The organism is Paenarthrobacter sp. PPS72 (assembly GCF_048537125.1).
Taxonomy (GTDB): domain Bacteria; phylum Actinomycetota; class Actinomycetes; order Actinomycetales; family Micrococcaceae; genus Arthrobacter; species Arthrobacter nitroguajacolicus_E.
The window spans coordinates 1-55,564 of sequence record NZ_JBLYIE010000056.1; the positions used below are offsets into that span (position 1 = coordinate 1).

59 protein-coding genes and 1 pseudogene are annotated in these 55,564 nt (G+C 62.4%); 38 read left to right on the forward strand and 22 right to left on the reverse strand.

Going from position 1 to position 55,564, the window contains the following annotated elements:
* Window positions 1-63: 63 nt before the first annotated feature.
* The 6 genes and pseudogenes from ACLRGI_RS19600 to ACLRGI_RS19625 form a co-directional block, all read right to left on the reverse strand.
* On the reverse strand, window positions 64-474 hold the full coding sequence (locus tag ACLRGI_RS19600) for a single-stranded DNA-binding protein (RefSeq protein ID WP_419203174.1): 411 nt from the start codon (window positions 472-474) through the stop codon (window positions 64-66).
* A 23-nt stretch (window positions 475-497) separates the two neighbouring features.
* A complete protein-coding gene (locus ACLRGI_RS19605) occupies window positions 498-785 on the reverse strand; it encodes a hypothetical protein (RefSeq protein WP_253031018.1) in 288 nt (95 codons plus the stop codon).
* Between the two features lie 3 nt (window positions 786-788).
* On the reverse strand, window positions 789-935 hold the full coding sequence (locus tag ACLRGI_RS19610; RefSeq protein WP_161958259.1) for a hypothetical protein: 147 nt from the start codon (window positions 933-935) through the stop codon (window positions 789-791).
* 63 nt (window positions 936-998) lie between these two features.
* Window positions 999-1,613, reverse strand: a complete 615-nt coding sequence (locus ACLRGI_RS19615; RefSeq protein WP_253031019.1) for a hypothetical protein — start codon at window positions 1,611-1,613, stop codon at window positions 999-1,001.
* Window positions 1,614-1,687: 74 nt separating this feature from the next.
* A pseudogene (gene nrdH, locus ACLRGI_RS19620) lies at window positions 1,688-1,922 on the reverse strand (glutaredoxin-like protein NrdH).
* 156 nt (window positions 1,923-2,078) lie between these two features.
* Window positions 2,079-2,687 carry a DUF6349 family protein gene (locus ACLRGI_RS19625; RefSeq protein WP_253031020.1) on the reverse strand — a complete coding sequence of 203 codons (609 nt, stop codon included), beginning with the start codon at window positions 2,685-2,687 and terminating at the stop codon, window positions 2,079-2,081.
* Window positions 2,688-3,096: 409 nt separating this feature from the next.
* Here ACLRGI_RS19625 and ACLRGI_RS19630 point away from each other — a divergent pair, with 409 nt between their 5' ends.
* The 3 genes from ACLRGI_RS19630 to ACLRGI_RS19640 all read left to right on the forward strand — a co-directional run bounded on the left by ACLRGI_RS19630 (window position 3,097) and on the right by ACLRGI_RS19640 (window position 4,041).
* Entirely contained in the window at window positions 3,097-3,429 is a 333-nt protein-coding gene (locus tag ACLRGI_RS19630) for a hypothetical protein (RefSeq protein ID WP_253031021.1), read from the forward strand.
* On the forward strand, window positions 3,410-3,724 hold the full coding sequence (locus ACLRGI_RS19635) for a hypothetical protein (protein ID WP_253031022.1): 315 nt from the start codon (window positions 3,410-3,412) through the stop codon (window positions 3,722-3,724). The genes ACLRGI_RS19630 and ACLRGI_RS19635 overlap by 20 nt, the downstream gene beginning before the upstream one ends.
* Window positions 3,725-3,795: 71 nt before the next feature.
* Complete coding sequence (locus tag ACLRGI_RS19640; protein ID WP_419203175.1) at window positions 3,796-4,041, forward strand: hypothetical protein; 246 nt, start codon at window positions 3,796-3,798, stop codon at window positions 4,039-4,041.
* Between the two features lie 78 nt (window positions 4,042-4,119).
* On the opposite strand, the gene ACLRGI_RS19645 is transcribed toward ACLRGI_RS19640, so the two are convergent.
* Window positions 4,120-4,245, reverse strand: coding sequence for a hypothetical protein (locus tag ACLRGI_RS19645; RefSeq protein WP_263659114.1), 126 nt, complete (start codon window positions 4,243-4,245; stop codon window positions 4,120-4,122).
* A gap of 5 nt (window positions 4,246-4,250) precedes the next feature.
* Window positions 4,251-5,045 carry a hypothetical protein gene (locus ACLRGI_RS19650; protein ID WP_253031024.1) on the reverse strand — a complete coding sequence of 265 codons (795 nt, stop codon included), beginning with the start codon at window positions 5,043-5,045 and terminating at the stop codon, window positions 4,251-4,253.
* A 283-nt stretch (window positions 5,046-5,328) separates the two neighbouring features.
* Here ACLRGI_RS19650 and ACLRGI_RS19655 point away from each other — a divergent pair, with 283 nt between their 5' ends.
* Window positions 5,329-5,472, forward strand: a complete 144-nt coding sequence (locus ACLRGI_RS19655; protein ID WP_419203176.1) for a hypothetical protein — start codon at window positions 5,329-5,331, stop codon at window positions 5,470-5,472.
* Between the two features lie 3 nt (window positions 5,473-5,475).
* Here the strand turns inward: ACLRGI_RS19655 and ACLRGI_RS19660 are convergent, their stop codons facing one another.
* The 5 genes from ACLRGI_RS19660 to ACLRGI_RS19680 all read right to left on the reverse strand — a co-directional run bounded on the left by ACLRGI_RS19660 (window position 5,476) and on the right by ACLRGI_RS19680 (window position 12,387).
* Entirely contained in the window at window positions 5,476-5,634 is a 159-nt protein-coding gene (locus ACLRGI_RS19660) for a hypothetical protein (protein ID WP_419203177.1), read from the reverse strand.
* Window positions 5,635-5,778: 144 nt separating this feature from the next.
* Window positions 5,779-10,734 carry a helicase-like domain-containing protein gene (locus ACLRGI_RS19665; protein WP_349469153.1) on the reverse strand — a complete coding sequence of 1,652 codons (4,956 nt, stop codon included), beginning with the start codon at window positions 10,732-10,734 and terminating at the stop codon, window positions 5,779-5,781.
* Between the two features lie 95 nt (window positions 10,735-10,829).
* On the reverse strand, window positions 10,830-11,180 hold the full coding sequence (locus tag ACLRGI_RS19670; RefSeq protein ID WP_349469154.1) for a TnpV protein: 351 nt from the start codon (window positions 11,178-11,180) through the stop codon (window positions 10,830-10,832).
* Window positions 11,181-11,452: 272 nt separating this feature from the next.
* The gene (locus ACLRGI_RS19675) at window positions 11,453-11,752 is read right to left on the reverse strand and encodes a hypothetical protein (protein WP_253030966.1); all 300 of its coding nucleotides are present in this window, start codon (window positions 11,750-11,752) and stop codon (window positions 11,453-11,455) included.
* Window positions 11,743-12,387: an AAA family ATPase gene (locus ACLRGI_RS19680; RefSeq protein ID WP_253030967.1), complete on the reverse strand. Its 645-nt coding sequence runs from the start codon at window positions 12,385-12,387 to the stop codon at window positions 11,743-11,745. Before ACLRGI_RS19680 ends, ACLRGI_RS19675 begins: the two co-directional genes overlap by 10 nt.
* A 259-nt stretch (window positions 12,388-12,646) precedes the next feature.
* On the opposite strand from ACLRGI_RS19680, the gene ACLRGI_RS19685 reads away from it, so the two are divergent.
* Entirely contained in the window at window positions 12,647-12,859 is a 213-nt protein-coding gene (locus ACLRGI_RS19685) for a hypothetical protein (RefSeq protein ID WP_253030968.1), read from the forward strand.
* A gap of 506 nt (window positions 12,860-13,365) precedes the next feature.
* Window positions 13,366-13,551 carry a DUF4177 domain-containing protein gene (locus ACLRGI_RS19690; protein WP_253030969.1) on the forward strand — a complete coding sequence of 62 codons (186 nt, stop codon included), beginning with the start codon at window positions 13,366-13,368 and terminating at the stop codon, window positions 13,549-13,551.
* Between the two features lie 41 nt (window positions 13,552-13,592).
* Here ACLRGI_RS19690 and ACLRGI_RS19695 read toward each other — a convergent pair whose 3' ends face one another.
* From ACLRGI_RS19695 to ACLRGI_RS19705, 3 genes are all read right to left on the reverse strand, one after another.
* The gene (locus ACLRGI_RS19695) at window positions 13,593-14,756 is read right to left on the reverse strand and encodes a hypothetical protein (RefSeq protein WP_419203178.1); all 1,164 of its coding nucleotides are present in this window, start codon (window positions 14,754-14,756) and stop codon (window positions 13,593-13,595) included.
* 323 nt (window positions 14,757-15,079) lie between these two features.
* Window positions 15,080-15,286 (reverse strand): hypothetical protein, encoded by a 207-nt coding sequence (locus ACLRGI_RS19700; protein WP_253030971.1) that lies wholly within the window; start codon window positions 15,284-15,286, stop codon window positions 15,080-15,082.
* Between the two features lie 105 nt (window positions 15,287-15,391).
* A complete protein-coding gene (locus tag ACLRGI_RS19705; protein WP_349469158.1) occupies window positions 15,392-15,664 on the reverse strand; it encodes a helix-turn-helix domain-containing protein in 273 nt (90 codons plus the stop codon).
* A 301-nt stretch (window positions 15,665-15,965) separates the two neighbouring features.
* On the opposite strand from ACLRGI_RS19705, the gene ACLRGI_RS19710 reads away from it, so the two are divergent.
* From ACLRGI_RS19710 to ACLRGI_RS19755, 10 genes are read left to right on the forward strand one after another with little or no spacing between them, the layout of a single operon-like run.
* Window positions 15,966-16,409, forward strand: a complete 444-nt coding sequence (locus tag ACLRGI_RS19710) for a hypothetical protein (RefSeq protein WP_253030972.1) — start codon at window positions 15,966-15,968, stop codon at window positions 16,407-16,409.
* On the forward strand, window positions 16,399-17,478 hold the full coding sequence (locus tag ACLRGI_RS19715; protein WP_253030973.1) for a CHAP domain-containing protein: 1,080 nt from the start codon (window positions 16,399-16,401) through the stop codon (window positions 17,476-17,478). The genes ACLRGI_RS19710 and ACLRGI_RS19715 overlap by 11 nt, the downstream gene beginning before the upstream one ends.
* Window positions 17,475-17,987, forward strand: a complete 513-nt coding sequence (locus tag ACLRGI_RS19720) for a hypothetical protein (protein WP_253030974.1) — start codon at window positions 17,475-17,477, stop codon at window positions 17,985-17,987. The genes ACLRGI_RS19715 and ACLRGI_RS19720 overlap by 4 nt, the downstream gene beginning before the upstream one ends.
* Before the next feature lie 41 nt (window positions 17,988-18,028).
* The gene (locus tag ACLRGI_RS19725; RefSeq protein ID WP_253030975.1) at window positions 18,029-19,513 is read left to right on the forward strand and encodes a chromosome partitioning protein ParA; all 1,485 of its coding nucleotides are present in this window, start codon (window positions 18,029-18,031) and stop codon (window positions 19,511-19,513) included.
* Window positions 19,514-19,547: 34 nt separating this feature from the next.
* Window positions 19,548-20,156 (forward strand): DUF6668 family protein, encoded by a 609-nt coding sequence (locus ACLRGI_RS19730; RefSeq protein WP_253030976.1) that lies wholly within the window; start codon window positions 19,548-19,550, stop codon window positions 20,154-20,156.
* A gap of 11 nt (window positions 20,157-20,167) precedes the next feature.
* On the forward strand, window positions 20,168-20,437 hold the full coding sequence (locus ACLRGI_RS19735; RefSeq protein WP_253030977.1) for a hypothetical protein: 270 nt from the start codon (window positions 20,168-20,170) through the stop codon (window positions 20,435-20,437).
* 27 nt (window positions 20,438-20,464) lie between these two features.
* Window positions 20,465-21,211, forward strand: a complete 747-nt coding sequence (locus ACLRGI_RS19740) for a DUF8175 domain-containg protein (RefSeq protein ID WP_253030978.1) — start codon at window positions 20,465-20,467, stop codon at window positions 21,209-21,211.
* Window position 21,212: 1 nt separating this feature from the next.
* The gene (locus tag ACLRGI_RS19745) at window positions 21,213-22,505 is read left to right on the forward strand and encodes a TrbL/VirB6 family protein (protein WP_253030979.1); all 1,293 of its coding nucleotides are present in this window, start codon (window positions 21,213-21,215) and stop codon (window positions 22,503-22,505) included.
* Window positions 22,492-24,000, forward strand: a complete 1,509-nt coding sequence (locus tag ACLRGI_RS19750) for an SCO6880 family protein (protein ID WP_349469159.1) — start codon at window positions 22,492-22,494, stop codon at window positions 23,998-24,000. The genes ACLRGI_RS19745 and ACLRGI_RS19750 overlap by 14 nt, the downstream gene beginning before the upstream one ends.
* A complete protein-coding gene (locus ACLRGI_RS19755; RefSeq protein WP_253030980.1) occupies window positions 24,000-25,538 on the forward strand; it encodes a helicase HerA domain-containing protein in 1,539 nt (512 codons plus the stop codon). The genes ACLRGI_RS19750 and ACLRGI_RS19755 overlap by 1 nt, the downstream gene beginning before the upstream one ends.
* 65 nt (window positions 25,539-25,603) lie before the next feature.
* Here ACLRGI_RS19755 and ACLRGI_RS19760 read toward each other — a convergent pair whose 3' ends face one another.
* The 3 genes from ACLRGI_RS19760 to ACLRGI_RS19770 form a co-directional block, all read right to left on the reverse strand.
* Entirely contained in the window at window positions 25,604-26,968 is a 1,365-nt protein-coding gene (locus ACLRGI_RS19760) for a site-specific integrase (RefSeq protein WP_253030981.1), read from the reverse strand.
* 407 nt (window positions 26,969-27,375) lie between these two features.
* Complete coding sequence (locus ACLRGI_RS19765) at window positions 27,376-27,759, reverse strand: helix-turn-helix domain-containing protein (RefSeq protein WP_253030982.1); 384 nt, start codon at window positions 27,757-27,759, stop codon at window positions 27,376-27,378.
* 4 nt (window positions 27,760-27,763) lie between these two features.
* Window positions 27,764-28,855 (reverse strand): tyrosine-type recombinase/integrase, encoded by a 1,092-nt coding sequence (locus ACLRGI_RS19770; protein WP_307311629.1) that lies wholly within the window; start codon window positions 28,853-28,855, stop codon window positions 27,764-27,766.
* A 227-nt stretch (window positions 28,856-29,082) separates the two neighbouring features.
* Here ACLRGI_RS19770 and ACLRGI_RS19775 point away from each other — a divergent pair, with 227 nt between their 5' ends.
* The 19 genes from ACLRGI_RS19775 to ACLRGI_RS19865 all read left to right on the forward strand — a co-directional run bounded on the left by ACLRGI_RS19775 (window position 29,083) and on the right by ACLRGI_RS19865 (window position 48,763).
* Window positions 29,083-30,852 (forward strand): type IV secretory system conjugative DNA transfer family protein, encoded by a 1,770-nt coding sequence (locus ACLRGI_RS19775; protein WP_349469160.1) that lies wholly within the window; start codon window positions 29,083-29,085, stop codon window positions 30,850-30,852.
* A gap of 11 nt (window positions 30,853-30,863) precedes the next feature.
* Window positions 30,864-31,304, forward strand: a complete 441-nt coding sequence (locus ACLRGI_RS19780; RefSeq protein ID WP_253030986.1) for a DUF4913 domain-containing protein — start codon at window positions 30,864-30,866, stop codon at window positions 31,302-31,304.
* Between the two features lie 726 nt (window positions 31,305-32,030).
* Window positions 32,031-33,065 carry a sugar ABC transporter substrate-binding protein gene (locus ACLRGI_RS19785; RefSeq protein WP_419203181.1) on the forward strand — a complete coding sequence of 345 codons (1,035 nt, stop codon included), beginning with the start codon at window positions 32,031-32,033 and terminating at the stop codon, window positions 33,063-33,065.
* Entirely contained in the window at window positions 33,062-34,588 is a 1,527-nt protein-coding gene (locus ACLRGI_RS19790; protein ID WP_253030988.1) for a sugar ABC transporter ATP-binding protein, read from the forward strand. The genes ACLRGI_RS19785 and ACLRGI_RS19790 overlap by 4 nt, the downstream gene beginning before the upstream one ends.
* Window positions 34,585-35,565: an ABC transporter permease gene (locus tag ACLRGI_RS19795; RefSeq protein WP_253030989.1), complete on the forward strand. Its 981-nt coding sequence runs from the start codon at window positions 34,585-34,587 to the stop codon at window positions 35,563-35,565. The genes ACLRGI_RS19790 and ACLRGI_RS19795 overlap by 4 nt, the downstream gene beginning before the upstream one ends.
* On the forward strand, window positions 35,562-36,596 hold the full coding sequence (locus ACLRGI_RS19800) for an ABC transporter permease (protein ID WP_419203183.1): 1,035 nt from the start codon (window positions 35,562-35,564) through the stop codon (window positions 36,594-36,596). Before ACLRGI_RS19795 ends, ACLRGI_RS19800 begins: the two co-directional genes overlap by 4 nt.
* 148 nt (window positions 36,597-36,744) lie before the next feature.
* Window positions 36,745-37,368 carry an isochorismatase family protein gene (locus tag ACLRGI_RS19805; protein WP_349469162.1) on the forward strand — a complete coding sequence of 208 codons (624 nt, stop codon included), beginning with the start codon at window positions 36,745-36,747 and terminating at the stop codon, window positions 37,366-37,368.
* 153 nt (window positions 37,369-37,521) lie between these two features.
* Entirely contained in the window at window positions 37,522-38,616 is a 1,095-nt protein-coding gene (leuB, locus tag ACLRGI_RS19810; protein ID WP_253030992.1) for a 3-isopropylmalate dehydrogenase, read from the forward strand.
* A gap of 428 nt (window positions 38,617-39,044) precedes the next feature.
* Entirely contained in the window at window positions 39,045-40,427 is a 1,383-nt protein-coding gene (gene leuC / locus ACLRGI_RS19815; protein WP_253030993.1) for a 3-isopropylmalate dehydratase large subunit, read from the forward strand.
* A complete protein-coding gene (gene leuD, locus ACLRGI_RS19820; protein WP_253030994.1) occupies window positions 40,424-41,161 on the forward strand; it encodes a 3-isopropylmalate dehydratase small subunit in 738 nt (245 codons plus the stop codon). Before leuC ends, leuD begins: the two co-directional genes overlap by 4 nt.
* Window positions 41,161-41,904 (forward strand): maleate cis-trans isomerase family protein, encoded by a 744-nt coding sequence (locus ACLRGI_RS19825; protein ID WP_349469163.1) that lies wholly within the window; start codon window positions 41,161-41,163, stop codon window positions 41,902-41,904. The genes leuD and ACLRGI_RS19825 overlap by 1 nt, the downstream gene beginning before the upstream one ends.
* Before the next feature lie 44 nt (window positions 41,905-41,948).
* Window positions 41,949-43,988: an oxidoreductase gene (locus tag ACLRGI_RS19830; RefSeq protein ID WP_253030996.1), complete on the forward strand. Its 2,040-nt coding sequence runs from the start codon at window positions 41,949-41,951 to the stop codon at window positions 43,986-43,988.
* A gap of 187 nt (window positions 43,989-44,175) precedes the next feature.
* Window positions 44,176-45,120, forward strand: coding sequence for a LysR family transcriptional regulator (locus tag ACLRGI_RS19835; RefSeq protein ID WP_253030997.1), 945 nt, complete (start codon window positions 44,176-44,178; stop codon window positions 45,118-45,120).
* 113 nt (window positions 45,121-45,233) lie between these two features.
* Entirely contained in the window at window positions 45,234-45,881 is a 648-nt protein-coding gene (locus tag ACLRGI_RS19840) for an isochorismatase family protein (protein WP_253030998.1), read from the forward strand.
* A gap of 45 nt (window positions 45,882-45,926) precedes the next feature.
* Entirely contained in the window at window positions 45,927-46,820 is an 894-nt protein-coding gene (locus tag ACLRGI_RS19845; protein ID WP_253030999.1) for an isocitrate lyase/PEP mutase family protein, read from the forward strand.
* Window positions 46,801-47,166, forward strand: a complete 366-nt coding sequence (locus tag ACLRGI_RS19850) for a hypothetical protein (RefSeq protein WP_419203185.1) — start codon at window positions 46,801-46,803, stop codon at window positions 47,164-47,166. The genes ACLRGI_RS19845 and ACLRGI_RS19850 overlap by 20 nt, the downstream gene beginning before the upstream one ends.
* A gap of 70 nt (window positions 47,167-47,236) precedes the next feature.
* Complete coding sequence (locus ACLRGI_RS19855; RefSeq protein ID WP_253031001.1) at window positions 47,237-47,452, forward strand: hypothetical protein; 216 nt, start codon at window positions 47,237-47,239, stop codon at window positions 47,450-47,452.
* A 207-nt stretch (window positions 47,453-47,659) separates the two neighbouring features.
* A complete protein-coding gene (locus tag ACLRGI_RS19860; RefSeq protein WP_253031002.1) occupies window positions 47,660-48,052 on the forward strand; it encodes a hypothetical protein in 393 nt (130 codons plus the stop codon).
* A gap of 3 nt (window positions 48,053-48,055) precedes the next feature.
* Window positions 48,056-48,763, forward strand: a complete 708-nt coding sequence (locus ACLRGI_RS19865; protein WP_253031003.1) for an RES domain-containing protein — start codon at window positions 48,056-48,058, stop codon at window positions 48,761-48,763.
* Window positions 48,764-48,904: 141 nt separating this feature from the next.
* Here ACLRGI_RS19865 and ACLRGI_RS19870 read toward each other — a convergent pair whose 3' ends face one another.
* The 3 genes from ACLRGI_RS19870 to mobC are packed head-to-tail and all read right to left on the reverse strand — an operon-like array spanning window position 48,905 to window position 52,191.
* Window positions 48,905-50,137 (reverse strand): hypothetical protein, encoded by a 1,233-nt coding sequence (locus ACLRGI_RS19870; RefSeq protein ID WP_253031004.1) that lies wholly within the window; start codon window positions 50,135-50,137, stop codon window positions 48,905-48,907.
* Between the two features lie 30 nt (window positions 50,138-50,167).
* A complete protein-coding gene (locus ACLRGI_RS19875; protein WP_349469146.1) occupies window positions 50,168-51,799 on the reverse strand; it encodes a relaxase/mobilization nuclease domain-containing protein in 1,632 nt (543 codons plus the stop codon).
* Window positions 51,796-52,191, reverse strand: coding sequence for a plasmid mobilization relaxosome protein MobC (mobC, locus tag ACLRGI_RS19880; RefSeq protein ID WP_253031005.1), 396 nt, complete (start codon window positions 52,189-52,191; stop codon window positions 51,796-51,798). The genes ACLRGI_RS19875 and mobC overlap by 4 nt, the downstream gene beginning before the upstream one ends.
* 227 nt (window positions 52,192-52,418) lie before the next feature.
* Between mobC and ACLRGI_RS19885 the strand changes: the two genes are divergently transcribed.
* The 3 genes from ACLRGI_RS19885 (at window position 52,419) to ACLRGI_RS19895 (ending at window position 54,694) form a co-directional block, all read left to right on the forward strand.
* Complete coding sequence (locus ACLRGI_RS19885; RefSeq protein ID WP_253031006.1) at window positions 52,419-52,721, forward strand: hypothetical protein; 303 nt, start codon at window positions 52,419-52,421, stop codon at window positions 52,719-52,721.
* A gap of 645 nt (window positions 52,722-53,366) precedes the next feature.
* The gene (locus ACLRGI_RS19890; RefSeq protein WP_349469147.1) at window positions 53,367-53,969 is read left to right on the forward strand and encodes a hypothetical protein; all 603 of its coding nucleotides are present in this window, start codon (window positions 53,367-53,369) and stop codon (window positions 53,967-53,969) included.
* Window positions 53,970-54,070: 101 nt separating this feature from the next.
* Entirely contained in the window at window positions 54,071-54,694 is a 624-nt protein-coding gene (locus tag ACLRGI_RS19895) for a recombinase family protein (protein ID WP_253031008.1), read from the forward strand.
* The last annotated feature ends 870 nt before the right edge of the window (window positions 54,695-55,564 follow it).

Consider the following 55,564-nt stretch of genomic DNA (forward strand, 5'->3'; position numbering starts at 1 on the left):
CGCACGGGCTGAGCCGTGACCTCTACCGTCCGCGACCATCCCAAACCCAAGGTTTTCTGCCCGTTATGCTGAGATGCTGCCACTTGAGTTCCCAGCGGAAGACCCTTCAGCTTTGCTGAACCCACGGGAAACATTTGCATACCGGAGGGAAGGGCCGATTTCGTCCACTTCCAGTTCGATCACGGTGCGCTTTTCGCCTTCCTTGGTCTCGTAGGAGCGGGACTTCAATCGTCCGGAGACGATGACCCGCATGCCCTTAGTCAGGGACTCGGCCACGTTCTCTGCCGCTTCGCGCCAGACGGACGCCCGGAGAAACAGGGTCTCGCTGTCTTTCCATTCGTTGCTTTGCCGGTCAAAGGTCCGGGGCGTGGAGGCGATGGTGAAGTTTGCCACCGCGGATCCCGAGGGGGTGAAGCGCAGCTCTGGGTCGGAAGTGAGGTTGCCAATCACGGTAATAGTGGTTTCGCCTGACATTGGTGTTGCCCTTTTCTCTCGGTTTAGAACAGTGCGTTCAGTGGTTTGATATCGGGGATGTCGCCATACTTTGGCCAGCCAGTGCCTTTCTCGCACGCCAGGAACCGCTGGGTGAGGTCGCCGCTGATCGGTTTGCCCTCTTCGGCGTATTCGGGCTGGGAATAGAAGTCGATGATCTCTGCGACGGTACCGCGTCCGTGTGCGGACCAGCCGGAGAAGTTGCTTCGATGTGGTTCGGTGGGGTCCCGCCGTCCCTGTGGTGGTTCGAGGTAGCCGGTGATCTTGCTTGGAAAGCTGCTGTTTCGTGCCATGGCCTATACCTCTGCCGTGGCGATTTGGCGGACTTCGCGGAATGAGTGGGTGTTCTGTTCCAGCCAGCGGTGAAGCTCGTCTTCCGTGGTGGTTGCCTTGATCTTTGTCTTGCCCTGGTGTGAGTCGTAGATGGCGAACCAGATGGTCATGGTGTCCTCCAAAGCTTGGTGGCCCGGCACCCGGGGCGTGTTCCTCCGGGTGCCGGGTGGTCTTTAGTCGGTGGTGGGGATTCCAGCGGCGAGAAGGTCTTCCCAAAGGGCGGAACCTTCGATGTCGGTCCAGTCCGAACCGGCGCGGACGTCCGGGGCGCTCCCCCGGTGTTCCCAGATTTCCAGTCTGCTCATGGAGCCCTTGTCGTCGAGGATCAACCTGGTTGCCGGCTCGTCGTTCTCCGGGGATCGGTAGAGGGCTGCGACATGATGGCCGTCAATGTCGTGCACTTCGGGCAGCTGGTCCGAGCAGACAAGGAAAGGATTGGCTTTCAGCAGCGTTTCGGCGTGCTGGTCCCCGTAGATTCCTGAGTCGATGGCGCGCCGATCAAATACCAGCGGTTCAATATCGGTCACTTCGTGTTCTCGCCCGGATGTCTTGGCGGTGATTGTGGGGAGCATCCCCGAACCGTGCATCACGTCGATGTACTGGTGGAGCCGGGCTGTGGTGATGACGGGGGTTTCGTGGTGTGCCCGTACCCAGGATTCCAAGCCTTCGCGACTGATGGTGACGTTGGCGCGTCGTTCGGAGGATTCCCGGACGGTGATGGTCACGTGCAGCATGTCTGCGGAGTTGGTTTCGACGCGGGGGCCGGCTGTCAGGGTGTGCTTCTTCATGGTGTTCTCCTTGCGTAGGAAGGGGGGTCCGGCAGGTGCTGTGTCCGCAGCGTCTGCACGTTGGTGGGGAGCGGCTAAGCGGTCAGCTGAGCCAGTTCCTCGATCTTGTCTGGTCGGAATCCGGACCAGTGGTCTTGGTCGGTGACGACCACGGGAGCTTGCAGGTAGCCCAGTGTCTTGATGCGGTCCAGCGCTTCGGCGTCGGTCGAGATATCTACCGTCTGGTGGGCAATGGCTTTCTTTCCCAGTGCCCCGCTCGGTTGCGTCGCACTGCACGCATCCTGGCTTGGTGTACACGGTGACCGTCATAGGGATCAGCTCCATCTTTTCGTCGGTTCTGGTTTCGCTCGTCTGCCTTCTTGATACTATTATGATATCACTTTGATATCACTATGAATAGTGGCAGCGGCTGTTTTTCCCGTGAATACTAGGAAGGGCGGGATTCCGGTCCCGCCCTTCCTTTGGCTATTCGCCGGCTTCCATGACTCCTACGTCGTACCCGCCCCATGGGCTGCGTCCGGGGACGTAGCGGCCACTCATAGCCGTCCGTGCCGTCCTGACCGGCGCTCCGGGATACTGCCATTCCTTGGGGTAGTCCTCAGGAACGTTGAATTTGTATCCCCCGTTGGGCTTCATGGCTGACGTGACCAGTGGCAGGTACTGCCATCCTGGCCAGCAGTGGTTGAGCATGTCCTCCACGGCTTGGTTCTCGTTCTCGTGGATTCCTCCCCACCAGTCGCAGTCGTGGCAGTGGACGCGGTACAGGAGGTCTCCCATGCACTGGCAGTCCGGGTTGCGCCAGTGCTCGTTGCAGCGCAGGTCCGCTCCGTAGGTGAAGGTGCGGTGGGCGGATCCGGCAGTGACGTTCCTGCCCGTCTGGTTTTCATTCCACTGGCGGCTCCAGTTGGATACCCCCATCCGCCCCTCGCTTTTGGCCCGGTACTCATAGGCGGCGTCCAGCTCGTCCGGGTGGTAGTGGCCAACGGTGAAGTGCAGCGGGGCCGTGGGCAGGGTTTGCAGTTCAAGTAGGGTGAGAAGGTCAAGCTGGCCGGTCAGCACATCTGTTGCTGTCATGGTCCAATCTCCTTATTGCGTAGGGATGAGAGTCGCTTGGCGAGGGTGGGTTCTGTGTCCGCAGGACCCACCCGCTTTATATCTTGTTGATACTATAATGATATCGTTTTGATAGTACGCACTCAAGGTAAATCCCCGTAATTACGCGGATTCTTCGCCCTCCCTCATATCTCCACCGCGCCCCAAGGTTCCGATGCGTGCGGGCCGCTGCTCCCCGCCCGACCATTGCGTCGTCCCTGCTGAAAAGAACCTGACCCCACCCGGTGGTGCGTCGGCGGCGACAGGCTTGGACCATGGGGAACTCTGCCGATCCTGGAAGATTGTCAGACCCCCACTGCACACTAAAAGGAGGCCGTCCGGCCTATTTTTTCGGTGTGTCATTCGAACACATATTCGATAAGGTGTGTTAGTGAACCGGGAGCAAGCGACCCAGCTGCAGGCGCAGTACGCTCGCCGTGCCGGCCCGATTGGGCTGACGGTGGAGGAGCTTGATTTCGAGCATTTCCCGTCCAAGAACGGGTATCCGGGAATACCAGTGAAGGCGTGGATCAGATTTCCGAACTGCGCGGAGTTGGTGGACGGAGAAGTGTTCGCCTGGACAGCCAAGGCCGCCGAAGTGACCTGGAAGGACGGCCCGGTGACGTACCGGACGTGGGTGTGGAGTTCGGCGGTCACCCGCCGGGAAGAGTTGATGAACAGGAATTTGGGAGAGCGGACCAACCGTGACAGCAGCAGTAAGTGAAACGATCCTCGACGCTCCCGTGGACGTCCGGTTTACGGCGGCAGGCATTCCCCTGGCGGTCCGTTACGACGGGCGGGTATGGGCTGTGGCGGCAGAGCCGCTGCACTGGTTTACGAGGGATTCCTGGTGGCTGACCCAGCGGACTGTCCCGGTAGGCGTCGGGAACGTCGTGGACATTGAGCATTGGCGGGTACAGGTCCGCCTAGGCACGTCGTCAGAGGCGCTGCGGACCTTCGAGCTGCGGCGGGACCCGTTGGCGGAGCAGTGGCTGTTGGAATCCATCACGGAAAACTAGCGGAGGTTTCGGGGATCATTCATGCCAACCCGTTCCGGGCCCGGCACTTTCTCCTGAGTAGGGTTGGGGGCATGAATGATCCGGCCCCGCTTCCTGGCCGCCATGACCGAGTGCGGCACGGTAGTGGGCGGCTGTCATGGCGAGCCCTATGGATCCTTGCCGTTGTGTTCACCGTTGCGACAACGGGATCTCTGGTGCTGGTTGCCCTCGATCTCGTCATCGGCCGACCGGCTGCCGGCGATATCTTCATCGCTTTCCTGAATAGTCTGGTGGCCTTGGTGTTGTGGCGCCGGATTTCTGAACAAGCGCGGGCATGACTGCGTAGAATCGATATTGCGGACGTGAGGGCGCGCTTAGCGTCAACTGAAACGATCCCCCACGTCCTGATTAGGTGATTAGTTTGCGATACCGCGGACGAGGTCCCAGATAACCGGGATCAGGGCCGAGACCACCACGCTTGCTGTGTTTACCCACAGGTGGACGGTCTCGGCTTTCCAGGTTTCGGACTGAACTTCACTCACTAATATCACCCCCTCTCTCTCGTGAAAATGCCAGAGAACAACTCGTTCAGGTCAATCTGTCCCTTCGAGGGCTTATCGAACGGCCCTTTTAGGCTGTAGTGACGCTCTGTGAACGTGATCTGCTCTGTTCCGTAGTCTTCCCTGGTCCTGTTTTCGAACGTGATCAGTTCGTGGTTCTGCAGGTCTTTGATGCCGTCGGTAAGGACATCTGGAGAAAATCCGTACCACTTCTTGACGAGACGACCGGGCAAATAGAAGCCAGGACGTAAGGACCGCGCCACGAGAAGGACGGCTTTGCCCGGCACGGTAAGTTCTCGGTACCAGTTATCCGTCCAGTACTCCAAGGGCAGTGTGAAATATTTTCCCGCCGGCGCCGTGTAGGGTTCTTCCTTACCGTTCTCATGGAGGGTCGTGATTTTGGCTTGTTTGGACTCTCGTTCGCGGAGAATGAGCTTCCGTTCGGCTAGTTTGGCCCAGCACCGGGACACAGCGTCCTTCCCGTAGGGGCCGTCCCCGAGCCCCATGGCACGTGACCAAACAGCGGCATCACGTTTGGTGTCCCACGGGGTGGCTGATGCGGCTAGCCGGTGGAGCAGATACAAGTCCAATGAACGACCGTTACTTGAGTTGATGAGGGCTCCGAGCGCACCTGGTGTTTTCCCTTCCAGGAGTTGAACGAAGTCGGTCCGGATTGGAACGTTCTTCTTCCGTTTGGAGTCGTCCAGCAGGGTTTGTATCGATTTGTCCTGCAATAGGGTTCGCGTTGCCTTGTCTTGAAGCTGTCTGGGTTGCTTTGTCATTCCTTGATCTAAGCACTAGAAGTCGCGGCGAACGGTTGCGCTTCTATGGGTGAGATGCGGTCTTGGCGGGTGCTATATAACGACCGTTAACAAATTCCAAATAGGATTACCGATGCAAACACCTGTTAACAATGCCAAAAGGCCAGTCGTCGCTTAAGCCGCCAACTCCCGCCGTGGGGGAAGATCACCCATGCGACTTGAAATATTTTGCCGGGTATCGCCCGCCGCCAACGTAGGCCCGCCTGGCGGCCCTGTAGGGGCCTACCGCCGCTAGGCTGGATCAGTGGAACTAACAGGCACTATTGAGGCCCCCGACGGCAGCCGAGAGCGCATATCGGCAATTGGTGAGGACTACCCCGCAGCGCACGCGGCGCTCTTGCAGCTAATTCCTGATGAACACCGGCTCATCGTTATCCGTACGCAGTGACTCTTAGCCCGGGGGCATGAGGCCGGCCAATACTCCGAGTCGATCCATACCAATTTCAATCAGGTGGATTGCCCCGCCAAACAGAAGCACCTCCATCCAGTTGGCGCTGCGGTTCTCAGGCTGACGCTGGTTCTGTTCATTTAGGTCCATACCAATAGACATGCGTCGATATCTCAGCACGTGGGTGGGAAGGCTCGATCTAGCACCATCAGGATGGTGGATCATGTTGGTTTCCTCGCTAGAGACACATAAGGAAGCCCTGCACAGCTCGTTGCTGTACAGAGCTTCCGTGTTGCCGGGATCGGGCTAGCGCCCGTATTCGGTGTGCCGCTGCTGCCGCTGCTCTGGCGGCCGCTGCTGGGCCGTCGTAGTGGCAGAGGGGGACGTGCCTGGTCGTTGCGGGAAGGATGCATTCATTAGCCGTTGCATCTTTTCCATTCGGGGGTCTATTTCGGCTGGGAGTTCGGGCTTTTCCGGTTCTTCTGGCTTTGCCGCGTCGGCCATGAGCTGGTCGATGCGTGCGGACTCCCCCCGGGCGGCTTTGAGTGCGTCGACGTACTTGAAGGGTTCCGCCAGTGCCTTTTCTGCCTGTTCGACCCGGGAGAGAGCTTCCTGTCGGCGTCCGTCGACGTCGGCTATCAGTCGGGGCAGGGAGGAAACCCTGTTCTCAAGCTGTCTGATGGTGCCGATATCGGCTGACAGCAGGCTCCTGCGGGCGATCTGGGTGGTTGCCCTGGGCACTCCTTCGATGCGCACTTCGACCGTGGCGTGGTCAAGGTCGCGTGCTGGCACGAGTTTGGCGCGGAGTTCGTGGCCACCAAGGTTTGCGATGGTTCCGAGCTCGTCGTAGCCGTAGAGATTCATGAGCCGGTGGCCGTGCCGTCCGGCCCATGCGCGGAGCACTTCTGCGGCGTCACCGCGGTTGTCTAGGGTTTTGCCGTCGATGCGGACGTTGAAGGCATCCGCAGTGGTGTCTACCGTCCGGCCGGCGGCCGCCTGGATCAGTGGCAAGTCATGGGATGCTGCCTCGGCCGCAGACTGCTCACCGCGCTTGGTGTGGGCAACGGCAACCATGTTGCGGTTGTAGGCCCGGTCCAGACGGCTCAGCCGGGCAAGTTCCTGGTCTGCGACGGCTTTTTCCAGCACCAGCGGGTTACCGCTGGTGATGGCTTTTGCCTGGGCGAAGTTCAGGGTGTTGTCCCCGATGTCCTCGATTTCCCGGACGTCCAGGCGGCCGCGCATGATCTGGTTGATAAACCGGGACTTGCGTTCAAGTCCCTGCCACATGAAGGAGTCGAAGGATTCCTTCGTCACCACTTGGGAGATGCGGACCTCGGGGTTCAGATTTCCCTGGCGCATGATGCGGCCGTGGCGTTGCTCGACGTCGGAGGGCCGCCACGGGGCGTCCATGTCCACCAGGTGCACGGCACGTTTTTGAATGTTCGTCCCAACACCCATTTTCGAGGTCGATCCCACCAGCACGGCGATCTGGCCGGAACGGGCGGCGGCAAAGAGCCGTCCCTTCTCGGTGTCGTTCTTGGCTTCGTGGATGAACCGGACCATGTGTTCAGGTACGCCTCGGCGGCGGAGCTGGTCTTTGAGTTCGCCGTACACGTTCCACCGCTCAGATGGTGTGCCGAAGTCACAGAAGACCAGCTGCAGGGCACCGGGAACCGGGTCCGGCTCGCCGGTTTTCGGGTCGGTGTAGATGCGGTCCTTGTGTTCTTCGTACACGCTGGCCAGCAGGTCAGCGGTCGCACTGATCTTCGTGGGACCCTGCTGGGAGAGCGTGGGGTCAACGAGTCTCATGTCCAGGGCGGCCTTGCGGCCGTCTGAGGAGACTTTGAGCATGTTGTCTTCCTCGGAGTCCACCAGCCGTTGCTGGATACGGTCCACGCGGTTCCCGATGTCCTGGATGTATTCGCGCAGCTCGGGGCTGGGCTCCACGGCCAGCATGTTCGGCTGGCGCAACCCGTCGCCGGCGCGCGGGGCAAGGGCCGGGACAGGCAGTTTCAGGTCTTCGGCGGTTTTGACGTCCGCAAAAGTGTGGAACATTTTCAGCAGCTCGGGGACGTTCTGGAATTTAGCGAACCGGCTCTTGAGCTTGAACCGGTCACCGCCGGCTACGGAGAGTTCCATTTCTTCGACCACTTGGCCAAACGTGGCGGCCCAGGTGTTGAAGTCCTGGATCCCGGTGGCCCGGAGCAGGTCCGGGCGCAGGTAGCGCTGCATGACGTACATTTCTGTGACCGAGTTGGCGATGGGTGTTGCCGTGGCTCCGGTGATCACGCGGCGTCCTTCGCGTTGGCGCAGGAACTCTGTCTTCATGTGGAGGTCGGATGCACGGTTGGAGCCTTGGATTCCGGCGCCGGGGATGTTGCTCGGGGTCCGGAGGTTCTTGTAGTCGTGCAGCTCGTCCACGACGAGGTAGTCAATGCCGGTCTCTTCAAAGCTGATCCCGGGGTCTGCGGGGGTGTCGAGTTTGGCTTTGAGGGTTTCTTCCTGGGACAGGACGGCCTTTTCCAGGCGTTTGACGATACTGGCGTTGGCGCGGCCATTGTCCTGGCCGTTCTCTTTCGCGGCTTCCAGCTCGGCCCGCATCTGGATGACTTCAGCATTGACGTAGGCAGCTTCGGCTTCGGGGCTGAGGCTGACGCGCTGGAAAGCGGTGCGGGTCATGACCACGGCGTCCCACTCGTTGGCGGCCGCGCGGGCGACGAACTGGCGGCGGTTGTCCCCGGCGAGGTCGCCCGATGATGCGGCAAGAATGCGGGCCTGGGGGTAAATCTGGAGCCATTCGCGGGCGAACTGTTCCAGCATGTGGTTCGGGATCACGACGGCTGGCTTGTTGACCATGCCCAGGCGCCGCAGCTCCATGACGCCCATGACCATCTCGGCGGTCTTGCCTGCACCGACCTGGTGGAACAGGCCCACGGCAGGCTCGGAGAGCATCCGGGCCACGGCCGCGCGCTGGTGCGGGCGTGGTGAGAAGTCCTTGGCCATGCCGGGGAGGGTCAGCCGCTCCCCCTCGGTGCTGTAGTCGCGCAGCACGATGGAGTTGAAGCGGCGGTTGTATTCGTCGATGAGCCGGGTGGCCCGTTCCGGTTCTTCCCAGACCCACTCGCTGAAACGCTCCTGCAGCAGCTGGGCTTTCTCCTGGGCTGCTGCGGTTTCGGTGGGATTCAGGATGCGGCGCTTGTCCTCGCCTTCATCAGTGACGCGGACGGGCCGCTGTTCCAGGACCTGCTTGAGGACGTCAGACGCGGGCATCCGCTGGGTGCCCCAGTTGCTGGTGGCCGCAAGGGTATGGCGGTTGGCTTTGACGTCCCACATGGACCCGGCTGCGTTGGAGACGGTGGCGTAGGGGTCGTTCAGGATTTCCCGGACGAACTCCTGGTGGGTGCCGGCGTCGATCCAGACCGCGCCGAGACGGGCTTCCACTTCGTCCATGCGCAGCGGTTCCGGTATGGCTTCGGTGAGGGCCTGGACGTTGGCGGAGTACCTGTCGTCCGAGAGCGCGGACGCTTGGGCGACTTCCAGCTTTTCCCGCACGTTTCCGGACAGATACTCGGCCCGGGTCTGGTAAGTCTCCTCGGTGCCGGGGACCTCGTAGATGCTCTCCCTCATGGCGGCCCGTGTTTCGTCCCGGCTGATGCCCAGTAGGGATGCGGCGTAGTCCAGGTCAACCTCTCCCACGGTATCGAGGGTGACGGTGAGGGCTTCTTCGGCGGTGTCCACACCAAGGACCGGGCGGCGGGGCTGGACCTGACGGGTGGAGAGCAGGGCAGCCGGGGAGGCTGTCAGTGTGGCTTCATCGAAGTTTTCCAAGGCCATGACCAGAGGCCCGAACGGGTCACGGGAGACGATGGAAACTGCCCGTGGTGTGATGCGGGCCTGGACGGGCGCCTGCGTCTCTTCATCCACGCGGCCGGTGTCCCGGAGCGTGAAGCGGTTGATCGGCCCGTAGGTGTCCGCGTACTGACTGTAGGCAGTCTTGAGTTGATCGCGCAGGGAATCAATCTCGGCGGTTTCGTCGCGGCTTTCGGCTTCTGCGGTGAGCAGCGTCCGTCCGGCGTCGCGCAGCCCCAGCAGGGCGCGGAGTTCAACGGCCTGGGTTTTGGGTACTGCGAGGTCGGAGTGGGAGCCGTTCTGGACAACGGTGAAACCGTCGTCCTTGGCGCTGATGTGGCCGTCCCATTCGTGGGTGGCGGCCGGGACGTAGGCGGCGCGCTGGCGTTCCTGCTCGACGGTCCGCTCTGTCATGACCAGTCCTGCGGACCGAGCTTCGTTAACGACATCAGCCAGGGCACCGTTCAGGCGGGCCGGGACGGCTGAGAGGTCATCGGTGGTCAGCTGCAGGGTCTCGGCCCCGTACATGCCATGGCTGACGTGAAGCTCGCCCAACAGGCGGTTGGGGTACTCGTCAAAGTAGGAGTTCAGGCGGGTAATAGTCCCGTCGATCCGGCGGGCGGTGACGGTCTCCCAAAGAGTGGAGGCCGGTTCCTGGCCAGGTTCCCTGCGGCGGAAGATCAACAGGTCCGTCATGGCGTCCGTGCCGGCTGCCTTCCGGTGGGAACCGGTGGGCAACCTCACGGCGCCCACGAGGTCGGCCAGCTGGTTCATTTCCCTGCGGGCTGCCGGGTTCGTGCCGTCCAGCGTGAAGCTGGACGTCAGCACGGCCACCAGCCCGCCGGGGCGGGTCATTTCCAGGGATTTGAGGATGAAATGGTTGTGGATCGAGTGGCCGCCGGCGTTGTGGCGGGGATCGTGAAGCTTGACGTTAGCGAAGGGCACGTTGCCGATGGCAAGGTCGAAGTGACCGGTCGGCAGCTTGGTATCAGCAAAAGACTCGGCCCGGACGGTGGCCTCCGGGTAAATGGCCTGGGAGATGGCCGCCGTGGTCGGATCCAGCTCCACACCGGTCATCTCGGCGGTGTCCGGGGCAAAGCCCATGAACGTTCCAACCCCGGATCCCGGTTCCAGAACAGTGCCCCCGGTGAAGCCCAGTTCCTGCACGGTGGACCACATGGCCTGGACGTAGGCGGCATCGGTGTAGTGGGCGTTGATCGTGGTCCGGCGCGCGGCGTCGTACTCGGCCTCGGTCAGGAGGCTGCGCAGATGCTCGCGGTCCCCGGTGTATTCCTCCCGGGATTCATCGAATATCTGGAAGACACCCTGCGCTCCCCAACTTCCCCACCGCGCCAGTGACGCCCTTTCGGTCTCCGTGGCGGATCGGTCCTCGTTCTGCAGCGTCTGCAGCACCTCGAGGGCTTCAAGGTTCGCCCGAATACGGCCGCGGGCACCGGACGGGGCCAGTTCTTCCTGGGACGACGGGCGGTATCTGCCCGTCCCGGTTTCTAGTAGAGCTGCTGGCGCAGCTTGTCCGCTTCCGCCATCGAGTCCAGGTACTCCTGGATACTCGGGTTCACGTACTCTTCCTCCTCGTCCTCCGTCTCCGGTGGCGAGAGCAGGTCGTAGCGGACGATCTCCTCGGCCTGGTTCCGCGCTGCGTTCAGCCGGCCTACCTTCTCCAGGTAACCCTCCCCCTTCGGGTCCGGTCCCGCGATCTTGATCAGCAGCCCGTCCACTTGTTCTTGGGCTTCCTCCCCCAGCTTGGTGAAGAAGTCCTCCGGGTCCTGGATCTGGCTGTAGCGTGTGGGACTGGCTGTCTTCCAGGCTTCCTGAGCCTGCCTGCCGTACTTGTTCATTGCGATCCTCCTCGGGTGCCGCCCATAGAGCTTCAAAGCTCAACTGGCCATCGATTTGTTTCTTACGCCCCGCCATGGACATCTCCCCCTGGTGCCTCGTGTGGTCCGGGGGTTCACGCTAGCGGGGATTCACTGATATCACCTGTCACAGGGGGACCACTCCCCCGCGTCGGCAGCTTCCGTCATCTCGACCGGTGTCCACACTGAAACCATTGAGATACCGCATAGATACTGGGCTGATACTTTTTAGATACTGCTGTGATACTGCTTTGCTACTGGTTGCGGGTAGCCCGGCGGCGTTCCAGTTCCGGCCAGATGATGGATTCGAGCAGCTTCTGTTGGCTGCGTCTGTCAGCGTCTGCCGATTCCTTGAGCAGCTGCTTCTGGTAGTCGTTGAACCGGAAGAGGATGCCCTGCGGGCCGACAGGGGCGTTGGGGTCCAGGGGAGCCTCGTCGACCTGGGGGGCGTAGCCGCCTTTGCCGAATTCTTCGGCCCTCCTGGCTACGGCGTCCTCGTCCCCAGCTACCGCCGTGGATGCCACTGCGGGGGCTTCGCGTTTCTTTATAGCCATTCCTCAATCTCCTTCACTAGTACCTGCACTTCGGCCTTGGCCGATCCGTTCGAAATCTCGATGACGCCCTTGCCAGCCGGGATGCTGTCCCGATAGGCCTTCCTGATCTTCAGAGCCGCGTCGATACGCGGGATCTGCGGGTAGTCCCGCAGGAAGTCCTTGGCCTCGTCCTCCTCGGTTGCAGAGGAATAGGTGGGCACCTGGGTGAGCAGCGCGGCGACTTTGAGCTTCGGGTTCATGTCTTTGGCGGTCTCGATGAGTTCGACCATGCCGGGAATGGTGTCGAGGTCGAACTGTGAGGGCCTCACCGGGATGAGCATCAGGTCCGCGACGGTCATCGCTGTCCGCATTTCCTGGCTGTCGTGCCCAGGGGCGTCCACGATCACATAGTCGTACCGGGCGCCTAGGTCTTTGAGAGCTTCCCGGACGTTGCCGGTTTTCTGGATGGCATGGACGCGGGGGAGTGAGTCGTCCTGGGCGCGGTCAGCAGCCCACGTGGACGCGGACTGAACGCTCTTGTCGCAGTCAACGATCAGGACGTCACGTCCTCTACGGGCAAGCTCGGCCGCGACGTTGATGGTCGTCGTGGTTTTGCCTGTCCCGCCCTTCTGACTGGCTATAAGGAGTACTGGCATGGTCGTCCTCTCATCTGCAGCAATGATACTGCGGCGATATCAGCTTGAAACTATAGTAGCGGGGCGATATCTAAACAGTATAAGGCTGAAACTGATTTGATACTAATATCATAGAGGTATCACCGTGATACCAAGTACTCGGCGCCCCCGCCGCTGCCCCTTGGGCGCCTGGGCCCACGGGACGTTGACCAAATTCAGGGTCCTTGTTGTGGCCTGGCTGCTACCGTGAAGGCCATTCAACAATGGGGGAGAGGCAACCGTGGAAGCTCTAAATGCGTCGCTGTACAGGGTTGTGCTGATTGTCAGCTTGATGCTTGCTGGGGTCTTCTTTGAGGAATACAGGTGGCCGGTCTGGATCCTCGCTGCCTGTGTTGGCATTTCTACGCTGCTCTGGTCTGTGTTCGTGTATTTCGGGACAGCTGCCGAGCGCAGGCGGACCGAGGCACACCTCGCCCGCTATCCCGAAGCCTGAGGCCCTTAAGTCCCCTCACCAACCCTTAGACCAGAGCCGTTGCGTTGTCCCCGTTGTGGGCCGGTGGAGACCGGAGGATGAATCTCAAAGCGGTCCACACTGGGGGCAGGGTAAGCGACTAGCATTAGGCGATCACCATCAGACCTCCACCAACTAGGAGACACACCTTGGCTGTTTGTTCAGTTCTTCGATGCGAGCAAGAGACCGCCGGAAGGTTTACAACCAACGAGAAGGTGTTCATGGAGACGGCCGTGTGCGGCGATCACCTCCAGAAGCTCAAGTCCGGGGAACCTTGGAAGTACCAGAGCACGAGCCACGAGTTACTGATGGACTCTGACATGCCGCCTGTGATTGTAAATTTCAGCCTCGACGAAGGTGTTGGACCGGGCGTGACCTTGAGTCTTGCTACGGACGGAAACGAGAAGCCACACACGTTCTGGATCAGCCGCGAGCACGCCAAACAGCTTGGTTCCTTCCTATCGGGGAAGTCGTAGCGAAGGATTTCCGTGAGCAGCGCAGAGGCCACTAAATACGAGTACAAGGCCGTCAAAGTGGACCACCGGTCCAAGCAACAGTCGAAGGAACTCACCAAGCTCTCCGAGCGAGGCTGGGAGATTGTGCAGATCGGAGCGCCTGCCATGCAGATCGGTTACAAAACTGTGCCAGTGCAGGTCCGTCGTCCCAAGCGATAGCTGAGACCTCGATAGCCTGAACACACTCACTGACAACCTGCTTAGAAGACGCTTCTGACCAGGGCAATGCCGCGTTTGAAGGCGCTGACCGCCTCTGTATCTGGCTCGCGGCGTTTCTTCTCTTCCTTCGCTGCGGCGATGGCCCGAGCCGTTGCTTCCTGGGAGCGGCGGGCTGCTTGTTTGCTGGGCGGGTAGATGGGGTGTCCGTTGAGGCGCCAGTGGTTGAGCCGGCTTTGGAGCAGGCGGGCGATGTCCAGGGCACCGTCGAAACCGTCATGTGGGTGGGCCGATCCGTCAGGTTTGAAATCCAGGGCATGGAGGACATCTCTGGGGGAGTAGTCCTCCCGGAAGTAGGGTGCCAGTATCCGTACAAGGTGCCTGGACCGGAGTTTCCGTAGTGGAGGTGAGTGCCATTGGACGGTTCGGGCGGCTTGTAACTCGTTGAAGGATCGGGTTGCCTCGTCCGGGGCGCTTGTCGTTCCGGTAATTGGCCATTGAAGGTCTGTACGAGCGGCCTCGATCTTGGCTGTCTCACGTGCTGCCGCCTCAAAATGGGCTTTCAGTGTGGGCGAAGCCCACTCCTTCTTCCCCTTGGGGGCTGAGTTTCCTTTTGGCAGGTTAGGGTTGCCATTTATGTCCACAAGCTGCCGGAATTTCTGCAGGAGTGGATCGAGTCTGCACTTGAAATCCATGCGCTGGACTTCCTGCTCGCCAAACTCCGCGAGCTCCTGCTCGGTTGCGAGGCGGCAGAGCACATAGACGGCACGGTCGGCCATCCGGTCCGGCCTTGCTCCCTCTTTGAAGAGGTTGGAGTTCCCGTCCGCGGTCTTGGGTGTGTAGATGGCTGAGCGGCCGCCGGCTACTACGCCGAGGAAACCGTGACGCCGCAGCCAGCGCTTGATGCGGCCCAGGGTGCCGGCGCCGATACCGGCGGTGGCCATGAGGTAATCATTCCCGGGGGTCACGGTGTGGCTGTTGTAGTCGTAGGCCACGAGAAGCTGTGCGGCCACGGCCAGCAGGTTCCGCCGGAAGTCGGCCCTGTGCCAGACGAGTTTGGGGTGCTGCCGGATAGCGTCTAGCCAGTCAAAACCGGTGGTGAGGGGGCAGCTGCCCTCCGGAACGGCACGGAGGACGTTTTCTTCGTCCCGTTCCATGAGTCGGTTGATGCGCCGCGGTGCATCAGTGCGCTTGGAGTGATCTCCCACGTGTGCGGGGTCCCGGCGTTTCCACAGACCGGGTAAACCCTGTACAGCGATGGCCTCCATAGACGATGTTGTGGAGCAGTGTTGCTGGGGGCGCGGGCGACGTTCGGCGTCGGTGACGTGAGAGCCAACATACGCGTCGGAATGCGTTGACGCCGGGATAAGGTCCGGTACCATAGACGCAGCAAGTCCTTTCTTTTGACAAAGCAAAGGGAGCGTCCTCGCAAGAGGAAGCTGCAGTGAAATGGTTCAGATCACGTCCCGCCAAGAACTGAGATCTGAACGCATACTTAGATGAAGGCCCGCCGAGTGCGGGCCTTCAGCTTTTAACTGGCTTTAGACATCGGCAATGTCTCCGGTAGTTGGGATCGGTCGAACCAGGAGGGCAGTCCATCGGGCTGCAACTCCGCCCGAAGATGAGCGATCAGCTGCTCCATGGCTTCGCCGGTCGACACACCCATGTTGTCGGCCACGGCGAAGAAGAAGTTTTTGTCCTCCTTCGGCACCAGCGTATTGAGCTGGACGTTGTCCATTGCTGTTCCGCGATGCCTGCGCCGTCTCGTAGCCATAGATCGAAAATAGCCTTAAGAATATGCATTACGCGGGATTCGGCCCGCGTGTCTTCCTAAGAAGAACATTTAACGCCCTCGTAAGTAATCCTTGAGGCCGTCAAGTAATTGCTCCAGGCGCTCAGGCAGGACTGTGAATGTCACGGTCCGCCCTCGGCGTTGACCTGCGGGGACATCGGCTTCCACCAGGCCTGCGTCTTCGAGTCCCTGGAGTGTCCGTCGTGCCGTGTTTGGATCGGTTCCGAGTTCGCGAGCCAGGTCTGCTGCCCCAGTTGGGCCGTGGATTGAGAGATGGCGCAGTATCGCGCGGGAGAACATCGTCCCGAATGACTCGATGGCCATTTCTACGTCCCTAGGCAGGGAGCTCGGGGGGCGAATATATCGGGGCATCCAATCATTTTGTCACTTCCTGTGTTTTACTCTGCCGCGGTTCCCATAAGACTACATTTAATGTCGTTTTAGGGTAATGTCTTAACTGTCGCACAGACAAGAACGCAGATAGCCGTGACCACTGACACAGAGAGGCTGTGTGACAAGCGATTCCGGCTCAACGTGTGGACAATGGCCTGTTGGTCCACCAAATGGAATATGTCAGTGGCAGCTGGTGGCTGTGGAAACGATGTCCAAGGGGGAGGGACGGATTTTGAAGAGTTTATTGCCGTTTGGCACGCCGTGGCAGATGGACGGCGCTCTGCGTGAACGGGCGATCCGGGAACGTGAGATCTTCCGGTCCTGGGTGGCTGAACTGGACGTCCCCGCCGGGCAGGTGCGGGTACTGAGTGAACTTCTGGAATTGATGGATGAGCGCGAGTTCGTTGAGGGGCGCGCTGCCTGCGTGACCTACGAGGCCGAGCTTGCCCGCCGTACAGGGCTGGGGGACTCCCTGGAAGGTGTCCTCAAAGACCTGAAGGACGCGGGCATACTGACCTCCCACCGGGCGGCCGAAGTCTTCAAGGATGGACGCCCGGGCGTGGTGCTGCGGATTCGACGCCCGGGCGTCGTCCTGACCGTCGAAGCCGCCGGTCCTCTGTGGCTCAAGGATTCCTGGTTCCGTAACCGGGGCGAGGGCTTTCCTGATGCAGCGTAAGTCGCTTGGCCTGGTGGCACTCATTGCCATCCCCGGGCTGTTCCTTGGTCTGATCTTCTCCATGCTGTTGCTGTTGGCCCCCGCGAAACCTGCTGTGGCTCACTGCGGTCCGGCCATCTCTGTTGTCATCGATGGCAACACCAAGGTCGAGGGCTACACCGAGGAACAGTTGAAGAACGCCGCGTCGATCATGGGTGCCGGCCAGGCACAGGACCTGTCCGTGAAGGGTCAGATGATCAGCGTCATGGTCTCCCTGGGGGAGTCGGGGTTGCGTGTCCTGGACCATGGCGATGGACCCGGCCCGGATTCCCGTGGGTTGTTCCAGCAGCGCGACAACGGCGCTTGGGGCTCCTATGCAGACCGTATGGACCCCACCACCAGCGCCACGAACTTCATCAAGGCTTTGAAGGCCGTTCCGGGTTGGGAGCTGTTGGAGCCGACCCTCGCCGGTAACAAAGTTCAGCGCAACGCCGACCCTTACCACTACCAGAAGTACTGGCCTGAGGCCCTCAAACTCGTCCAGGCACTCTCGGACGGAAAGTTCGACGTGGAAGGCAGCGACTGCGCCATCCCGGGAAAGTCCGGTGCCGGGGATGACTACCCGTGGAAAGACGCTCCCACCTGGTTGCAGGTCGGAGCGAACGCTGCCAGCACCTCGCCGCTGGGTATGTACAACCGAGAGTGCGTTGACTTCGCGCTGTGGCGCGTGAACCAGCAGATGGGTTCCGCCAGCGCACCCTTCAAATTTCTCAACGGCACGTTCCGCCCGGATGGGCAGGGCCTCGGCTCGGCTCTGACGTGGAAGAGCGGCTGGGACGCCAAGGGCTGGCCCACCGGCAGCACCCCACGGGCCGGCGCGGTCGTTTGGTACGCACCCGGAACCGGGGGAGCGGACCCGACCTTCGGCCACGTTGCGGTGGTCAAGGAAGTCAGTGACGACGGGACCTACGTCGAAGAGGGCTACAACGGCAACCCGGCCCCGGATGACCACAGCTACTACACCCGGACAGTCAGCAGCAACGTCCCTTCAGCCTTCCTGTACCTGCCCACTCAAGAGGAGAAAAAGTGAAAAAGCCCTTGGCCCTGCTCACCGTGGCCCTGCTCTGCGTTTCATGCGCACCGGCAGCGAACACGACACCGGCAGAACCAGCCAGCACCACGCCCACAGCGTCCGCCCCCGTCTCACTGAGCGCCAACAGCGGACCACAGGCCCCCGGAGGAACAGTCCCAGCCTCCACCGGCATCACCTGGGATCAGGCCAGCAAAGACAAAGCCGCGGAAATCGCTGAGAAGGCAATGGACGACTTCGCGCGCCCCAACGTGGAGGAAAAGCAATGGGCCAACGATCTTGCCCGCTGGCTGACACCACAGGCCACCGCCGACTACTCGGCAGTGGACCCGGCCAACATTCCGGCCAACCTCGTCACCGGCCCGGCCACGCTGACCGTCGACGAAGCCAACGGCTACGGCGTCACGGCAGCTGTCCCCACCAATGCCGGGACCTACACGCTGCAGCTGCTCCGCACGGGCACGGAAGCCCCGTGGAAGGTCAACCGGCTCACACCACCCACGTCCTAAGCGCCGCACCTCTCCATCTCACACACGTAAGGAAGAAGTTCATGGGTACTACACCAACCGAAGTCCTGGCCTTTCCAAACATCAGGGCCATCGTCCGCGACAACGGGACCGCTGAGGTCGTCGTCGCGGGTAACTCCCGCATCGTGCCTGCCGGGGACTCCGTACAGGATCTCCGCAACAACGCCCTGGCCCTGGTCGTGGGCGAAGCGCAAACACTGCAGCGCCCCGTCCGGGTCCAGATCGAAGATCCCGAAGGACACGGTGAACTGATCGTGCACCCCGACAACAAGATCGAATCCGTCTCCTACGAACCGCGCCCGGCACGCCGCCGGGCAGAGGCCCCGGAAACCACCCCCGAGCCCGTCGCTCCAACCGTCATCGACACGGTCCCTGTTACTGCTCCTGAACCAGCAGCCGTCCCCGCACAGCCCACCGCTGCGGCAACGCTGGACCGCCAGCCATGGCCGCCCAACCCCGTAGAGAACGAGCCATCAACCGAGACTCCTGAGCCTGCCCAGCCGGCCGCCGCAGAACCGCAGACCACCGCAACCGCCCCGGAAGCACCGCTGACCCGGCGCAGCCTGAAGGAAACCTCGTTCCTGGTCAGCGCTCCGGTTTTGGAACCGGCAACACAGGGCTGGCGCGGAACGCTCACGCGACTCGGATACCGGATGGACCCCTCAGCCGAAGAACTCTCCGAACGTGAGGACATTCGCACGGTCAGCCAGCACTGGCCCGGCCCGCGCACCATCGCGGTGGTGAACCGCAAGGGCGGGGCGAACAAGACCCCCACGGTCGTCATGCTCTCGGCCATCCTCGCCCGCTACAGCGGTGCCGCCACAGTGGCCTGGGACAACAACGAGTCCCAAGGCACCCTCGGGTGGCGGACGGAAAAAGGCTCCCACGACCGGAGCGTCCTGGACCTCATCGATGCTTCCACCGAGCTGCTGTCACCTTCAACGAACGCGGCAGAAATCGCCAAGTTCGTTCATCACCAGACCGGTGACAAATTCGACGTTCTGCGCTCGGATGAAAACGAAGAAGGCGACCACGAAGTCACCGCTGAGGAAGTCGACATCGCCCACCAGGTGCTCACCCGCTATTACCGGCTTGTGATCATGGACTCGGGCAATACCGCCCGGGCAGCGAACTGGCGTCGGATGATTGACCACACCAACCAGCTCGTCGTACCTGTGACAGCCATCGAGGACCGCGCCGAAGCCGCCCGGCTGACGCTGCAGACCCTCGAATCCCGCGGTGGCCACGACGCGGAGCTGGCACGCAACGCCGTTGTGATCGTCTCCGAATCCACTGACGCCAAGCGCAGCATGAGCGGGGACGCTTTGAAGCGGGCCAGGGACGAGGCCCGGCGGATCGCTGACGGCTTCGAACCGTTCGTGCGGGCCGTCGTCCGGATTCCTTACGATCCGGCCATGGTCAACGGCCCCATCCGTTACGAAGCCCTCCAGCCCGCCACGCAGCGGGCATGGTTGGCCGCAGCGGCCGCCGTCGCCGCCGGCTTCTAGAACAACCCACCGACGGATTCTGAAAGGAGGAACCATGCAACAGTCCCTGAACCCCTGGATCACCCGCCCAGCCGGAGACCCTGCGGAGGCCGCTCTGGACACGCACGTGCCACCAGAGGCCGCGATCAGTGCGCCGCTGAGGGGAATGGTAGAACCGGACGCAGCAGACCGCCTCGGCCGACGCACCATGTCAGGCTCGCCAACGTTGTGGATTACCGGCGCCCACGGGGGAGCCGGCGAGAGCCGCATCGCTGACCTGTTCGACGGAGCCCGCCCCACCGGTCACTGCTGGCCCGTCCTGCAGGACGGGAGCACACCCCGGGTGCTGCTGGTCTGCCGGGCAGACATGCGCGGCCTGACAACGGCACAGAGCGCACTGACCCAATGGGCATCAGGTGCGGCACCGAAGCTGGATCTGCTCGGCCTCGCCGTCCTGGCGGACGCACCAGGGAAGACTCCCAAAGCGCTCCGTGACTTCGCCGCAATCGTCGGCGGGGGATCGCCCCGGCTCTGGACCCTGCCCTGGGTAGAAGCCTGGCGGCACGGCGGCACCACAACGCCGCCAACGGGCCGCGAATACGAACGATTCATCAATGACTTGGCCGCTCTGGCCACCGACATCACACCCAGCACCACCCACTGAAAGGTCTCACCATGAACTCCTTCTCCGCACTTGCGGCAAGCGTCATCCCCAACCCCACTCCGGTCGTTCCCGCCGAAGCCGGCGGCTTGCTCACAGTCCTGAACTGGGCTTCCGGTATTGGCCTCGTCCTGGGTGTTCTGGGCGTGATCATCGTCGGCGTCGGCATGGTCATCCAGCTCCAACGCGGCGAGGGTGGCCAGTCCCTCGCCAAGCTCGGCTGGGTCCTCATGGGCTGCATCATCATCAGCGGCGCTTCCGGCATCGTCCGCGCCTTCGTCTAAGCCAGCACCAACAACGGGAGGTTCACCATGAGCCAGTCAACAGAGAGCACCACCGAAAGCAATCCGTTCACCAAACCCGGGTTCCTCATCGCTGCCGCGCTGGTGGTCGCGCTGATCGCAGCAACCGTCGTCATCTTCCTGCTCCCCAACGGACAGGGAAACGCCCAGCCCGCCCCTGCCCCGACAGAGACCAGCAGCACAGCCGCAGCCAGCCCCAGCGCCTCCGCTGGGGCTGGCAAGAGCGTCTGCGGCCTCCCTGCGAGCAAGGAAACTGCACTGGGAACCGCGCCCAAATCCAAGTGGGACTTGCTCGGAACCATGGCCGTTCCAACAGATCCATCAACAGCAGGCCCCGGCACTGTGGGCAAGGACGGTCTGAGGTCGTGCTTCGCCCAGTCCCCGACGGGAGCCCTCTATGCGACGGCAAACATCTGGGCATCGTCCTTCAATGGCTACGCAAAACAGCTATACCTGGAGCTTTCAGCTGACAGCCCTTCGCGGGACAAAGCTGTACAGGCCATAAAGGAAGGCAAGGACGTCGGCGGCGGGACCTCACCAAAGGTTCAGATCGCTGGTTTCATGATCCATTCGTACACTCCCGAATCAGCCGTCGTCGAGCTGGCCATCAAGAGCAACGATGGCGGATACGGCGCTATCGCGACGTCACTGCTGTGGGAAGACGGTGATTGGAAATTGGATATCCCTCCCGCTGGCGGAGGCGCAGTTCGCCAGATCAGTGACCTGAGTTCATTTATCCCTTGGGCCGGCGTCTGACGTGGCAGAAAAGGAATGTGAGGTCTGGGACGCGTACTGCTGGAGTACGCAGGGTGCCAGCAATGTCGCGGCCGGGATCGCAGACGACGCAATCAACAATCTTGCAAAAGCCATCATGGAGGGCATGAGCCAGATGGTGACAACACTGTCTACCTTCTGGGTGACCATGCCCACGGTGAACCTGGCCAGCGAGGACGGCACCACGCCAAGTCCCGTTGTTTCTGCGGTCAATAGCGAACTGATGCCCTGGACGCTGGCGCTGGCGGTCCTCGCCGTCATCCTCGGAGGCATCCGGATGATCTGGGAACAGCGTGGGGCACCGCTTAAGGATCTGCTCCGCTCGCTGCTTACGCTCACTTTGGTGTCGGGCCTTGGCTTGGGTGTCATCTCGATTCTGGTGGTCGCGGCCGACGCCTTTTCTGTCGCCGTCATCGAGCGTTCCACGGACGGGAAGGGATTTGCAGAGTCGATGAACGTCCTGGTCATGACCAACCAGACCGGTGTCGGGGTTTTTATTCTGATCGTCCTGGGGTTGATTGGCCTGATTGCCTCTCTCGTCCAGGTCGTGCTGATGGTGGTGCGCAGCGGCATGTTGGTGATCCTGGCGGGCATCCTGCCGACCACGGCCGCGTTCACGAACACAGAGATGGGCAGGCAGTGGTTCCAGAAGGCAGTTGGCTGGACTATTGCCTTCATCCTCTACAAGCCAGCGGCTGCCATCGTTTATTCGGTCGCGTTCCTGCTCATGGGCACCGGCGGGGGCCAGAACGCGCTGATTAGGTCCATCACGGGCTTCACGTTGATGGTCGTTGCCTTGTTCGCCCTGCCAGCCCTGATGCGGTTCGTAACGCCGATGGTCGGCGCCGTCGCCTCTGGCGGGGGAGCAGGAGCAGGGGCTGTCGTTGGCGCCATGGCGACAGGTGCTGTCTCCTTGGGCCGCAGTGGCAGCGGTAAGGGCAATGCCGCACCAACGCCAGCGAGCACGCAGAGCAGCCAGGCAGGCACGTCTCCGAAGGGCAGTGACGGCACGTCGGGTCCCAGGGGAAGCGGCGGCCAGCCGACGCCAGGGTCAACCGGTCCTGGAGGTCCGGGTGGAGCTACCAGCACCGCGACCGCCAGCACTGCTAGAGCAGGAGCAACAGCAGGGGCAGCAACGGGAGCCAGCGGGGCAGCAGCAGCTGGTCCGGCAGGCATGGCCGTAGCTGCAGGCGCCCAAGTGGCGTCCAAGACGTCGCAGGCAATCGCAAAGACCGCGCAGGATTCAACCGGGGAGGGCCCCAGTGGCAGCAATTAATACCGAATACAAAGAACCGTCCTACGGCAACTGGCGCGTACCGCGCTCAGCGGGCCTGGGAAACCTCGGCGCTATCGGCACCGGGATTGTCATGGCCGGGCTGTTGATGGGCATCATCAGCTTCGCTATCTGGGGTCTGTTCCCGGGCCTCGCTGTCCTGGCCGTGGCCGGGGTTAGCGCCCTCCTGCTGACCGTCAAGGACAAGCACGGCCAGTCCATTGTTGACCGCTTCGCCACACGGATGAGCTTCCGGCTCTCCAAGTCCTCCGGAACGAATCTCTACCGTTCCGGCCCCCTGGGCGTGACTCCGTGGGGCATGTACCAGCTGCCGGGACTGGCCGCGAAGTCCACCCTGTACGAGTTCACTGACTCCTACAAGCGCCCGTTCGCCCTGCTGCATGTGCCGACCACCAGCCACTTCACCGTGATCTTCTCCACCGAACCTGACGGAGCCTCACTGGTGGACCCGGAGCAGGTTGATGCGTGGGTGGCGAACTGGGGCGGCTGGCTCGCCGGGCTTGCGGACGAAGCCGGCCTGGACGCCGCGGCCGTGACGGTCGAGACCGCACCGGATTCCGGATACCGGCTGCGGAACGAAGTGGAAATGAACATCGACCCGAACGCGCCAGCCTTTGCCCAGGCCATTCTGCGCGAGGTCGTTGACACCTACCCGGAGGGATCGGCCACGGTCCGCGCCTGGGTGTCCCTGACCTTCAACGCCTCCCTCCGGACAGGATCGAAGAAGCGGACACCGGAAGATGTGGCCCGGGACCTCGCCTCCCGCATCCCGGGCCTGTCGGCCCGGCTGCAGTCCACCGGTGCTGGTATTGCCCGGCCGATGTCAGCCCAGGAACTCTGCGAGGTGGTACGGATCGCCTACGATCCCCCCGCTGCGCTGATCATCGATGAAGCCCACGCCGCCGGCTCCCCGGTCTCCCTGACCTGGGGCGAGGTCGGCCCGACCGCGACGCAGGCAAGCTGGGATGACTACCGGCACGACAGCGCGTTCTCGGCCTCGTGGACCATGACCGGCGCACCCCGCGGGTCTGTGAACTCCTCGGTCCTGTCCCGGCTGTTGGCCCCGCACGGGGACATTGACCGTAAGCGGATTTCGCTGCTGTACCGCCCGATGGATTCTGCCCGGGCAGCTGCCGTGGTCGAGCGGGACCAGAACAACGCCAACGTCCGCATCACCTCAGGGAACCGGCCGTCCGCACGTGCCCTGGTCGATGCCCGCTCCGCTGTTCAGACCGCCCAGGAGGAAGCCCAGGGCGCCGGGCTGGTGAACTTCGGGATGGTCGTCACGGCCACCGTGACCGATAGGGAACGGCTCGCTGATGCGGTCGCGGCCATTGAACAGACCTCCGGTACTGCCCGTGTGTTGTTGCGCCGTGCCTACGGTTCGCAGGACACAGCGTTCGCGGCGTCCCTGCCGTTGGGGCTGGTCCTTCCCAAGCACAGCCTGCTGCCCTCCGAAATCAAGGATGCCCTGTAATGGCCCTCATGAAGATGTTCACCCGTTCCCCCAGGAAGCCAGCCGAGCCGGCGAAGGCTGAGCGCCAGCCGCGCGAGGCCGGGCCGGGCTCCCGGGGCTGGATCGGGCGTGGCGGAGGCATGGCCGCCCTCGTCCCGTCCGTGACGGAGTACCGGGGAACGACGGTCCAGGTCTGCGGGCTGTGGCCGTTCTCCTCCGGTGCGTCCTCGCCCATGATCGGCGTCCCGCTGGGACGCCACGAAGAAACCCAGGCCACGGTCTGCTGTGACCCGATCAGCTGGTTCCAGCGGGCACGGCTCATTTCCAACCCCTCCGCCTTTATCCTGGGCAAGCCCGGCCTGGGCAAGTCCACGCTGGTGCGCCGCATGTTCTTAGGGCTCTCCGCCCAGGGCGTCCACCCACTCGTTCTGGGGGACTTGAAGGGCGAGCACGTCAAAGCGGTCCAGGCACTCGGTGGCCAGGTCATCAAGCTCGGCCGTGGCGTTGGCTACCTGAACATTCTTGATCCCGGCCAGGCCGTCGAGGTCGCCCAGCTCCTCGAGGCCAGCGACCATCACGAAGCCGCCACCCGGGTCCGGGCCGACGCGCACGGCCGCCGCCTGAACATGGTTGTCTCGCTGATCACGATCAGCCGGAACAACCCGCCCACGGATCAGGAACAGACGATCCTGGACCGTGCGCTGCGGGTCCTCGATGACCGGTTCGACGGTATTCCTGTCCTGAAGGACCTCCTGGACGTCATTGTGTCCGCACCGGACGAGCTTCGCCAGGTCGCTCTGGACCGTGGCGACATGGCCGTCTACCTGCAGGAGACACGGGCGCTGGAGGCAACCCTGCTGGGCCTGACCGGGGGAGGGAAGCTGGGGGAAATCTTCTCCCAGCAGACCACCAATCCCATGAAGCGGGACCGCGCCGTCGTCTTCGATGTCTCCAGCATCGATGAGACGGAGACGGACCTGCAGGCCGCCGTCCTCCTGGCGTGCTGGTCCTACGGTTTCGGCACGGTCAACGTCGCCAACGCCCTTGCCGACGCGGGCCTGGAACCGCGCCGAAACTACTTCGTCGTCCTGGATGAACTGTGGCGGGCACTGCGCTCCGGTAAGGGCATGGTGGACCGGGTGGACGCCCTGACCCGTTTGAACCGCTCCGTCGGCGTCGGGCAGATCATGATTTCCCACACCATGTCCGACCTGCTGGCACTGCCGGCAGAAGAGGACCGGATGAAAGCCCGCGGATTCGTCGAGCGTTCCGGCATGGTGATCTGCGGCGGTCTGCCGGCCTCTGAAATGCCGCTGCTGACCTCCGCTATCCCGTTGTCCCGGCAGGAGCAGCAGAAACTCATCTCCTGGCAGGACCCGCCTGCCTGGGATTCGCGCGGCGTCGACGTCGAACCTCCCGGGCGCGGGAAGTTCCTGATCAAGGTCGGCGGCCGCCCGGGGATCCCGGTGCAGGTTGGGCTGACGTCGATCGAAACCGGAGACCACGGCGTGAACGACACCCAAACGAGGTGGCACGCCAAAAGTGAGAAGTTCGCGTGAATTTTGACGCTTTTGGCGTGAACTTGAGTACGCCCGGCGATTGCAGCGGGTGTGGGTGCTTAGGTTCAGGGAACCTGTGTGTCCTGACGGGTGAGGTCGGGGTGCTCGAGAGTGTTCAGGTAACGGGTGGCGCCTTCGACGCTGAGTCCGAACAGGTCGCAGATTCGGCGGATGTCCCCGCCTGTCGCGTGGATCTCATGCAAGATGCGGTCTTCGCGCAGGACTCGGGGCCGCAGCGTCCGGCCGGCCCAGGGGAACTGTCGACTGGCAGGCAGGAGCCTGGGCGCGGTGCGCCGGTTGATGAGCAGGTGCGGGTTGGCCGTGCCTGGCCAGGTTCGGTTGCGGTGGTCGAGCCAGGCCGTCAGGCGTGTGCGTACGGGGGCGGCCAGTGGGATGTCGCGGTCGCCGAGTTTCAGGTGTCCGTCGCTGATGTCGGTGAGTTTCAGCTCGCTGATCTGTTGCGCGGTCAGGGCGTGGAAGGCTACCAGGGAAACCGCGAGGGCAACGGCTTGGTTCGGGGAGTTCAGCTCCTCGCGGATCACGGCGGCGTCCAGGGCGAGGGGGATTGTGCTGCCTTTCGGGGACGCCTTCATCCCTCGGGTCGGGTTGGCGAAGATGAGTCGGCGGCCTTTGAGTGTCGTGAAGAGCGATTTGAGTCCGTTTCCGGCGATGTGGCGCCGGGCCGTGGTTTCGTCCAAGGCGGCTGTGATGTCGGCGCGGGTGACCTCGGCGAACGACTGGAGCCCCGCCTCGGCCCAGGCGTGGATGATGGGTTCGATGCCCAGGATGTGCGCCTTGATGGTCTTGGGGTCCCGCGGGATCTGCCGGGGCGCCTGGTGGGCGCCGTTGATCAGGACTTGCAGCCATATTTCGAGCTGGTCCTTCATGGCCGGTGGCAGTGTGCTGGTCTTGGCAGCGAAGTAGCGTTCGATGTGGGTCGGCCGGTCCTCGATGAGGAGGCCGGCCGCGGCCAGTACGTCGATCGTAGAGAGGACATTGCCGGAGTATTGCCGCAGTTGAAGGACGTCGGTGGCGCGGACTTTAGCGGTTGGGCTGGGCCGCAGGCCCTCAAGGAGCCTCAGGGACCGGGTCACGTCGTTGCGTTGCCGTTTGCTCCAGCCGGCCCTCTGGGCATGTTGACGGACGATGGCGGCGCAATAGCGGGTCAGATCGTTATCTTCGAGTCGGGCACGGGCCGCGACAGCCTTTTGGTCGGGCGGCATGTCGAACAGCGTCGTCTGCATGCCCATGTCGGCGGCGGGTGCGGTGACCCGCTGGTTGTTCTTGTCTCGCAGTTTCCATGGCGCGCGTTGTTCCGGGCTCAGCTTTGGCGCCCCATGACGGTGGAAGCTCATGTTGGCGAAGAAGAGCTGGTGGCCGGCCTTGGTCGCGCCCGCCAGGTCCAGACCGCGTCCAGGCTCTTGGAGCATTCGTGCCTGTTCCAGGCAGAGCCGGCAGGCCCGCCGCTCTCCGACTCGGGTGGTGCGTCCGCAAAAGTCGCAGATTCCATCAGGGTAGTGGGAGCGCCACCACCGGCAAGGCCAGCACGTCCAGTTGTAGCGGCGGTAGACACCCCAAGCAAAACATTCCTTGCACGAGCCTGGGTGTTGCGGACTGCCGGGATGGCAGATGGCGCACATGCCCTGGCTGAAGTAGTCCCTGCTGGTGCCGCATTTGGAGCATGGAGGTGGGCTGAACGGGCCACCGGGAAGGCAGTCGTAGCAATAGTCCACCCGTGGATAGGCCCATGCGACCCTGTTGATCTGACAGCGGGGGCACATCGATGGCGGCCGAAGCGGCGCCATCGGGCCCGGAGCCGGACTCACAACAGCCCTGCCTACAGGGGAGGCTCGGACCGTGGCTTGCCGAATCTCGGCGTTACGACCGGTGATACCTTGCCAAAACTCGGAGACACAACGGAAGACGGCCTACCATCGCCGGTGCCGGCGCCGGTGTCGTTGCCGTTTATGGTCTCGGTGACGCGTGGGCGACGTGCGGCGACCTTGTCAGGTTCGGGGGTCATCAGGTCTGCCGGTGTGCATTTCAACACCGAGCAGAGCACGTCAAGCTCTTCGAGTCTCATCGTGGCCGGCGTTCCGGCCCACCACGAGGACATCTTCCCGGCACTGATCTCTAGGCCGGCATCGGCGAGCATCCGGCGTATCTGCGCTGACTTCCAGATCCCACGTTCAGCGGCGCGGATCCGCAGGTTCCACTGCACGGTCTCATCCTTCCTTTTGTGTTGTCGCGAATCGGGACTCGATCCGCTCATTGGCGTTTTTCCAGGCTTGCTCGACGTACTCGCTGCGCACGTGGATGTAGCCCGAGGTAGTCGCAAGCCACTGATGACCCAGCAGTTCCTGGAGGGCCTTGATGTCCATCCCGGCCCCGTAGAGCGAGGAGGCGCAGTAATGCCGCAGGACGTGGGGAGTCATCCGCCCCGACCATGCCGGCAACCACTGATCGATCTGCAACCCCAGGCTGCGCCGCAGTGCGTTGTCACCGACCCGGCCGCATCGGCCCAGCTCACGGTCAAAGCGCTCCGAGGGCAGCAGAGGTGCGTCCGGATCCTCCCAGTCCCCGCCGTACAGGTGTCGGACATCGCCCAGCCACCAGTCGATCAGCTCTGCAGCGCCGTTGATCGCGGGCACAAGACGCGGCTTCGGGCCACGGCCGTGAGCTCCTTTGCCGAACCGGACATGGAGCTTGCCGAACCCGCCCAGGTCCGGGCGCCAGTCACGGATATCGAGCATCACCGTTTCGTTAATCCGCAGCCCCAGCCGACGCCACAGCGAGGCAGCGAAGTAATCCCGCGCGGCAGGCAGATACTTGCGGGCCTGCGGGATCGAGTGCCGCCAGGAAGTAAAGAACGTTTCGATCTCGGCATCCGACGGTGGCACCCGGACTTTGCCAAGGGATGCCCCGGACGGGCGGTTGAACTCATCAATGGGCTGTTCGACCAGCACCCCGGTCGCCCGATGTATCCGGCCCTGGTAACGGCTGATCACGAACTCGTAAAACAGCGCCAGCGTCCCTGCCTTGCCGGCTCTGGTGCTCACACTGCGTCCCAGCCGCTTCTGCTCGGCAAGGAACCGGTCAGCATCCTGACACGTCGCCGTCCACAACGGTCCAGTCACCGACCGGGCAAATTCGATGATTGTCGCCCGGGTATTGCGGATGTGCGAGTCGCTCAGACCAGCCGCCGCCATCGCCAGCGCGTACTGGTCAACGATCTCCTGCTCGAAGTCCTCGGCCGCCTGCACACTCCAGAACCCCGGATCCATGGCGGCCCCACCAGGCAACACCACCAGCGCCATCAGTCAACAACTTCAGAAGGAGCGAGCATGCGTCGACATTACGCCCAAACCGTCACTCTCGTCGATGGTTCATCGGTTTGGTCCCACAGCGGCTTCGATCCAACGCCACCTGCCCAAACGCGACTTCAAGCCCCAAATCAGCCCAACGAACCTGAGCGAATAGAGACACCGGCTGATTCTCTCCTTGGGCCAGCAGCTCCTGAGCTGCCCGGCGAGGGAGGCGCACTGTGAGCGCACCGAACCGTAAAGGAATGGGCCTCGGGGATGCCCTGCTGGTCTGGCTGGCTATTGGCTTTATCGTCGTCTTTGGCGGCGGGACCTACGCGGCCGCTCACGTGGGTTCTTGGATGGCCGGCATCGAGGCACCGCCCGCCCATCCGATTGATCTGATTGCCGGGCTGATCAAGGGACGGGTGCCCTGGCCAGCCCAGTCCACCGTCGCCGCGTCCCTCATGGCCGGCGTGATCGTGGTCCTGACCATCGTCGTGCTGGTGGCCTGGAGGAAGGGCGCGTCCAAGCGTGCTCGGGTCGATAAGGCCGCCCGGTACCTGGGCCGTGGGAAGTCGCTGGCCGCGTTCTCCGAGAAGGGCGCACAAGCCACGGCCGAGCGCCTCGGCGTGAAGGACACTCCGGGCATTGTGGTGGGAAAGGTGGTTTCCACCGGCCAGAAGTTCATTCAGTCCTGGGAAGACCTCAGCATCGACATCTGGGGGCCACGGACGGGTAAGTCGACCTCCCGGGTTATGCCCGCGATCCTGGACGCACCTGGTGCCGTCGTCTCGACCTCGAACAAGCGCGACGTGGTGGACGGCACCCGCGGCGTCCGGGTCCTGACCGCTCCGGTGTGGGTGTTTGATCCGCAGAAGATCGCCCAGGAGGAACCCGACTGGTGGTGGAACCCCCTCTCCTACGTAACGGACGAAGAGAAGGCCCACAAACTCACCCAGCACTTCTCGGTCGGTTCGCGTACCCCCGGGTCAAAGCCGGATGCCTACTTCGATCCCAAAGCCGAAGACATCCTCTCCTCGTACTTCCTCGCGGCCGCGCTCGGGGAGCTGCCCATCACCCAGGTGTATCTATGGGTGACGGAGCAGGTCAGCCAAGAACCCATCGAAATCCTGAAAGAACACGACTACGAGCTCCAGTACAAGGGCCTGGAGTCCACGCTGAAGCTGGCTGACAAGCAGCGCGACGGTATCTTCGGCACCGCCGAGAAGATGATCCAATGCCTCAAAAGCAGGAACACGCTGCGCTGGGTCGCCCCGGCACGCGGCGAGTCCGTGGCCACGGACCCCCGCCGACAGTTCAAGCCGCACGACTTCGCCGCCTCACAGGAGACGATCTACATTCTCTCCAAGGAAGGGGCCGGCTCCGCCGCACCCCTCACCACAGCACTGACGGTGGCCATCGCCGAGGCCATGGAGGAACGCGCCGAGCGCAGCGGCGGCCGCCTGCCACTGCCGGCACTGTTCGCCCTGGACGAGCTGGCCAACGTCGTCCGCTGGGCCGGCCTGCCGGACCAGTTCAGCCACTACGGCTCCAAGGGCCTGATCGTCATGGGCATCCTGCAGTCCTGGTCACAGGGCGTCGAACTCTGGGGCGAGGCAAACATGCGGAAAATCTGGTCCGCCGCCAACGTCAAGGTCTACGGCGGCGGCGTCGCCGAAGAAGGCTTCCTCCGCGCCCTCTCAGACCTGATCGGGGACTACAGCTACACCAACGTCTCCATTTCCTCCGGAAAATCCGGCTCCAGCCGCTCCCGGCAGGAAGGCAAGGAACGCATCTTCGACGTCTCCAACCTCGCCGAACTCGACCGTGGCCGCGCCGTCGTCCTCGCCTCCGGCGCACCCGCCACCCTCGTCCGGACACTGCCCTGGTACACCGGGCCCCACAAAGAAGCCGTCGAGGCATCCATCAAGACCTACAGCCCCCGCCCCGAAGAACCGACCGCACCGGCGGCAGCCGAGCCGGTGGCCAATCCCTGGGTCACGACGTAGGAGGCGCTGAGATGAACAGCGACATCGGACGATTCAGCACAGCTCTTGCTACCGGCGAGACAGAGGCACCCGCCGAAAGGCCCGCGGAAGAGCAGAAGCCACCTGAACTGGTCTACGGCTCAGCCGAGGAGTTCCTGCACGAGCAGCTGCTGCCGACCTACGTCCGCGACGTCGACGGCCGCGCCGCCAAATGGTGCATCGAGTGGTACTTCCACCCCGAAGCCCTTTCCCGCGTGGAAGCGCTGTGGCGGGCCTGGGAACATCTGCGCCTCGACGGGGCAACGGGTATCAGTGTCTGGTGGAAGGACCACGCGGACCACCACATGAGCGTGCTCCTGGACCCCCGCGGCCCGTTCTACAAATGCGATAATCAAAAGCACAGGGACCCCGAACATCTGGAGCCAAAACGTGCACCAGCAGGGTGGTTCCCTGATGTACGACTGCAAGACTAACGGTTGAGTGCGAGTAGTGGTGGTCCATTGAACCGCCCCTATTGCGTTGTCTCGAATTAAGCTTCCGCTAGCGTCTGGGACTGGGCCCGCTCTTGATGCATTTCGGTTCCCCTCGGCGTCATTAGGGCAGATGCTCTTTAAGCAACCTCATTGATTGCACCTCTTCTCGCAACCGAGTGTTGCGCGAGACCGCTGTAAGAACCGATGGGCGTTGGTACTGCAGGATGCCGGGCGTCCCGCAAGCGGTTCAAGTGGCTGTCGATCAGGGCCCGGGTCGTGTGGAGTTCCAGAGCCGGTTCCACCATCAGCGAGTTGGCGCGTTTCGTGAGGTTGCCAGGCTCCGGACGCCCTCATAGCCCTGGGCTCGTGACTCTGGGCTTGTGTGCCGTCCACATCCACATCCACATCCACATCCACATCCACATCCACATCCACCCGGATCATCCCTAGTTTTTGGATTTTCACGAAGTTTCCCGCTCTACACCGGGGTCATGACGCGGCGGGCCCCGCCAACGCTAGGTGAAATGTGATGTGGGCAACACTATTTGGATTCACCGATTCACAATCTGTGGTTGTTGACCGGCTCAAATAGGTGTTTCATTTGACCCCTTGACCGCTCCTAGAGTCGATCTGACCAGTGGAGCCCCGCCAGTGCGCCGGGGTATCCGGACATCACGAAGGCGTGGGGCCCGGCGTGCAGTCATGAGACTTACGAGTGAAAGCTGAATGACCATGATCAAGATTCACAGTTCTACTTCGAAGATCGGGGCGGCCCTGGCAGCCGGGGCTCTGGTGTTTGGGACCGTCTCCTGCGGAGCGGCGGCGGCCGAAAAGCCCGCGGCGATGGCTACCAAAGACGTGTCCGGGATGAATGTTTACCTGGTGGGTGCCGGCGATGTTAACCCCTGGACGAAGATCTACAACGCCGTCGTCATCGAAGGCATGGAGGCAAAGGGCGCCAAGGTCACGTATCTCCAGGATCCCTTCGACCCGCAGGTCCAGGTCCAAAACCTAGACCGCGCCGTTGCAGCCAAACCGGATCTGATCATGTTGCTCGGCCTGGACTACCGGGCGCTGACTCCTGGACTTACGCGCGCGCAGACCGCCGGGATCCCGGTCATCAACATGACTTCGCCGCCGAAGCCGGCCGACGATCTTTTTGCGCTTTCAGTCGAGTCGGACCAGGTGAGTCTGGGCAAATTCGCCGCCCAGAACATCATCGAGGGCTTGAAAAAGCAGGGAGTTTCGAAAGGCAACGTCATTGCGATCACGGGGACGGCAGGCACGGAACAGGTCTCAGTGAGGCTGGAAGCTTTCAAGAAGGAACTCGCGACCGTAGAAGGTTTGGATTTGGTCGCTGTAGAGGACGGCAACTGGGACCAGGCCACGTCGCAGCGACTCGCTCAGCAGCTTTTGGCTAAGTATGCGAGCAAGGGCGGCATCCAGGCCGCGTATGGCATGGCAGACAATCAGGCATTGGGGATCATCCAGGGTGCCAAGCAGGCCGGCACGACGGTGGGCGGAGATAAAGGCCTCGTTGTCTCTGGTAGTAACTGCTACATGAGCGGTCTTGAATCCATCAAGGCCGGGGAACTGTTTGGAACTGCTTCTGAGAGCCCCGAGGAGGAGGCAAAGTACACGGTCGAGATGACCCTGAAGTATCTGGCCGGTGAGGACCTTCCGAAGAAACTGTTCGCGCCCGAAAGCCGCATCACCGCTGCCAACGTACAGGCAGCTCTCGACGGAAAGATTTGCCCGTGACCGATAGGGATCAGCGGTCTGAACCTCCGAGGCTGCAGATGGCCGGCGTGACGAAGAGCTACGGCGCACTTCACGCTCTGAAAGGAATTGATCTCACTGTTGAAGCCGGGGAAATACACGCTCTCTGCGGCCATAATGGGGCGGGAAAGAGCACCTTGGTCAAGGTCCTGTCCGGAATCGTTAGGCAGGACGCCGGAACCATGGCGATCGACGGAAGGACGGTGGACTTCCATCACCCTGGCGATGCCCAACGGGCGGGAGTCTCCGTTGTCGATCAGGAGATCAGCCTCATCCCCGCATTGTCGGTCCGCGAAAACCTGCTGCTCGGTCTCCCGAATGCTCCGTTCTTCGTCCGACACGCCACATCTGAACTTTTCGTCAAGGGACTTTTGGCCAGGGTCGGGCTGGAGGGCCTCAACCCGTTGACCCTGGTCGAGCGCCTTTCCCTGGGGGAGCGGCAACTCGTCGAGATCGCCCGGGCACTGGGCAGGGGCGGACGTCTGCTGATACTGGACGAACCCACGGCAACTCTCAGTGACGTAGAGATCGACCTGGTTTTCAAGGCCGTGAAGACTGCGGCGTCGGAGGGAACGAGTGTTCTGTATGTTTCGCACCGGCTAGGCGAGGTTCTCGAAATCTGCGACAAGGTGAGCGTTTTCCGGGACGGCAACAAAGTCACCACCTCGGAAGTCGGGAAGCTCGTTAAGCGGTCATTGATCGAACTCATGGTCGGTGAGGTCAAGGGTGATGACACGGTGCGACCGGTCCTGGCTGCTGAGGTTTCTCCGAGGCTGCAGGTCCGCGGGCTGCAGACACCTCGTCTCCACGGAATTGACCTGGCGGTGGACCGGGGCCGCATCGTGGCCCTTGCAGGTCAGATTGGTTCGGGCGCAGGCGACGTGTTGCGGGCACTGGCCGGCCTCGTCCCCGAGGCATCGGGACTTGTCTTTGCCGAGGACAAGCGCGTACGCCTTGGGTCGCCTTCGGCATCGTTGCGTGCCGGTTTATCCTACGTGTCGAACGACCGGAAATCAGAGGGGCTGTTCCTTGAGCAGTCGACGCAGACGAACCTTGTCGCGACCCGACTAGATTCGCTGTCCCGGGCCGGATTCGTCAGGTCACGGGCGCTTCGCTCCATTGCCTCAGGGCTAGCGCGAATCGTAGGGCTGGAATCGAAAATGGCATCACCTGTGGGGACGTTCAGCGGAGGAAACCAACAAAAGGCGTTTCTCGGTCGCTGTCTTATGCGCGGGGACAAGGGAGTCCTGCTCCTGGACGAACCCACCAGGGGAGTCGATGTTGCGGGCCGAAGCGAAATCCACCGGCTGATACGCGACGCTGCCACGGCAGGGAACGCCGTCGTATTCGCCTCAACCGAGTTGGACGAAATCCTTGATCTCGCCGATGAAGTGGTGACCCTCAGCGCCGGGCGCATCGTCTCGGCGAGACCGCGGGCCGAAGTCACAACGGAGGAGCTCCTGTCGGACATGACTCATGTTGAGAGAGAAGTGGTGAACCCATGACCGGGGAGATGGTGCTGACCGTGCCCACCGAGTCGGGCCGGAAAAATCGACGGAGTATCGGCCGCGCAGAGACTCTCCTGGCCGTGGCGACACTTGCCGTTCTGGTCTATGGGGCTTTAACCACGGATGGGTTTCTCACGCTCGAAGGGCTCAAGGCAACCGTGTCGGGAGTGGGCATTCTCGGGATCGTGGCCGTGGGGATGACGTGTGTCACCCTGAGCGGGAGCCTCTTTTGCCTCACCCTGGGTAGCACACTGACCATCTCGTCCATGGCTTTTCTTAGTTGGATGAGCATCGGAGTGCTGCCGGCGCTGGTTCTGACGATAGTCATGGGTGCATTGGTTTGTGCTGTTCAGGGTTTGCTCATCGGCGGACTCGCGGCCAACCCCATCGTTGTCACGGTCGGCCTCGGCTCGCTCCAGATTGGTGTGGCGTCCTGGCTGACAAATCAGTCGACTGTCTACCCGCCAGCGGGTGCTTCCTACCAGTGGTTGAGCGCTGTTTATGCGGGGCTGCCGCTGTCCGTCTATGTACTGGTGGCGCTGGTTCTCGCTGTTGCCGCGTGGCTGTCCTGGAGCCGGACGGGTCAGCTGATTCGGTTGGTTGGGGAGAATTCCCGGGCCGCGCGTGCCGCAGGAATTCCCGTCACCGGCACGGTGGTGGCAGGTTTCGTAATTGCAGGAGGTTGCGCTGCTTTGGGAGGTGTCCTGCTCGGGGCAACGGACGGGAATGCCACTTTGCTCAGCGGCGGGGACCGGTACACGTACGACGCTATCGCCGCCGTTCTCGTCGGCGGTGCCGCGGCTGGCGGGGGCCGGGGAAAGGTCCAGCACACCGTATATGGTGCCCTCTTCATCGCTCTGATCTCAAACATGCTCCTGCTTCGCGGGTTCGGCGGAGGCGCCCAGATGCTGGTAACCGGTGTGCTGGTGCTAATTGTGTTGCTAATTTTCCAGATGAGGAGACGGGTTCGATGAGTGCTTTGATCGCCAAGCTGAAACGAACACCCCTGCCTCGGTCTTCGGCCTCGATGACGTTCTTACTAATGACTGTCATGTTTGCAGTCGTTCCCGTTGCTGCGGGCAGCACCTTTAGTACTTTCTCGGTGTACACCGCCTTACAGATTTTCGGCACCTACGGTCTCATTGCGCTTGCCTTGGGAATCACGATGATCGCTGGCCAGTTCGACCTCTCAACGCTGGGCATGTATTCCCTTGGGGGCATGGTGGCCGTCAAACTCGGACAGGGTGCGCCCATGACGGGGGTTGCCGCTGCAGTCCTCGTGGGAGCGGTCGCCGGACTCATCCAGGGGAGCATCGTCTCCCGATTCAGGATCAACTCGATGGCTGTGACCCTCGGGGGGTTCCTCGTACTGCTCGGGCTGAGCCGGACGCTAGGGGACGACCGAACCGTTTCCTACGACGACGTCGGAGTAGGAATCATCCTTGACCGGCCCTTGGCCGCGGTGCTGTCAATGCACACGCTCGTCGTCCTGGGCTGTTTCGTACTGATAGCAACCGTGATGGCACGCACGCGTCTCGGCCGCGACATCCGCGCCGTTGGAGGAGACGCCCGAGCAAGCCACATCGCAGGCGTCCACGTTGAACGTGTCACGACGGGAGTCTTTGTAATCTCCGGGGTCCTGGCCGGTCTTGCCGGCGCCCTAAACGCCTTCACCCTTTCCTCGGCCCTGGTCAACCCGGGCTTCGCGCCGCTCGTCTTCGCGGGTACGGCCGCGCTGATCGGGGGAGTGGGCCTTGCCGGCGGACGCGGCACCGCTTGGGGTATCGCGCTGGGCGCCTTGTCGCTCAGTTTGCTGCAGGCGATGTTCGGGATGCTTGCCAGCCCGAGCTGGGTCAGTTCGATCATCACTGGCGTGCTGCTAGCCGCAGCGGCCGCGTTTTCAGGTCTGCGCCGCCAAACGGTTTGGATGGCGTGGAAACGCTCAATGAGTCACATGACAAACAGGAATCCCGGACGACTTGGAGGGAACGGGATCTCGCCATGAGCTGCCTATATCAGCGGGGCCTCGTCCCGGCGCTGCGCGCCCCTAATCGGAGATCTGTTTCGAGGTGTCCCCTGCGTGGTGGCCCCAGCCGGGGTTCGCACAGCTTCAGAAGGCGCACAATTATGAGAGATGGCAGGAAGCACAACAGATGACCATGGCAACAGGGATCGCCCTTCTGGTGATCGACTTCTCCACGGCTTTCACGAATCCGGACTCCGAGCTGTACTGTCCGGCCGACTCCGCCCTGGACGCAACGGCCACGCTTCTCTCCGCCGCCCGCGAAGCGGGAGCACTGGTGGTTTATACGACAGTGGCCTACGACGAATCCGGCGCCCTGGCGGCTAGGCGGTTTATCGAAAAAAACCCTTCCGCCGCCGTTCTGAAAGCCGGCAGCCCAGATGTCGAAATTGATGACCGGGTAGCTCCGGAACCGGGCGAACCGGTCCTGACCAAACTCGTTGCTTCCGGATTCTTCAACACCCCCTTGGCGTCACTGCTGACGGCCTCGCACATTGAGACCGTGATGATTGTCGGCGCATCAACATCCGGCTGCGTCCGGGCAACCGCCGTTGACGCCATCCAGCACGGCTACAAGGTCTATGTCCCCCGGGACGCGGTAGCCGACCGCTCAGGCGACGCCCACCGGCAGTCGCTGCTAGATATTCAAAGCCGGTATGGCGAAGTAGTGGATCTCCCCGAAGCCCTGGCATTGCTGAAGAACGCCGAAACAGTCCAAACCACAGATCCCATTGTCAGGTCCCCAAACGTCTGAGGCGAGGCAGCACCGGATCGAACGCCGCTCCACGGTCTCCATATAGAGCCAACACCGTGTTCTGAGTCGTAGATCCGCCGTCCGATCGTAAACCCAGGCGGTAAGGGCGCCAGATGAATGAATATCCCGCTGAAGCAGAAAAAGAAGGCAACTATGAATGCAAATTCCAAATCACGACGGATCGGAGTGCTGCCGGGGGACGGCATCGGACCCGAAATTGTAGAGGCAGCTGTCGATGTGCTGAAACTCGTATCGGAACAGCAGGACCTCGGCCTCGAATTCGAAACGGGTCTGCTGGGCGGCTGCGCCATCGAAGAGAAAGGGACTCCGCTCCCGGAGGACACAATCCGGATATGCAAGGACAGCGAAGCCGTCCTTGTCGGAGCCGTGGGTGGACCAAAATGGGACCAACTCCCTGATGACCAGAATCCGGGCCCAGGCGGGCTGCTCCGACTCCGCCGGGACTTCAATCTCTTCGCTAACCTGCGCCCCGGCATCTCATATCTGCCGGACCAGCTCCGCGTTGGCAGCGAACCTGTCGACATCATGCTGGTCAGGGAGGCAGTCGGGGGTGCCTACTTCTCTCCCCGAAAGGGACGCGAAGAAATCGATGGTGAGCTCACAGCATTCGACACCATGGAATACACGGCCACGCAGATCAGAGACATCGTGCGCGTAGCAGCACAACTGGCCCGGTCACGGGGAGGCCGGCTGACCTCGGTGGACAAAGCGAACGTGCTGGAGTCATCCCGTCTGTGGCGGGAGGTTGCCATCGAGACTCTCCAGGAGTTTCCGGACGTGGAAGTAGAGCACTTGTACGTCGACAACTGCGCCATGCAGCTCATCCTGCGCCCATCAACCTTTGACGTCATTGTCACGGAAAACCTCTTCGGTGACATTCTCAGCGACGAAATCGCCGGGATCGTAGGTTCCCTGGGACTGATGCCATCCGGCAGCCTGCGCCACGACAGGTGGGGCCTGTACGAACCGGTTCACGGGTCTGCACCGGGCATTGCGGGTCTCGGCATCGCCAATCCAACGGCGACCATTTTGTCCGCGGCTATGCTCCTGCGTCATTCACTTGGTCTTGCGGAAGCAGCCGCGGCCATTGAAAACGCCTGCATCGAAGTCATGAGCTCTGGCGTGAGAACGGCAGACCTAGCGATCCGGGATACCGAGCCGGTATCGACCAGCGAATTTGCCAAGGCAGTCTGTCAGGCCCTCGACCGCAAAGGCAGCCTGCCCTAGCGGGGCGTCCCGCACGCCAGACAGCTCGTACTCCGCGTCGGTTCGCCCCTCACACGCTCCAGCTTGGTAATAGGGGTCTTGGGGCAGGGCCAGCGATTCGTTGGGCAGCCTTCTCCGGTCGCCCTGGAGAAGTGGCGGTGTTCACAACTGCCCGTTGTGAATTGCCTCCAATGAGTGTTTCTCTTCGCTCCGGGCTGTGAATAGTGTCGAAGTTATGAGAACCCCGTCACATTGTGGCGGGTGATGAATCAGCCGCAACGAGGCGGCATGAAGGCCAGGAGAGTACCTAAGATGAGAAGCGCTATGGCGACAAGGCCCTGCAAATGCCGCGCCGCCCTGGACGGTGATGACTTTGGTCAGTTGCAAGCCCGGCAACGGAGGCATGAGGCCGATGTGCAGGGCGAGTCTCCAGTCCGGGCGCTCAGGTCATGACCGGGACGATGTTCGAGAAGATTCTCGACAAGCACCGCGTGGCCGGCAGCGGGGAAGTTCCTGACCGGTTGTACGTTGACCTTCATCTCGTTCATGATCTGAGCCCGCAGGCTTTCGCCGGCCTGCGCAGCAAGGGCCGCTCCGTTCGCCGAACAGACCTCACCTTGGCCACCGCGGACCACGGCGTCAGCACGAGAGGACTCGGAGGTCCGGGAACTGCCCTTACGAACCAGCTGCAGGCCCTCCAAGGGAACTGCAAGGACTTCGGAATTCCGCTGTATGGCATGGGATCAGCTGGCCAGGGCATCGTTCACGTCATCGCACCGGAACTGGGCCTGACCCAACCCGGAATGGTGATTGCCTGCGGGGACAGCCACACGCCCACGCACGGCGCCCTGGGGGCATTGGGATTCGGTATCGGAACCAGCGATGTTGAGCATGTTCTCGCGACTCAATGCCTGGTGATGCCGGAGCTGAAGTCGATGCGGGTAAACCTTACCGGGGCACTGCCGGATGGCGTGACGGGGAAGGACCTGGCGCTTGCACTCGTGGCGCACTTCAACGCGGGCGACGCCCGCGGCCATGTCATCGAGTTCCAGGGTGAGGCTGTAGCTCAGTTGACCGTCGAGGAAAGACTGACGCTCTGCAACCTGAGCGCGGAGATGGGCGCCCGGGCAGCTCTCATTTCCCCGGATGAGAGGACCCTGGCCTACCTGAAGGGCCGCCGCCACGCACCTAAAGGGGACCTGTGGGACCAGGCAGTCATGGAGTGGATGCGGACGGCCAGCGATATCGATGCTGTTTTCGACACCGAAGTCGATTTCGATGTCAGTCGCTGCCTGCCTACCGTGACGTGGGGTACCACGCCTGCGATGAGCGTCGGGGTCAACGGACGCGTCCCGCATCCCGAGGAGACCAACAATCCCGAAGCCGCCCGCAGGGCCCTGCTGTACATGGGCCTCGCGGGCGGAGAAAAGATCTCCGACATTGGCATTGATGTTGTCTTCATTGGCTCCTGCGCTAATGGACGCCTCGGTGACCTGCGTGCCGCCGCCAATGTGCTGGAAGGGCGGCACATCGCCCAAGGAGTGCGGGGACTGGTGGTGCCGGGGTCGCGGGCCGTAAAGCTCGCTGCCGAGGCCGAAGGGCTGGACCGTGTATTCATGGAGGCGGGATTCGAGTGGCGTGAACCCGGATGCTCGATGTGTCTGGGCATGAACGATGACATTCTTGGTCCGGGTCAACGGTGTGCCGCCACGAGTAATCGGAACTTCGAAGGCCGCCAGGGCCCCGGCGGCCGGACCCACCTCGTCTCACCGCGGATCGCGGCTGCGACGGCTCTTTCAGGGCGCATTGCCGATGTTGAGCGTGCAGCATGATGCGCACCACGATCGCCGGACGGATGGTCCCGCTGGACCGTGACGGCGTGGACACGGACACGATGATGCCACAGGAATTCCTCAAGGGAACCGACATGGAAGGATTCGGCAAAGCCGTCTTTCATCACTGGCGCCAGTCCGGCCAAATCCCTTTGGACGATCCGGTCCGGGCCGGTGCCCGCGTCCTGGTCGCCGGCCGGAATTTCGGAATCGGATCCTCGCGAGAGCATGCGGTGTGGGGCTTGGCGCAATGGGGCTTCGAAGCGGTGGTCGCCGTCGAATTCGGCGACATCTTCGCCAGCAATTGCGTCAAGAACGGGATCGCCCCCATCGCGGTGCGGGAAGAAGAGTGCCGGGACCTCCGCCAGCTCACCGAGTCAGATCCGCTCGCACCAGTGACCATCGACCTGTGGGGATGCCGCCTGTGGGCCGCCGGCATATCGGCTTCCTTCACCCTGGCACCGATTATCCAGAGGATGCTGATTGAAGGCCTGGACGAAATAGCCCTGACAGAGACCCTGCTCGACTCGATCGAAGCATACGAGCGAGATCGGCCGCCTTGGGAGCCCACAACTTCAGCTCTAGAGCGAGGCCCCGAGAACCCAGGGATGAAAACAAGGGTGCCTCTGCAGGGTCTGCCCGGCACGCCCCTGCCAGCCGGACGGCCGGAGCGAAGCGGCACTAATCATGCGGCGCCAACCGCCACCAAGAAACGAAACTCAGAGGAGCAGTAATGGTCAACGTTGTGAGCAGCAGGGCAATCGTGGGGGTACTTATTCCCTCAACGAACACAGTCGTCGAACACGACTATTCAATAATGCGGCCCGAGGGCGTGACCTTTCACTACAGCCGCTGCTATGTCGAAGAACCGGACCTCTCCACCGACCAGGGCGTGCAGGACTTCATCGACGCCCTGGGCCAAGCCAACGACGTCGCCATCCGCAACGTCCTGACGTGCAAGCCCTCCTTCATCACCATGGGCATGTCAGGGGAGACGTTCTGGGGCGGAGCGGAAGGCAATGAGGCGTTCGAAAAGCAGATCTCGACAACGGCAGGGCTTCCCATCAGCACAGGCGCCAGCGCCGTCCGCGCGGCTCTTGAGGCGTACGGCGCCAAGAAACTGGCCTTCGTCAGCCCGTATCCGCCCATAGTCAACGAACACGTGATCCGCTATTTCAACGACCACGGCTACGAAGTAACGGCCGATCACGGACTCGGTATTCAGTCCGCAACTGCCATTGCCGAGGTCACCGAAGACACACTGGCCAAGGTGCTGCTGGAACTGAACGAAAGTAACCCGGACGTAATCGTCCAGGCCGGAACGAATCTGTCGATGGTCCGGCTCGCCGCGGCCGCCGAACGCTTCCTCGGCAAACCCGTCATCGCCATCAACACCGCCTGCGTATGGCACACACTCCGTCAACTGGGCATCAATGACCAGTACAGCGGATTCGGCTCACTGCTTAGCGACCACTAATCCTCCCGTCCACACCGAATTATCAGAACAACGAGGTTATTGACATGACCGACATCCTGGAAGAAAACAGGTCCTCGCTCTCGGCTGTCTGGCAGCCGATCCAAATCGGGCCGATGCGCCTTAAGCACAGGGTCATCGTGCCGGCCCGCATCCTCAACTGGGCGCCGGACAACATCCTGAGCGACCGGCACCTGAATCACTACAAGCACCTGGCCGAAGGCGGCACGGCGATGATCGTGACCGAACAACACGCCGCCTACCCGACGGCCAAAGGTTCCTTCCACAACGGGTGCACGGCCTGGGAAGAACGAGCCATCCCCGGCTTCCGGAAAATGGCGGAAATCCTCCACGCCCACGACGTGCGCGGAGTCGTCCAGCTCTACGGCACAGGCGTGCACGACAAGGGCACCATGCTCGTCGATGAATGGAAGCCTCTGTGGGGCGTGTCGGAACTGCCCTCGGTCGCGCACAGCGAATCGCCCCTGGTCATGGGCCAGGCAGAGATTGACGTCATCATCGACGGATACGCCAAGTCAGCGGAGAACGTGCGCGAAGCAGGTCTTGACGGCGTGGAAATCCACGCCGCCCACGGCTACCTCCTGTGCCAGTTCCTCAGCCGCGTGTACAACAACCGCACCGACCAATACGGCGGATCCATCGAAAACCGGTGCCGCCTGATCGTCCAGATCGGCCAGGAAATCCGCCGCCGGGTAGGTAACGACCTCGCGATGGGAATCCGACTCTCCTATGACGAGTTCATCGGACCGGCCGGAATCACCCCCGACGAGGCCGACGAATACGTCAAACTGCTCGTCGGCACAGGACTGTTTGACTACTTCAGCATCAGCGCAGGCAACTACTACACCCTCGACCAGACGGTCGCGCCCCAGGAACAAGAGGACGGCCACCTTGTGCCGTTTGCCCGGCGCGCAAAGGAGCTCATCGGTGAACGCGCAGCGGTGTTTACCGTCGGGCGTTTCCGCGACCTGCACCTTGCCGAAGAGGTCCTCAAATCCGGAGCAGCGGACATCGTCGCAATCGGCCGCGGCCAGCTTGCCGACCCGGAACTGATAAAGAAGACCCGCGAGGGACGCGAGCACGAGATCATCAAATGCACAGGCGTGAACGAGTGCGTCGGCAGACTTTGGGACGGCGCGGAAGTCATGTGCATGATGAACCCGGTCACCGGCCGGGAAGGACGCTGGGGCACACTTGACCGCGTCGCCCCCGCGGACGCCAAGCGCGTCCTCGTCGTCGGCGGCGGACCCGCCGGAATGAAGGTCGCCTCCGTGGCCGCCCAGCGAGGCCACCTGGTCACACTGGTGGAGCGGGATAACAAACTCGGTGGTCACCTGAACCTGCTGGGCTCCTTGCCCAATCAGGAGGGCTTCAACATCGCCACCGACGACCTCGTCCGGGCAGTGAACAACGCCGGCGTCGACGTCAAGCTCAACACGAACGCCGACCTGGCCTTCATCAACGGCTTCGCACCCGATGAAGTCTTCATCGCCGAGGGCGCCAGCTTCGCAGACTCGGGCATGAGCCTGTGGACCCCCGGACTGGAACAGCTTCCCGGAGCGGAAGGCCCCTCGGTCTCAGCCATCGACGTCGCCGTCCGCAAAGTACAGGCGGACGGGCCGAAATCGCTCGGTGACCGGGTAGTGATTGTCGACGAGTCCAGTACCACCATGCCCTTGGCCCTGGCCGAGGTACTTGCCGCCGCCGGAGCCAAGGTTACGATCATCACTCCGCAGCTCATGGTGGGTCACGACGTGCTCAAACGCGGCGAATTCACCTGGCGTCTGCCTGCCCTGGCCAGCAATGGAGTGGAAATGATCGCCCAGCGGGTCGTGCAATCCTTCGACGGCACCAATCTGTTGACATCTGATATGTGGACCCGGCAGGAACATGTCATCGAAAACGTCTCCGCGGTCATCCTGTCCATCTACCGGAAGTCCAGCACTGCTCTGTTCAGTTCGCTCGCCGACGCGCCCTACCCGGTAAGGCGCATTGGAGACGGCCTCGCGCCCCGCAAGATGCAGGCCATCATCTATGAAGCCGAAGAAGCGGCACGCTCCATCTGAGCGATTCCGCAGGCGCAGCTCGAGAGTCAGCATGGGCGCAGACGACCCGCGCCCATGCTGAGTTATTGGAGGTAACTTTGCCCCGCGCTTCAGACTGCGGGATGATCCATAACAGCGACCTCGACCGCGTTGCACATCCTCTATCCGGCCAATGCATCCGCTGACCGCACGCTTAAGGAGGCGGCCTATGGAGATCCGACACCTTCGCGCGTTCGTTGCGGTCGCGGAGGACCTGAATTTCACCCGGGCAGCCAGCCGCCTCTTTCTCGCCCAGCAAGCCCTCAGCAGCCAGATCCGGCAGCTGGAGGACGAGGTCGGAACCCGCCTCTTTGACCGGACGACACGGAAAGTCGAACTTACCACCGCGGGCGAAGTCTTCTATTCCCGGGCCACCAGGATTCTCGAAGCCATCGAGGAAGCCAAAGCCGTCGCACGAAATGCCGGACTGGGGGACGGCGGGCACCTACACCTCGCCTACTCGCACTCACTCGGCATCGAATGCCTTCCACAGATTCTCGACGAATTGCACGTCCAAGCACCACAGGTCAACATCACCGCCGCGGTCACGTTAGCGGATCAGGCAATCTCCGGGCTCGCACGAGGGCAGTTCGACCTCGTCCTCGTGCGCAGCCCGATCCTTCCGGCCTCCATTGAGTCAGTTCTGCTCAGACGAGAAGTCCTCGGCGTGATTCTCAGCGCCAAGCATCCGGCAGCCGCCGACACCGAAATTCACGTCGATCGGCTCGCCGAAACAACGATAGTGATGTGGCCCCGCGGACATTCACCCGGATACGCCGACCTCGTGTTGGGGGCATTCCCTGCGCACGACACCGCCGGCCGGGTCCGTGTTTACGAAACCTTCACACATGGCGGCTTCCTCGATGACCGTAGGTCCCTGGAGGAAATGCAGTCCGGCAGGGCATTCCAAGTGGCGTTCGAAACCCAGTACCAGCCCCTCCCTGAAGGTTTTGTGTGGCGCCCGCTCAAACCCGAGCTATATGTGCCCGTTGAACTGCTCCACCGCGAGGGCCCGCTGACCCCTGCACAGCGCACTTTCATCGAAATCGCGCGCGAAGTGTCCCGCCTCAACGGATGGCTGGATCACGAGAGCGTCCCTCCGTCCCGGGATTGACAAACTCTGCAGGTCAAAAGACTCAAACGGATGTTTCCCATGGACGAATTTCGGTCATAGCGTTTTTCGTAGATCGGTCTGTCGTTCCAAAACATAAGGTGGTGAGCCAACACATGACAAAAGCCACGCTTGCCCAGTCAGAGGCGTCCAAGAACCCGGTCTCCATGGGCCACTTCGGTAGGGAGCTGGGCCCCGGCCGGAACTACGCCGTAGTTGTGGTGGACTTCCAAAACGGATTCACTGATCCTGCCAGCCCTCTCGGCGCAGACCTGTCAGCCGAGTTGGCTGAGACCCGACGACTGCTCAACGTTGCCCGGATGGCCGGCAGACCCATCATCTTCACCGCCGTCGCCTACGAGCCAGACGGGTCAGACGTTGGCCTGTGGGGTTTGAAAGCGCCCAAGATAGCAACGCTGGTCCTCGGCAGCCAAGACGCCGCACTCGACGAACGACTGGGCCGCCGTGATGACGAACCCCTGATGATCAAGAAGGGCGCTTCTGCCTGCTTCGGCACCAACCTCGTGTCCCTGCTCACCCAGGAAGGAATCGACAGCGTTGTCCTCGTCGGGACCTCGACGAGCGGATGCGTCAGGGCCACCGCCGTGGATCTCTTCCAGTACGGGCTACGCGTATTCATCCCCGCCCAGGCAGTCGGAGACCGTGATCCCGAAACACACCGCTCATCACTGCAGGACATGAACCTCAAATACGCAGACGTAATCAGTGTTGACGTCGCAGCCAACTACCTCACCAGGCACTGACCGAAGCGATCCGGCGGACCTGAGCCAAGACAACTGGAGACCCGCATGCATATGAATACCCGCGTCCGCCCTGGCGACGCACTCGCCGACCAGCTCAATGACGGCCTCGTCTTCGCGCCCGGATGCTATGACTGCCTCTCAGCGGCCGTTCTCGAAGGTGAAGGAGCCCCCGCCATTTTCGTATCCGGAGCCGGAATTGCCGCCAGCTCAGCCGGGCTTCCCGACCTCGGTCTTACATCACTCACCGAACTTCTCACCTCGGCGGGCAACATCATTGCCCGCTCCGCCGTGCCCATCATTGTTGACGGCGACAACGGCTTTGGCAACGAACTCAACACTGCACGGACCGTGGAAGCCATCGGAAGACTTGGTGCCGCCGCAGTAATGATCGAAGACCAGGTATTCCCCAAACGGTGCGGCCACCTCGAGCAAAAAGCCATCGTCTCCCGCGATGAGTACGAGCGCAAACTCAGGGTCGCGTTAGACATCTGCGATGAATTCGGGATGCTCCTCATAGCCCGCACCGACTCCCTCGCCGTAGAGGGCATAGAGGAGTCAGCGGCCCGCGTCGAATTGGCCCACGACCTCGGAGCCCATATCACCTTCGTCGACGCGCCGAGAGACCAGTCGGACGTCGAAAGGATCGGAGGCCTTCCCGGCATGAAGATGTACAACATCGCAACAGGCAGTTCCACACCGTCACTGCCGTTTCGGGACCTGCACGACATGGGATTCAACTTAGTCATAGAACCCTGTGTCTCTCTCTACCCCGCCATCGATGGAATCCGGCGAGCCTACCGATCCGTAGTCGACGCCGGAAGCGCAGCGCCCCTGAAGTCGTTCGGGATGAAGCCACGCGACATCTTCGAGTCGGTAGGCCTGAACAGCTGGCTCGAAATCGATGGGGCCGCATCGAGAAGTGCGCGCAGCGGGCGTTGAAGGCATCGACCAAGTCCTGCCCACCTTCCGGCATCAGGAGAGCCGCAGAATTGATTTCCGCCGCGTACCGGATGGCGGGCACATGACCCTGCACAACTACACCAGCTGGAGCCTGCTCATCGGGACCAGCGTCGAAATCCGCTACAAGGGCCGAACACTCCGAACCGGAATTGTGGAAGACGCCATGCCCGACTCGTCAACCCTTTGGATCGCGCAGCACGGCGTGCAGCCAAGGAAACTGTACGAGGCCTCCCTTGGCTATCAGGCATGGGTTGAACCTCAACAACTCTTAGGGCCGCTCAGCTACCGAGCGGCGTGCCCGGATGCTCTACACGGGCGAAGCTGATCACTGGCGTTGGGGCCAGCCTCCCCAATCGAGAGAGCACCAGAAATCGAGACACGAGAAGGTTAGACCCATGAAACCCACTATTGACTTGCCAATCGCATTCACGGCGACCGACCGCACCGGCATGGAACGCCAACTCGACGAAGCCGTGAGCGTCGCCAGGACACTGGCCATGCACGAAGGGCGTCTGGGAATTCTGGTCACAAGGCATGACTGTGATTCCTTTACGGTCGACCTGAGTGATGCCGTGCCCTTCGGGCTGACCCTCGAACATCAGGACTGGTGACCCAACCACGGCAGGGCTGATAGTCGGACGCCAACAACCTAGGTTGTCTTACGGCTATTGGTGACCCTTTCCGTAACCCCCCGCAAACTGACATCAAACCCTTCCGGGCAGCAGCTTGCCATATTCTCCATTATTGGTGTTTCAGAGTGTGTTCCGAGGTGTGTTTTAGCCCTTGATTCAATGGGCCTTTTCGTGGGATCATGAACTATGACTGCAGTGACAGGCGCCCGCGGCGGGCTGAAGGCGCACCAGGATTCCATCCGGCTGGCCGACGACGTGCTGGTCCGGGATCTGAGGGACCTGCTGGGTGCGAAACTGGTCGCGTACATCGGGTCAGTGAAGGAAACCCGGGCCGTCCGGCAGTGGGCCGACGGGGAGCGGAAACCCTCCGCCGACGTGATGCACCGGTTAAGGACCGCCTACCACGTGGCCGCCCTGCTGGCGGAGCGTGATTCCCGGGCCGTGGTGCAGGCCTGGTTCCAGGGCATGAACCCGCAGCTGGACGATGTCCCGCCGGCGCGCCTGCTCCGCGACGGCCAGCTGGACGACGCCGGCTCGCAGGTGCTGGCCGCGGCACGCGCGTTCGCGGCCGCAGGCTGATCGGTGGTTTTTGCACAACTGACCGCGGCCGAGGCCGCCGGTAAGGTCTGGCGTGTCGGCTTCCGCCCGGAACCGTGGGCATGGAGCGGCTGGGAATGGGCCACCGACGGACGGTTCCCGGGCCGGTGGGACGACCTCCACGGCAACTTCCGCACCATCTACGCCGGCTCCTCCCTCCTGGCGTGCCTTTTGGAGGTTCTGGCGCATTTCCGCAAGGATGCGCGGCTGAGCATGGAGCTGGACGAGATCGTTGAGGACGACGAGGATAAGGTCCTGCACCCCACCATCGCCCCGGGGCAGGTCCCCAGGGAGTGGCTTGAGGTGCGCGCTGCCGCGTCCGCAGAGCTGTCCGGGCGGTACTGTGCGGTGACCGCCTCGGGCAGCGTCGCAGCCCTGTACCCGCACTTCATCGGACTGGCCCTGAGCCTGGGTCTGGCTGACTTTGACGCCGCGGCCCTGAAGGACGCCCGGCCCCGGCACCTCACCCAGGCCGTCGCGGCCTGGCTCTACGAGATGACAGACTTCGACGGCGTCACTTTTACCTCGCGTCACGGTGACGATCTCCAGCTCTGGGCCATCTTCGAGCGCCCCGGTGATCCACCGATCACGCCGAACATCCATAATGTAGTCGGCGAAGAACCACTGCAGCACGACAGGCCGGAAATCAGCAACTCGTTTCGCCTCCTCGGGCTGCAGTGGGAGAACGACTAAGTCGTCTTTTTCAACGGTCTACCACTCCGAAGCGGGCGAAGTCCTCCGCGAAGAAACCCACGAAGAAGCCAAGGCAACCGAAGTAGACACAAGAGAGGAGGGGCCGCCAGACAGCAGCCCCTCCTCTAACATCTGCCAGAACTAGCGGGTAAGGCCGTTCTTGCCTCTCTCCGAGCCCACTGCTGCCCCCGTGCGCGATTTTCTGGCCTTGACGGCTCCCTTTCCCATGGTCACCGCTGCGCTGGGGTGTGTGCCCTCGCTGCGTGCGGCTGCGAGGCGTCCGCGTATCTGGGTCTCATTCGCGCCGGTGTTGGCCAGGGACTCAGCGAATTTCTCGTGGTGTTCGGCCGAGCCGTAGTCGGCCGCCGATGTGCTCTCCGTTTTGAGGCCCTGGTCTTTGAGCCGGCTGCTGTCGTTGCCGGTGACGCGGTTCTCGATCTCGCGGCCGAGTCCTTCCATGCGGGCAAAGAGTTCCTTCTCAGCGCGTTCGTACCGCTGTTCCACTGACGCCCGTTCGGAGCCTTGGAAGCCGCCCTCTGCCAGGAGTTTGGCTTCGTGCATGTCCTTGGCGGCTTTCACAAATTCGGGATCCTCGAAGTGCGAGGCGCCGGCCCCGTTGATGTTCGCGGTGGTTTCCTTCCGCAGCTGGTCAAGGTCGGGTCCGTGGATGCCGTCTTTGCCGATGAGGAACATGCGTTCCTTGATGTCGGCGTCGGCGACTGCAACGGCTTTGGGGGTCTTGGCGTTGTGAGCCCGTTGCAGTGCCTGGGCCAGCTCGGGGTTGGCCAGGTACTCCAGGGGCACCTCGTGGCGTTTCATCTCGGGGGCCAGTTTCGCGGCCTGGGCGCGGAGTTCTTCTGCGCGGGCTGCTGCGAGAAGCTGCATGGCTTTCTCGTGTTCCGCGGCGGCTCTGCGTGTCTCTTCTTGGCCGCGCGCCAGCTCATCCTGCCGGGCCTTTTCCGTGGTGATGGCCTGGATCCCTGATTCCAGGTAGGCGGCGTCCGGGCCGACGTCGTGGGTGTCGATGCCGTAGCGGGTGAGAACTTCCTGACGGATCTTCTCCGACGCTGCCAGCGCGGCCGGGTCCTGGTCCTTCCAGCCTTCGGCGACGGCGTGTGCCGTGGCGATGTCGCTCGGCTGCGCCTTGTCCCACCACTGGTCCTTGCCCACGGGTGTCAGCGCTGCGTGCGCGGCACTGCGTTCAGCAGCGAGGCGTGCCTGGGCTTGGTGCGCTGTCTGGGCGTCCTGGTGTTCCTGTTGCCGCTGGCTCTCCTGGCGTCGGCGTGCCAGTGTCTCGGCAATGCGTGAGGCGATCATCAGCGACTGCCGCAGACCGCCGTCCAGGACGTCATCCATTCCATCTGATTCACTCATGCTGTTCCCCTTGCAGTTTGGTGGTGGACTTTATCGGTCGAGGCCCGACCCGGAGTCGCGTCGGCTGGGCTGGGAGGTCTTTGCCGGTGTCGGCGTCGATGGCACGGCTGATCCCGGACGGATGGGCACCATGCCGCGCCGGGCGATATCGATCGCCCTCTGCGGCGCTGCAGCGTCGGGGGCCGGCTGCTGCTCGGCACCCACCAAAACCGTCTTGGGCATGGTCTCGGTGAACGGGGCCAACTGCTCCTCAACCACCGAACGAATGCGCTGAGCCTCACGGGTCCGACCGGACTGGGCGTGCATTTCATAAACTGCAAAGGCCGTGTTGATCAGCTGCACCATCAGTGCCGTCTGCGCGGCCGTCTTGTTCTTGCTCGACGCGGCCATGAACAACATGGCAGTACCGGCAATCGACGGGAGAGCGACAGGTTTGCTGTGCTGCCTTGGTGCGCGCAACTGGGCGGTGCGGGACAGTTCAGCAGCGGTGGCCGCCAGCGGCCCGGGGGTCGGTTCGAGCCGGTACGACCATGCCGCGAACGCTCCTGATACTTCCCGGGCGGCCTTCGCCCAGGTTGCGTGATCATCACGTGGAACGGTGCGCAACTGGTCCGCCAGGGCGGTCGCGTTGCGCGTGTACTCCACCCATGCCTCTGCCGGCGGCGTTGCATTCTCCGGTCCGGTCTTTGAGACCGTGCGCTTGTTGCGTGCCGCTGCGTTCCACTCCGCTGCAGCTTCCGTGGCGAGGTGCGGGGTGTCGATCCATTCCTCCCGGAGGGCTCCGAGCTTCAGGTCAGAGGCGAGGGTCCCGCCGCCGAACCAGATAGGCCGCTCACCCTGGGGGGGTCGTTCAGCTACGGAGTACCCAACAACGACGTCGGTGGTGTTCTTGGCGTAGCGCGGCCGAACCAGCAGGCCGGTGTCGCGGGCCCGGCGTACGAACTCAGCTTCGGTCGCTGAGGCACTGGCGCTGGCCCGTACTTTCCGTGCCAGTGATGACCGGTGCATTTCGCGGTCGTCCCTGACGGCGGTGGCCTTCTCGGCCCGGTCGTATCCGCGGGTGGCGTGCACCGTGGAGAGCTGTTCCAGACCGTACTTGACCTCAAGCTCGCGGCAGGTCTGCTGTGCACGCTTGTAGTCACCATGGGTCGATGCTTTGGTGCCGTCCTCGCGAACCAGCGAGACAGCCAGGTGAATGTGATGGTTACCGTTCTCGGACGTGCCGTGGTTCACCGCGGCCCACCGGCACCGGGCCTTGCCGCTGGCCTCGGTGAAGCCCATGGAGTCCACGAAGTCGTTCGCGATATCGCCCCACTGCTGATCCGTCAGTGCACCCTCTTCGGCGCGCAGACTCAGCGAGCAGTGCCACACGCTGGCGTCCTTGTACCCGACGTGCACGCGCTCCTTCTTCGCCGCGTCCCACTGCATGTCTTTGATCTGAACCGAGACACCGAACATCTTGCGCGGCCGGTCCAAATGCTTGGCGATCGCCAGGGCATCGTCCCGGTCCAGAACACCGTCGTCGTACCACGCCATGATTGCAGCATCCCCTGCTACCAGGTGAGGATCCTGGTGGGCGTTCTTCGTCTTGTTGGCATCGGTCGATGCCAGGTAAACCATGAGCCCGCCCATACGCGAACCGCGAGTGATGTTCGGAATCATCCCTGCATCAGCCCGTCAATGGCGTCGTCGATTCGCATGGCCACGGAACGTATGTGCTTCAACGCTTCGCGCGCCTCAGCGGGTAACTCGCTCGTGGCGTTCGCCTGCCGTGCGAGCTGGTTGATGTTGTTCGAGGAACGGGCCAGAAGGTTGTGCAGGGACATCAGCTCCGCAGCAATGGCGCGGCGTTCCGTAGGTGAATCGGAGTGCTCCGACAGAGCTGACGAAATCAGCAGGTTCGGAACAGTGACCTTCTCGCGCTCAGCCCTGGCGACGAGTGCGGCTTCTTCCTCCACGGTGACCCACACGTCACGGCGCTTCTTGGTCCCTGCGGGTTTGTTCTCACGGCGCCGCCGGGAGAGTCGGGAACGGACGCCATTCTCTTCAGTCACTCGTTCCCCCAATCCTTCGAAAGGCCCAGCGCAGCGACCCCGGAACCGGGGACCACACTGACCAGTGTGCCGCACTCGACCGCCAGTGTCGAGCGCGACAAGCCACTTACACCCGTGTAAGTGTATAGCTTGCTCCGTAAGGTTGACTTTTCGGGTTTTTGGAGCCGCTGTGCACAGTCCTGAAAACCCGAAAAGTCAACGCGGTGGAAAACCCGTAGAGTCGGGGCATGGACATCAACGACATCGCCGCCAAGGCGGCCGCAAAAATTGACGCCGCCCGGGACACCAAAGTCAACGCTGTGAAGACCGCCGCTGCCAGCAGTGTTGAACTCGCAGAAGCAGCCCAGCTACTTTCAGCCGCCGAACAGAAATATGCCAAGGACTACCAGACAGCCCTCCGCGCCGACTGGACCGAATCCGACCTGCGTGGCTTTGGCCTCGACGCTCCTACGAAGAAGTCCGGCGGGCGGCCGCGCGGCCGGAAAGCCGTCCAGGAAGCTGTTCCGGTGGCAGGCGGTTCGGAGCAGTAACCCCTCGCCCACACGTGCACGGCAAAAGCTACTTCCTTCGGGCTTTTCCCGTGCACCTGTGGACGACTGGACCCACCTGACCGCCTGCGCCCAACCACCACGTCACCAACGCGCCCACGTCGCCACGGGGTGGGCGGTGGCTGGGCACAGGCTCAGTACGGTGCGGGGTCGGGAACGGGATGGTTCCCCATGGTCCAAGCCTGTCGCCGCCGACGCAGCACCCGAACGGGGTCGGGTTCTTTTCAGCAGGGACCACACATCGGACAAGCGGCGCGCGGGACCCACAGGCTCGGAACCGGGGACGCTGAAAACCTTCGAAGACTCATGGGGGCAACCGTCGAAGTACTGCCCGCTATTACCACCGTCGCCAAGCGCAGGGCACGCCAGAAACGACAACTATTGTGAGGTGAACGTTTGTGGGTCTGCAAGTCTTTTTCCGGAGACGTAAGCCGGCGGCCAGGGATGCTGTCTCCACTGTCGTTGTAGCAGGTGAGCCGGAGCCCCAGGAGCCGCTGACGCCTCAGCAGATGGCAGAGTTGCAGGACGCTTGGGACGAGCTTGCCGAAGCAGCCAAAGCATCTGAAGTTACGGGCGTTGTCGTTTTCAGAAGTCGCCTGCACCACTTCATGCGGAAGTATGGCCTCGGTGCACAGGACTGTTGACATCCGTTTGTCAGAAGTCATCTGCACTGCCGGCATCTGGTTCCGGCTGCTGCGTACCCTCCTGGACGAACTCACCACAGCCCAGGGACGATATGGCCGGCAACTGGACGACATGCGTCGTGTCTGGGAACACTGCGGTCACCCGTTCCGGGCAGGGCTGTATTCGTGGCAACCGTTCGAAACCCTCCATTGGACCGCCCAGCAGCAGCTGCTCGAAGCAGCAGCAGTCGCGATGGAACTGATCGAAGCCGGCTCACTGACTGCTTTGGGTACCTCCGCCCACCTACTCCTGCCCGAACCCGCCTCCAATGTCGGCGACGGAACCCGGCCCGCCGCACCGACAGCAACGGCCGGTGATCAAAAGGAACCGACTCTGGATGAGCTGTGGGACCGGGTAGTCGCAGCATTTGACGCCGCCGTAGAAGCTGCAAGAGAAGACCAGGAGACCGCCAAAAAACTCTACGACTTCGCGCTATATGGACTCGGCAATCGAGGGTCGGGCAACGGAATCCGCGAAGCATTCACCGAGCTCAAGATCCCCCTCGATTTTCTTTCACATAAAGATAATGGCGAACCCTTTGCATGACTTAGTATAAGTAACGGGTTAAGTGACAGTTTTCAGGATCGTCCAGATTTCGGATCTGGGTGTCACTTAAACGAACGTATAAATAACAGAGGAGCAGTCCCGTGCTGGTTGGATACATGCGGGTCTCAAAAGCCGATGGCTCACAGACCACGGACCTGCAGCGGGATGCACTCCTGGCCGTCGGCATCGACGCGGATTCCCTCTACGAAGACAGGGCCTCAGGAAAGAAGGATGATAGACCCGAGTTGGCAGCGTGTCTCAAGGCACTGCGCGACGGCGACACTCTGGTCGTATGGAAGCTCGACCGGCTGGGCCGGGACCTCCGCCACCTGGTCAACATCGTCCACGACCTGACCGAGCGCGGCATCGGGCTCAAAGTCCTCACAGGCCAAGGCGCAGCCATCGACACCACCACCGCCTCCGGAAAGCTCGTCTTCGGGATCTTCGCCGCACTGGCCGAATTCGAACGCGAACTCATCTCCGAACGCACTCTCGCCGGACTAGCCTCGGCACGGGCACGTGGCCGCAATGGCGGACGTCCCTACAAAATGTCCCCCGCGAAACTCCGGCTCGCCATGGCATCCATGGGGCAGCCCGGAACTAAAGTCAGCGACCTCTGCACCGAACTCGGCGTCACCCGCCAGACCCTGTACCGGCACGTCTCACCATCCGGAGAATTACGGCCCGATGGGTTGAAGCTGCTCACGAAAGGCAAGAATCCATGACTTCCCAATCCCGGCCGGCCGCGGTCATTGGGCAGCTGCACCATATCGAGCTGTTGGTACTCAGCATGCGCCGCGCCAAGGCGTAGTGGGGCAGGTGGCGAGCTCGGATTCACCCCGTTCCGCAGTCGTCCACAGGCCGCAGCTGGCGCCTTAACGCCACTTATCGCCATCGAAGGTTCCCCCGATATGCCACGATTCTGATGCATTAAGTGGAGGGAGCATCATCCTTTCGGCCAGGAAAAGACCATTCCTTTGGAGTCCCAAACGGCCGATGTGCCCCTCCTGGGTTGGGGAAAGAATTAGGTATGTCAAGGGAAGGCTCGGAGGTGCGGGCCAACCTCTCAACACTTCTGAAACACCGGGAAGCTTGCGATGAAGCGGATAGCGTTAGTTAACAGCAGATGGCATGGTCCGTCCACAGAGCGTCCGCTGCCTGCACTACCAGACTCGGAATTGAAAGAAGAGGTCTGTCGATCCTGCGGCTCCTCCCTCGACATCCTGGACTGCCCCTTCTGCTGGGGATCCGAGCCAGAACATTGCCGGCCCCTGCGCTCCCCGGAGCCTGAGTATCCGTTGAGGGCAGCGTAACCGCGAGCCCTTACATGGGGTCATCGTGCAGCGTCGTTGACGGCGGAAGCAACCTGATCACAGCCGCTGCCGTTTGAGATAGTTGTGCAACGTTGGGATATTGCACCCGTCATCAGGGACCACGGATCGTCCCTTGAAGGATGGGCGTCCCACAAACCAAGGAACTTGAATATCCTGGTCGGAGCTGCAGCTCTCCGGTGTGACTGCCAGGCAGAGATGTTGGCTACGGCTGCAGCGTGCGGGCGTCTCCTGCTGCGGAGCTCCCTGTGTATACGGGTGGTG

Excerpts from the sequence above, each read along its gene's own strand:
- ACLRGI_RS19735 (WP_253030977.1), top strand. The coding sequence starts at position 20,168 with ATGAACTCCTTCTCCGCACTTGCGGCAAGCGTCATCCCCAACCCCACT.
- ACLRGI_RS19625 (WP_253031020.1), bottom strand. The coding sequence starts at position 2,687 with ATGACAGCAACAGATGTGCTGACCGGCCAGCTTGACCTTCTCACCCTA.
- ACLRGI_RS19640 (WP_419203175.1), top strand. The coding sequence starts at position 3,796 with ATGAATGATCCGGCCCCGCTTCCTGGCCGCCATGACCGAGTGCGGCAC.
- ACLRGI_RS19875 (WP_349469146.1), bottom strand. The coding sequence starts at position 51,799 with ATGATTCCGAACATCACTCGCGGTTCGCGTATGGGCGGGCTCATGGTT.
- ACLRGI_RS19770 (WP_307311629.1), bottom strand. The coding sequence starts at position 28,855 with ATGGCGCTGGTGGTGTTGCCTGGTGGGGCCGCCATGGATCCGGGGTTC.
- ACLRGI_RS19715 (WP_253030973.1), top strand. The coding sequence starts at position 16,399 with ATGCAGCGTAAGTCGCTTGGCCTGGTGGCACTCATTGCCATCCCCGGG.
- ACLRGI_RS19805 (WP_349469162.1), top strand. The coding sequence starts at position 36,745 with ATGACCATGGCAACAGGGATCGCCCTTCTGGTGATCGACTTCTCCACG.
- ACLRGI_RS19840 (WP_253030998.1), top strand. The coding sequence starts at position 45,234 with ATGACAAAAGCCACGCTTGCCCAGTCAGAGGCGTCCAAGAACCCGGTC.
- ACLRGI_RS19800 (WP_419203183.1), top strand. The coding sequence starts at position 35,562 with ATGAGTGCTTTGATCGCCAAGCTGAAACGAACACCCCTGCCTCGGTCT.
- ACLRGI_RS19670 (WP_349469154.1), bottom strand. The coding sequence starts at position 11,180 with ATGAACAAGTACGGCAGGCAGGCTCAGGAAGCCTGGAAGACAGCCAGT.
- leuD (WP_253030994.1), top strand. The coding sequence starts at position 40,424 with ATGATGCGCACCACGATCGCCGGACGGATGGTCCCGCTGGACCGTGAC.
- ACLRGI_RS19650 (WP_253031024.1), bottom strand. The coding sequence starts at position 5,045 with ATGACAAAGCAACCCAGACAGCTTCAAGACAAGGCAACGCGAACCCTA.
- ACLRGI_RS19660 (WP_419203177.1), bottom strand. The coding sequence starts at position 5,634 with ATGTCTATTGGTATGGACCTAAATGAACAGAACCAGCGTCAGCCTGAG.
- ACLRGI_RS19885 (WP_253031006.1), top strand. The coding sequence starts at position 52,419 with ATGGACATCAACGACATCGCCGCCAAGGCGGCCGCAAAAATTGACGCC.
- ACLRGI_RS19755 (WP_253030980.1), top strand. The coding sequence starts at position 24,000 with ATGGCCCTCATGAAGATGTTCACCCGTTCCCCCAGGAAGCCAGCCGAG.
- ACLRGI_RS19730 (WP_253030976.1), top strand. The coding sequence starts at position 19,548 with ATGCAACAGTCCCTGAACCCCTGGATCACCCGCCCAGCCGGAGACCCT.
- ACLRGI_RS19600 (WP_419203174.1), bottom strand. The coding sequence starts at position 474 with ATGTCAGGCGAAACCACTATTACCGTGATTGGCAACCTCACTTCCGAC.
- ACLRGI_RS19870 (WP_253031004.1), bottom strand. The coding sequence starts at position 50,137 with ATGAGTGAATCAGATGGAATGGATGACGTCCTGGACGGCGGTCTGCGG.
- ACLRGI_RS19760 (WP_253030981.1), bottom strand. The coding sequence starts at position 26,968 with ATGCTCCAAGAGCCTGGACGCGGTCTGGACCTGGCGGGCGCGACCAAG.
- ACLRGI_RS19725 (WP_253030975.1), top strand. The coding sequence starts at position 18,029 with ATGGGTACTACACCAACCGAAGTCCTGGCCTTTCCAAACATCAGGGCC.
- ACLRGI_RS19700 (WP_253030971.1), bottom strand. The coding sequence starts at position 15,286 with ATGGACAACGTCCAGCTCAATACGCTGGTGCCGAAGGAGGACAAAAAC.
- leuB (WP_253030992.1), top strand. The coding sequence starts at position 37,522 with ATGAATGCAAATTCCAAATCACGACGGATCGGAGTGCTGCCGGGGGAC.
- ACLRGI_RS19785 (WP_419203181.1), top strand. The coding sequence starts at position 32,031 with ATGACCATGATCAAGATTCACAGTTCTACTTCGAAGATCGGGGCGGCC.
- ACLRGI_RS19830 (WP_253030996.1), top strand. The coding sequence starts at position 41,949 with ATGACCGACATCCTGGAAGAAAACAGGTCCTCGCTCTCGGCTGTCTGG.
- ACLRGI_RS19740 (WP_253030978.1), top strand. The coding sequence starts at position 20,465 with ATGAGCCAGTCAACAGAGAGCACCACCGAAAGCAATCCGTTCACCAAA.
- ACLRGI_RS19855 (WP_253031001.1), top strand. The coding sequence starts at position 47,237 with ATGAAACCCACTATTGACTTGCCAATCGCATTCACGGCGACCGACCGC.
- ACLRGI_RS19680 (WP_253030967.1), bottom strand. The coding sequence starts at position 12,387 with ATGCCAGTACTCCTTATAGCCAGTCAGAAGGGCGGGACAGGCAAAACC.
- leuC (WP_253030993.1), top strand. The coding sequence starts at position 39,045 with ATGACCGGGACGATGTTCGAGAAGATTCTCGACAAGCACCGCGTGGCC.
- ACLRGI_RS19825 (WP_349469163.1), top strand. The coding sequence starts at position 41,161 with ATGGTCAACGTTGTGAGCAGCAGGGCAATCGTGGGGGTACTTATTCCC.
- ACLRGI_RS19675 (WP_253030966.1), bottom strand. The coding sequence starts at position 11,752 with ATGGCTATAAAGAAACGCGAAGCCCCCGCAGTGGCATCCACGGCGGTA.
- ACLRGI_RS19705 (WP_349469158.1), bottom strand. The coding sequence starts at position 15,664 with ATGGCCATCGAGTCATTCGGGACGATGTTCTCCCGCGCGATACTGCGC.
- ACLRGI_RS19845 (WP_253030999.1), top strand. The coding sequence starts at position 45,927 with ATGCATATGAATACCCGCGTCCGCCCTGGCGACGCACTCGCCGACCAG.
- ACLRGI_RS19610 (WP_161958259.1), bottom strand. The coding sequence starts at position 935 with ATGACCATCTGGTTCGCCATCTACGACTCACACCAGGGCAAGACAAAG.
- ACLRGI_RS19835 (WP_253030997.1), top strand. The coding sequence starts at position 44,176 with ATGGAGATCCGACACCTTCGCGCGTTCGTTGCGGTCGCGGAGGACCTG.
- ACLRGI_RS19615 (WP_253031019.1), bottom strand. The coding sequence starts at position 1,613 with ATGAAGAAGCACACCCTGACAGCCGGCCCCCGCGTCGAAACCAACTCC.
- ACLRGI_RS19795 (WP_253030989.1), top strand. The coding sequence starts at position 34,585 with ATGACCGGGGAGATGGTGCTGACCGTGCCCACCGAGTCGGGCCGGAAA.
- ACLRGI_RS19860 (WP_253031002.1), top strand. The coding sequence starts at position 47,660 with ATGACTGCAGTGACAGGCGCCCGCGGCGGGCTGAAGGCGCACCAGGAT.
- ACLRGI_RS19605 (WP_253031018.1), bottom strand. The coding sequence starts at position 785 with ATGGCACGAAACAGCAGCTTTCCAAGCAAGATCACCGGCTACCTCGAA.
- ACLRGI_RS19780 (WP_253030986.1), top strand. The coding sequence starts at position 30,864 with ATGAACAGCGACATCGGACGATTCAGCACAGCTCTTGCTACCGGCGAG.